Raw genomic sequence first — 40936 nt, 5'->3', positions numbered from 1 at the left:
CCCCCCCCCCCCCCCCCCCCCCCCCGCCCCCCCCCCCCCCCCCCCCCCCCCCCCCCCCCCCCGCCCCCGCCCCCCCCCCCCCCCCCCCACCCCCCCAGGGCCCCGGGGACGGGCGGGACGGGCGGGACGAGTGGTCAGCGGGGCAGCCGGGCCAGCTGGCGGCTCTGCGCGACCAGGCGGCCGGTGGAGTCCCAGATCCGGCAGTCCTCGTCGGTCCAGCCACCGGAGACCTCGGTGTTGACGTTCTCCACCAGGCACCACCCCGGCGCCGGCAGCGCGCGGACGAGCACCTGCAGCTGCACCGTCGGCGCCCAGCCCATCCGGCCGATCGCGAAGCCCGCCGGCGGCAGCGCGTCGGCGAACACCAGCAGCGCCAGCGGGTCGGGCTCGCGGCCGTCGGCCAGCCGCATCCACGCCCGCAGCCGCGGCTCGGCGGCCGGCCGGCCGGCGACGAAGCCGGCCGTCGCCGGGTCGAACCGGATGTCCAGGCGCTCCACCAGGCCCGGCACCGGCACGCCGGGCGGGCGCAGGGCCGCCGAGCACTCCTCCGGGTCCGGCACGGACGGCATCGCGTTGGCCGTCCAGTCCACCGGCTCCCCGCCCAGCGTGGCGGTCGTGACCTGCGCCGTGAGGGTCGGCCCGGTGCCGGTGGACAGGACGGCGACGCTGTTGGCCAGGGTGCGCCCCGCCGGCCCGGACGTCAGCTGGACGTCGGCCCGGCCCCCCGCCCCGGCCCGCAGGAAGGTGGCCGAGACCGCCACCGGGTGCGGGTGCGGGCTGCCCAGCAGGGCCGCGCGGGCCGCCACCGCCATCAGGTAGCCGCCGTTGAGGATCCCCCCGCCGACCTCCCACCCGGGGTCGAGCTCGGCGACCGCGCCCCCTCCCTCGGCGGCGGTGACTGCGGTGGCACGGTCGAAGGCGCTGTCGAGGTCGTCCTGCGGCACGCCCGACAGGGTGCCAGGGTGCTGATCCATGGAGTACACGCACCTGGGGCGCAGCGGCCTGTCGGTCTCCCGCCTCTGCCTGGGGACCATGAACTTCGGCTGGAAGACCGAGGAGGCCGACTCGCACGCGATCATGGACCGGGCGCTGGCCGAGGGGGTGAACTTCTTCGACACCGCCAACGTCTACGGCTTCGACGCCGGCAAGGGCCGCACCGAGGAGGTCATCGGCTCCTGGTTCGCCCAGGGCGCCGAGCGGCGCGAGAAGACGGTGCTGGCGACCAAGGTCTACGGCGGCATGTCCGACTGGCCGAACGACACCTTCCTGTCCGCGCGCAACATCGTGCGCGCCTGCGAGGCCTCGCTGCGCCGGCTGCAGACCGACTGGATCGACCTGTACCAGTTCCACCACGTGGATCTGGCCACGCCGTGGGAGGAGATCTGGCAGGCCTGCGAGACCCTCGTGGCCCAGGGCAAGGTGCTCTACGTCGGCTCCTCCAACCACGCAGGCTGGCAGCTGGCGACGGCGAACGCGGTGGCCGACCGCCGGGGTTTCCAGGGTCTGGTCAGCGAGCAGTCGCACTACAACCTGCTCACCCGGCTTGCCGAGCTCGAGGTGCTGCCGGCCGCCGAGCACCACGGCATCGGCGTCATCCCGTGGAGCCCGCTGGCCGGGGGCCTGCTCGCGGGGGTGCTGGACGGGTCGTCCGGGGCGCGGCGCCAGGAGGACCGCAACCGGGATCGCATCGAGCGGCACCGCCCCGCGCTGGAGGCCTACGAGCAGCTGTGCCGCGACCTCGGGCACGCCCCCGCCGACGTCGGCGTCGCGTGGCTGCTGCACCGCCCCGGCGTGACGGCGCCGATCGTCGGTCCCCGCACGATGGAGCAGTTCGAGGGCGGGCTCCGCGCGCTGCAGGTCACCCTGGACGAGGCCGCGATGGCACGCCTGGACGAGATCTTCCCGGGCTACCGGGCGGCACCGATGGAGTACGCCTGGTGACGACCCGCTGAACGACCCCCTCGCCACCCCCCTGGCTTGGGGGGCGTCCCCTCCCCCAGCCGGAACCTCCGCCGCCCCACCCGTGCACAGCAGCCTCACAGCCACCAGGGCGACCGGTACCGGGGCCCGCTGTTGGTCTGTGGGGACGACGTGGGCGAACTCGACGGTGGACGCGGTGGTGGCTGCCCCTTCAGCGGCGGTGCGGCGCGGGAGGCCGCCGACCTGCGGCCGGGCCTGTCCCGGCGGTCGGTCCTCGCCGGCCTGACGGGGTTCGCGGCGGCGGGACTGGTCGGGACCGCGGCCGGCCCGGCCTCCGCCGCGCCACCGCGACCCTCCCGGCCGGCCCCGACGCCCGCCCCGGCCCCGGCCCGCCCGCGGGCGACCCGCGGCGCGCACGCCGTCGGCAACCCGCGCGGGAGCGACATCGCGGTGCGCGCGGGCCGCGACGCCGAGGCGCGCTTCGGCGTCATGTTCAAGCGGCTGCCCGCCTTCAGCCCGCCCGACGCGCTGCTCACCCGGCTGGCCGTCCGGATGAACGACGGCAAGGCGCCGCTGAACGACGTCAAGGACAGCGACGTCGCGTTCGACAACCAGGCGATCCCGGCCGGCTACATCTACTTCGGCCAGTTCATCGACCACGACATGACGCTGGACAAGACGCCGCTGACCCAGCAGCAGCAGGACCCGCGGGCGATGATCAACTACGACTCGCCCCGGTTCGACCTCGGCAGCGTCTACGGGAACGGCCCCGCGGTCAGCCCCCAGCTCTACGACCCGGCCCGGCCGGGGTACATGCGGCTGTGGGAGCACGACGGGCTGACCGACCTGCCCCGCGACGACGTGGGTGCGGCGTTCCTCGGCGACCCGCGCAACGACGAGAACCTCATCGTCGCGCAACTGCACGTGGCCTTCCTCAAGCTGCACAACAAGCTGCGCGACGAGGGGCTGACCTTCGAGCAGGCCCAGCAGCAGTGCCGCTGGCACTACCAGTGGCTGATCGTCCACGACTACCTGCCGCGGATCGTCGGCCCGGAACTCGTCGCGAGCCTGCTGCGCCGCCAGGGCAGCGGCCGGATCGAGTTCCTCGGCCGCCTGTACCGGCCGCGCAACCCGCGCCGGCCCTACATGCCGGTCGAGTACTCGGGCGCGGCCTTCCGCTTCGGCCACAGCATGATCCGCGCCGAGTACGAGATGCAGGACGGGCACACCGTCCCGATCTTCGGCCGGGACGGGTACGAGGACCTGCGGGGCAATCGCCCCATCCCGCACGACCTCTGGGTGGACTGGAACTACTTCTTCGACATCCCGGGGATGAGCACCCCCGACGACCGCAACATGTCGCGGAAGATCGACACGCAGCTCTCGCTGCCGCTGTCGACGCTCCCGCCGACCGTCGTCGCCCCCACCGCGGGCGCGATCGTCTCCCTCGCCGAGCGGAACCTGCTGCGCGGCAAGCGGCTGGGGCTCCCCGCCGGCCAGGACGTCGCGGTGGCCATGGGGCTGCGACCGCTGAGCAACGCCGAGCTCGGCCTCACCGAGCGCGAGTGGCAGCGGCAGGGCAAGGCGCCGCTCTGGTACTACGTGCTCAAGGAGGCCGAACTGCTCGGAGGGAGCCGGCTCGGCCCGGTCGGCGGCCGGATCGTCGCCGAGGTGATCCTCGGGCTGCTCGCCTGCGACGCCACCTCCTACTTCACCGCCAACCCGGGCTTCAGCCCCGGTCCGGCCGGCTACGCGATGGGCGACCTGCTGCTGCGGGCCGACGCGATCGACCCACGGGCGTTCGAGGCGGAGGAGCCCGAGCTGCCCGAGGAGCCGGAGGACGAGGTCCCCCACGAGGAGGAGCCGGAGGACGAGGCCCCGCACGAGGAGGAGCCGGAGGACGTCGGCGCCCAGCCGCTGGAGCCGGACGAGACGATCAACCCGCAGGCGACCACCCCCGTGGAGTCGGGCAGCCTGGCCTGAGCCGGGTCAGCGTGATCCGGGCGCCCAGCCGGCCAGCCGGTCGTGCCGCGGTCGCGGCCCGAGGGTGCTGCGGACCAGGGCGACCTCCTCGACCGGCCACCGCGGCCCGCGGTGGCCGGCCAGCCGGTCGGCGAGAGCGCCGTCGGCCGGCCGGCCGGGGCGCCAGCGCCCCAGCGTCAGGTGCGGCCGGAAGGGGCGGTCCTCCACCTCGAGCCGCAGCGAGCGGGCCGCACGGCTCAGGCCGGCCGCCAACGCGATCAGCTCGGGTACGTCGCCGGACAGGCCGGCCCACAGCACCTGCGGACGGCGGGGCGAACCGAAGCGGCCGGCGCCCTCCAGCCGCAGCGTCATGGGCCGGGCCGCGGCGACGACCTCCCCGAGCCGGCCGGTGAGCGGCTCGAGCGCGGCCGGCGGCACGGCACCGAGGAAGAGCAGCGTGAGATGCCAGCGCTCGACGGCCGTCCAGGCGGGCGCACCGGGGGCATCGCGCAGCGGGGCGACCGCCTCGCCGAGGGCGGCGAGCGCGACCTGCGGCGGGGTGACGGCGACGAACAGCCGCAGCGGTCCCGGCGCGCTCAGCGGGGATCCAGGCCGGCGGAGGCCAGCCCCGCCTGCAGGCGTGCGCGCTCGGTGTCCCGGGCCGGGCCGGCCGGGGTGAGGGTCATCGCGTGCGGCACCTCGAGGAGAGCGGCGGCCTCGACGAGGACGTCGTCGTAGGCGGCCTGCAGTCCCCGCCGGCGCGCGACCGGGGCACCGGCCGGGACGAGGGCGAGCTGGTGGGCCAGCCGGCGCAGGTCGGCGGCGACCTGCTGCAGCGGACGGTGCACCGGGTCCTCCGCCCGGCGCCGCCTCGTCCGCAGCCGGACGGTGCCGCAGAACAGCCCGGTGAGCAGGCCCAGCAGCCCGAAGGAGGCCACGAGGGCGGCGGTCAGCAACGCGAGCTGCAGCAGGGCGCCGGCCATGGCGGCCTCCGGGACGGCGGGGTGGGCGTGGCCCGAACGGTACGCCCGCTCAGCCGGCGGCGGCCGTCGTGTGCGCGCCCGCCGCCGGGACGCCGTCCCTCGTGCCGGTCCGCCGTCGCCGGTGCAGCCAGGCCCCGGCCACCAGCCCCGCCACGGCCAGCAGCCCGCCGTTGAGCACGAAGGCCCACGGGGCGCCGAGGTGCTCGGCCACCCAGCCGACCAGCGGGGAGCCCAACGGCAGCCCGCCGGTCAGGCACAGGAAGTACAGGGCCATGACCCGGCCGCGCAGCTGCGGGTCCGCGCCCAGCTGCACGAAGGTGTTGGCCGCGACGGTGAAGGCCATCGCCGCGGCGCCGGTCGGCACGAGCGCGGCGGCGAACCAGGCGTACCCCGGCATGAGCCCGGCGGTCGCGCAGACCAGGCCGAAGACCACCACGGCGCCGACGAGGAAGCCCTCGGTGGGCCGGCTGCTCCGCCGGGCCGACACCAGCGCCCCGGCGAGCGACCCCACGGCGAAGAACGTCGTCAGCAGGCCGAACGCCCCGGCGCCGAGGTCGAACTCCTGGCGGGCCATCAAGGCGATGGTGATCTGCGTGGTCAGCCCGAAGGTGCCCATCAGGAAGGCCAGCACCAGGGCCAGCAGCAGGTCCGGGCGGGACCAGGTGTAGGCCAGCCCGGCGCGCAGCTGCCCCCGCGCCCGGCCCGCGGCCGGGCCGGGGAACAGCTCCTCGCCCCGCATCACCAGCAGGGCGACGACGGTGAACACGAAGCTGGCGGCGTTGACGAGGAACGCGGGGCCGGTGTTGCCCGAGGAGGCCGCGATGAGCAGGCCGGCCACCGCCGGGCCGACCAGCCGCGCTCCGTTGAACACGGTGGAGTTCAGCCCCACGGCGTTGGTCAGCAGCTCCGGGCCGACCATCTCCGAGACGAACGACTGCCGCACCGGCAGGTCGATCGCCGAGACCGAGCCCAGGACCGCCGCGAGGGCGAAGACGTGCCACAGCGCGACCGCACCCGTCGTGACGAGCAGTCCGAGAGCGAGGGCCACCACCCCCATCAGCGACTGGGTGACCACGAGCAGCCGCCGCTTGGGGTACCGGTCGGCGAGGACGCCGCCGTACATGCCCAGCAGCAGGCCCGGCCCGAACTGCAGGGCCGTCACCACCCCGAGGGCGATGCCGCTGTCGTCGGACAGCTGGAGGACCAGCCAGTCCTGGCCGATGCGCTGCATCCACGTGCCGATGAGGCTGACCAGGTTGGCCGAGGCGAACAGCCGGTAGTTGCGCACGCGCAGCGACCGGAACATCCCGTGGGAGGCCCGGGATCCGGTGCCGGTCGCGCTCACCGCGCGGCCAGCTCCTCCATGATGGTCGCGGCCTCCCGCAGCACCGTGCGCTCCTCGTCGGTCAGCTCGCCCAGCTGCCCGGTCAGCCAGGCCTCCCGGGCCTGCGCCTCGGCGGTCAGCAGGTCCTCGGCCGCCGGCGTCAGGCCGATGACGACCTGACGCCCGTCGGTCGGGTGCGGGCTGCGGCTGACCAGCCCCATCCCCTCCAGCGCGACCACGATCCGCGTCATCGACGGCGGCTGGACCCGCTCGTGGCCGGCCAGCTCACCCGGGCTCATCGACCCGTGCCGCTTGAGCGTGGAGAGGGCGGCCAGCTGGGTGAGCGTGACGGAGGTGTCGACCCGCTGGTGGCGCAGCCGGCGGGAGAAGCGCATGACGGCCAACCGCAGGTCGTGGGCGAGCGCCGCGGTGTCCAGGGGCGTCCGGGGCACGATCCGTAGCCTATCTAACGATCGGAGGGACCCTCGCGCCCCACCGAGGGAGCCGGGACCTAGACGAGCTGCTGGATCGGCTCGAGGGCGAAGTAGACGGCGAACAGGACCGCGATCACCCACATCAGCGGGTGGATCTCGCGGCGGCGGCCCACCGCCAGGCGCAGCACCACGAAGCTGATGACGCCGGCGCCGATGCCGTTGGTGATCGAGTAGGTGAACGGCATCAGCGCGATGGTGAGGAAGGCGGGGACGACCAGCGACATGTCGTCCCAGACCAGGTGCCGGATCTGGGTGATCATCAGCGCGCCGACGATGACCAGCGCGGGCGCGGCCGCCTCCGAGGGCACGATCGCCACCAGCGGCGTGAAGAACATCGCGACGAGGAAGAGCAGCCCGGTGACGACGCTGGCCAGCCCGGTCCGGGCGCCGTCGGCCACGCCGGCCGTGCTCTCGATGTAGGTGGTGTTCGACGAGACGCTGCCCGCGCCACCGGCGGCGGCGGCCAGCGAGTCGACCAGCAGCACCGGCTGCGACCTCGGGAGGTTGCGCTTCTCGTCGAGCAGGTCGCCCTCGGCGCCGACGGCGGTCACCGTGCCCACGGTGTCGAAGAAGTCGGCGATCATGATGGAGAAGACGATGAGCAGCGCGGCCAGGATGCCGATCCGCTCGAAGCCGCCGAAGAGCGAGAAGTTCCCGAGCAGCGACAGGTCGGGGCCGGCGACGACGTCGTCGGGCAGCGCCGGCACCTGCAGCGCCCAGCCCCGCGCGTTCTCCCCGGCCTCGGAGAAGCGCGGCCCGATGTCGGCGATCGCCTCGACGACGATCGCGAGCCCCGTCGTCACCACGATGCCGATGAGCAGCGCGCCCTTGACCCGACGGACGACCAGCACGGCCGACAGCAGCAGCCCGACGACGAAGACCAGCATCGGCCAGCCGGCCAGCTGGCCGCCGACGCCGAAGCTGATCAGCGGGTTGCCCGGCCGGATGATGCCGGCGTCGGCCAGGCCGATGATCGTGAGGAAGAAGCCGATGCCGACCGCGATCGCGGTCTTGAGCTGCGCCGGGATGGCCTCGAAGACCGCCTTGCGGAAGCCGGTCAGCACCAACACCGCGATGATCAGGCCCTCGAGCACGACCAGGCCCATGATCTCCGGCCACGACAGCTGCGTGGCCGCGAAGACCGCGACGATGGCGTTGATCCCCAGCCCGGTGGCCAGCGCGAACGGGTACCGGCCGACGACGCCCATGAGGATCGTCAGGGTGCCGGCCAGGAGCGCGGTGACGGCGGCGATCGAGCCGAAGGAGAGCACCGTGCCCTCGACGTCGGCCCCCTGCACCCCGTCGGGGCCCGCGATGCCGGTCAGGATGATGGGGTTGAGCACCACGATGTAGGCCATGGTGAAGAACGTCGTCAGCCCGCCGCGCAGCTCGCGGGCGACCGTCGAGCGCCGGGCGCTGATCTCGAAGTAGCGGTCCAGGCCGTTGCGCGGCCTGATCCGGGGGCCCTCGCTGCGCCGGGGGATGGTCCGCGGCTCGGCCGCGGACACGTCGGCAGGGGTGTCCCCGGAGGCGGGACGGGACTTCTCGGGCATGGCGGATCTCCCCGGGGGTGCGCCGGACGGGCGGCGACAGAGTGCCACACCGGCCGAGCCCCTGGTGACGACCGCCCGGGCAGCGGGAGCCTAGGGTCGAGGTGTGCCCGGACCGACGAAGCAGGCGCCGCCGCCGCTGCGGGTCGACACCGCGCGCGTGGTGCTGGCGGGCATCGGGCTGTGGGGTGTGGCGCTCGTGGTCGTGCTCCTGCTCGGCGACCGGGTCGACCGGGTCTGGACCTGGACCTGCGTGTCCGGCATCGCGCTGGCCCTGGTGGGGCTGGCGATCATGCGCTGGCAGGGCCAGCTCGGCCGTCCCGGCTGACGATCAGTCCGAGAGGACGTCGTACTCCGCGGTGTCGTAGCGCGCGGTGGTGACCACCTCGGTGGCCTCCTGCGCCACGAGCGTCGCCTGGCTGTGCGCACCGCAGCCGTAGTCGACGGTGACGACCCGGCCCTCCGCGGGCGCGTAGGCGTTGCCGCAGGCGCCGGCGGCGTGCCGCAGCGAGCCGGCGAGCGGCAGGAAGAAGCCGCAGGTGCCGCAGGGGCCGGGTGCGTGCCGGGCCATGGACGACCGGGGCCCGAAGTCACCGCCGGTCCAGCGGGCCACGGCCTCGGCGCGGCCCTGCCGGGACATCACCCGCTCGCGGCCCAGGCCGATCTCCCGCGCGACCACCCGCGCCTCCGGGTCGCCGGCGGCGTCGTCGTCGACGGTGTAGGCGGGGACCAGCCGGGGGTCGTCCTCGGTGGAGGGCAGCACGTCGCCGACGGAGAGGTCGCCCGGTCGCAGCCGCTCGTGCCACGGCACCCACGCCGGGGCGAGCAACGCCTGCTCGCCGGGCAGCAGCACCACCTCGTCGACGGTGACGTCGTCCTCGCCGGCCGCACGGGCGACGGTGACCGCCCAGTACCAGCCGACGTAGCCGGGCAGCGTGCTGGCGAAGGAGTGGGTCAGCGCCTCCCCCAGCACGGGGTCGCCGGCGGTCTCCCGCGTCGCCGCGAGGTGCTCCCCGACGACGGCGGGGTCCCCGGCGGTCTCCTCCGCCGCCGCGCGGGCGAGGTCGACGGCGGCGGCCAGGGGGGACGGCGAGGTCTCGGGCACGGCGCCATTGTCGCGCACCGCTCCGCCCGCCCCCCGCGCGCCCGGGCACGCGGCGCCTCCCGCCTTCCCCGGCTGCTCAGCGAGGTGCGGCACCATGGAGCGGTGTCCGCCCCCCCGCCCTCCGGTCCCCGCCGCGGCCTGCTGCGCCGCCGGTCGGCGCCGCCGGTGACGGAGGTGCCGATGGCGGAGACCATGGACACCGCTCCCGTGCAGCGTCCCCGCTCGGCCACCAGGCCCATGCCCGCCGCCGATGCCGTGCCGGCGGACGACACGCCCACCGCCCGGGTACCGGCGCCCGCCGCGACCCGCGAGCAGCGGCCGGCCCCCGCGGCGCGTCTCGGAGGGCCGCCGTCCGCCGCCGCGCCCTACGACGCCCCGCCGGCGTACCCGCCCGCCGCCCGCGGGCCCGCGGCCGATCCGGCGGTCTCCCCACCGGGCGCCTACCCGCCCGCGGCGTACCCACCGGGCGCCTACCCGCCCGCGGCCCACCCGGCGGTCGCCTACCCGCCCGCGGCCTACCCACCCGGCGCCTACCCGCCCGCGGCCTACCCACCCGGCGCCTACCCGCCCGCGGCCTACCCACCGGGCGCCTACCCGCCCGCGGCGTACCCGCCGGTCGCCCATCCGGGGGCAGCCCACCCCGGGGCCGGCTACCCCGGTGCCCCCTACCCGCCGGGCCCTCCGGCGGCCTGGTACCCGGGCCAGCAGCCGCCGGGCCGGCCCGCGGAGGCACCGGACGCGGCCGCGGAGACCGCCGTGCTGCCGGAGGGGGCGCCGCCGACCGGGCCGGCCACCGCCCCGCCCGGGCAACGGGCCACGGTGACCCGCGTGGCCGTCGCCCGGTCCCGCGAGCTGACCGGCGCCGCGGTGCGGCGGGTCCGGGCCGCCAGCCGGGCGAACGGCGCCGGGGAGAGCGGTCTCACCCAGCTGCTGTGGGCCAACGCGCTCCACGCCGCCGGCGACGCGATGATCGCCGTGTCGCTGGCCGGCACCCTCTTCTTCGCGGCGACGGCCGACGCGCAGCGCAGCAACGTGGCCCTGTACCTGCTGGTCACGATGGCGCCGTTCGCGGTCGTCGCCCCGGTCATCGGGCCCCTGCTCGACCGGCTGCAGCGCGGCCGGCGGTGGGCCATGGGGGCGGCCGACCTCGGCCGCGCCGTCCTGGCCCTGGTGATGGCCGCGCACTACGACGACCTCCTCCTCTATCCGGCCGCGCTCGGCGTGCTGGTGCTGTCCAAGGCCCACAACGTGCTGCGCGCCGCGGTCCTGCCGCGCGTGCTGCCCGGCGAGATGTCGCTGACCAGCGCCAACTCCCGGACGTCGGTGTTCGGCCTGCTGACCGCCGCGGTGTTCGGCGGTGCCGGCGCCGGCGTGGCGTGGGCGTTCGGGTTCCAGCCGGAGCTGTGGCTCACCGCCGTCGTCTTCACCGCGGCCGGCGTGCTGGCCGTCCGGCTGCCCGCGCACGTCGACGTCCCGGCCGGCGAGCAGCCCGCCGACGTGCTGACCACCACCCGCCAGTCGACGGTGGGCCGGCGCCGCCGGCAGGTGAGCCCGCACGTGGTGGTGGCGCTGCGGGCCAACTCGGCGCTGCGCGGGCTGGGCGGCTTCCTGACGATCTTCTCGGCGTTCCTGGTGCAGGCCACGGCAGAAGGCTGGGAGGCCACCCTGGCGCTGGGCGGGATCGCCGCCGCGGCCGGCGTGGGCAGCGTGCTGGGCACCGCCGTCGGGTCCCGCCTGCACACGGCCAAACCGGACCAGATGGTGCTGGTCTCCGCCGGGGTCGCCGCCGGGATCACCGTCCTCGCCGCGGTGTTCTTCGGCTTCGTCATGGCGGCCGTGGTCGCCGGCGTCTCGGCGGTCACCAACGCGCTGGGCAAGGTGTCGCTGGACGCGATCATCCAGCGCGAGGTGCCCGATGCGCAGCGCGCCTCCGCCTTCGCCCGCTCGGAGACGATGCTGCAGCTGGCGTGGGTCGTGGGCGGCGCGCTCGGCATCGCCCTGCCGCCGATCGGCTGGCTGGGGTTCACCGTCGCGGCGGCGCTGCTGGTGCTCGCCGTGGGGGTGATCCTGTGGGGGCTGCAGCGCCAGCGGCGCGTCGTGCCGGCCGAGCAGTGGGCACGGTGAGGCCGGCGCTCGCCGGCTCCGCGGCGCTGCTGGTCGCCCTCGCCGGGTGCGGCGGGGGCGAGCCGGACGCACCGCCCCAGGTCCGGGTGACGGTCGGCCCCCAGGACATCCCGGTGCAGCCCTCCCAGTACTGCCTGTCCGGCGAGGGCGAGCGCTACTCGGTCACGCCGCCGATCATCGAGGTGTCCCCCGACTCCCCCATCACGCTCACCGTCCCGGAGCCGGTCGCCGAACGGGGCTGGGGAGTCCAGGTGTTCGACGACCAGCTGGAGGAGGTCATCGGCGAGGTCGACGTCGAGGCCGGTGCGGCGAGCTTCGCCGTCAACAGCTCCGACGTCGTCCCGGCGGGGTTCTACCTCGTGGTCGTCGAGAACGCCGTCCCCGAGTGCGACGGCTTCTCCGGCGCCTGGCCGGTCGGCTTCATCCGCGCGGGATGAGCACGTAAGGCATGCGCCCGACGTGCTCAGCGGTCGGCCCCGTCCAGCGGCTCGTCCCGAGCTCGCGAGGGACGAGGAGGACGGGGTCCTCCCTCAGTGCTCCAGGTCGGTGGCGACGGCGCGGAGCACGGTGCCCACCTTGCGGGCGTGCGCGCGGTCGGGGTGCCGGCCGTGGCGCAGCCCCTCGGAGACGTCGTCGAGGAGCTTGATCAGGTCCTCGATGATCGGCACGAGCTCGTCGGGCTTCTTCCGGGTCGCCGCGGCGTGGGCGGCGGTCACCGACGGCAGCGGGTCCAGGACGCGGACCTGCAGCGCCTGGTCGCCGCGGCGGCCGGCGACGATGCCGAACTCGACGCGCTGCCCCGGCTTGAGCTCCTCGGTGCCCGCGGGCAGGGCGTCCCGGTGCACGAAGACGTCGGGGCCGTCCTCGCGGGAGAGGAAGCCGAAGCCCTTCTCCGGGTTGAACCACTTCACTCTGCCGGTGGGCACGTCGATCCCTCAGTCACGTCGCGGTCGGTCCGGCAGGTCGCCGGGGGCGGCGCGGCACGCGGGCCGCTCCCGCCCAGGTTAGTCGGCCGCCCGCGGGCCCGTCGGGAGGTCGGCCTCGGGGACCTCGACGATGCCGAGCCGGCCCAGCAGGACGAGGAAGACGACGGCGAAGTCGTTCCCCGCGGTGTCGCGGCGGACCCGCGCCCAGTCGACCTGCTCCCGCAGGGCCCGCGCCACCGGCAGCATCCGCGCGAAGTCGCAGTAGTGCTCGTCCAGCGTCATGAGCTTGGTGACGACGACGTCGGTGGCGGCGAGGACCGGCATGTGCACGGAGAGCACCGACCTCACCTCGGCGCGGTCGATCAGGTCGGTCTCCACGGGGTTGCCGCACACCCGCCAGAGGACGTCGACGAACGAGTTGCCCTGCACGACCTTGGTCAGCCAGTCCTCCGCGGGATCGGCCACCTCGAGCCCCGCCTCGGCCAGCACCTTGGCGGCCCGCTCGGACTCGGCGGCCGGCACGAGGAAGTCGGCGTCGTGGTCGGGCTCCGGCGCGCCGCGCACCCACGCGGCGTAGCCGCCGCACAGGGCGAAGGGGACCCCGCCCTCCTTGAGCGCCACGGCGGTGCGCTTGAGCAGGTCGCGGATCTCGTCGCGGTCGTCGGGCAGCACGGCAGCCTGCTACCCGCTCGCGTCCGCCGCACGCACGGTAGCGACGGGCCGCGCCGGGGCATGGCCCGGACGTGCGCATCGCGACCTTCAACATCCTGCACGGACGCTCGCCGGCCGACGGCCGGGTCGACTGCGACCGCCTGGCCGCCGCCGTGAAGGCCCTCGACGCCGACGTGCTGGGGCTGCAGGAGGTGGACCGCGACCAGCCCCGCTCGCTCAACGCGGACCTGACGGCGGTGGCCGCCGAGGCCATGGGCGCCGTCGACTCGCAGTTCGTGGCCGCGCTGGCGGGGACCCCCGGCGGCACCTGGATGGCCGCCACCGGCGACGAGCAGCCGGGATCGGCGAGCTACGGCATCGCCCTGCTGTCGCGGCTTCCCGTGGTGTCCTGGCGGGTGGTGCGGCTGCCGGCCCTCACCACCCGGGTGCCGGTGTGGTTCCGCGGCGACCGGCGGCCGCGCGTGGTGGGGGACGAGCCGCGGGTCGCCGTCGCCGCCGTCCTGGAGGGACCGGACGGGCACCTCACGGTGGCCAACACGCACCTGTCCTTCGTGCCGGGGTGGAACGAGTTCCAGCTCCGCCGGCTGATGCGGTCCCTGGCCGGGACCCGGGAACCGCTGGTCGTGATGGGCGACCTCAACATGGAACCGCGGCAGGCGGCCCGGGTCAGCCGGCTGCGGCCGCTGGCCTCGGCGGCGACGTTCCCCGTCGAGGCGCCCACCCGGCAACTGGACCACCTGCTGGCGCGCGGTCCGATCACCGCAGCCGGGCCGGCCGAGGCGGTGCGACTGCCCCTGTCCGACCACCGCGCGCTGGCCGTGGACTGCCGGTCGGGCCGGGGGGTGGCGGGTCGCGCGGCCGTGTGACCTGGGCGATCATGGGCGCATGGCCGCCCGAGCGCTCAGCGTCGTCGCCACCGTGGTGCGTGTCGTCTGCTCCCTGATCGGAGCGGTCATCCTGCTCCACGCGGTGTTCGTCTTCTTCGAGGCGAACCCGGCCAACGGGCTGGTCGAGTTCGCCCGCACCGTGCGCGAGGACTTCGGCTGGTTCACCCAGGACCTCTTCACGCCCGACGACCCCAAGATCGGCGAGACGATCAACGCGGCGCTGGCCGCGCTGGTCTGGGTCGTGGTCGGGACGATGCTGTCCAAGCTCCTCGTGCGGCTGGCGCCGGCCCCCCGGGCGAAGGCCGGCTGACCAGCCGCACGGCGCCGCTCAGCGCCGCTTCTCGCTCCGGCGCCGCTCAGCGCCGCTTCTTGCGGGGGTCCTCCCCGGCCATCAGGCCGGCCCGGTTCGGCTTGTCGGTGGGGTGGGCGTAGCGCAGCCGCTCCGGCGGCAGCGGGAAGCTGTGGTCCTCACCGAACGGCGACAGCGACCCGGCCATCTCGCTCACCAGCTCGCTCACCGGCGGGCCGGCGTCCTCCGACTGCCCCCAGGTGGGCTCCACCAGGTGCGCCTGCTTGGGGTTGCGCTTGCTCATTCCGCCTCCGAGGTCTGCGTACGCACCCGACGGTGCGCCCGGTCGCGGTCATTCTCGCCGACCGCCCCGCGCCCGTGCACGCGACACCACCCGGGGTGGTCAGCGACGCGGGCGCGGCTCCTGCGCCCCGTAGAGGGTGCCCAGCCCGTCGGCGGTGAACACCCACTCCCCGCCGCCGACCGGCACCGCGCGGACCTCACCGCCGTCCAGCCGCTGCACCGCGCGGGCGCGCCACAGGGTCGTGCTCAACAGCAGCCAGCGCACCGCGTCGTCCCGGTCCCCGCCGTACGGCTCGAAGGACAGCACCGCCGGGCCGCCCGCGCGCAGCACCCCGGGCCGCCACGGCGTGCGGGCCAGCGCCGCGGCCCAGCGCCGGGCGCGCAGCAGCGAGCCGGTGCCGACGGCGACGGCGGCGGGTGCGACGAGCAGCAGGGTGACGACCGCCAGCCCGACGACGGGCAGCCGCCGGCCCGTGCCGTCCACGACGGACGAGACGGCGACGCCGGCGAGCACGGCGAGCACCGCGGCCACCAGCCCGCCGCCGATCCAGCGCACCGCCCCGCCCCGGTAGGCGGCCATCGCCGCGACGGTCGCGGGGTCGTCGGAGGCCGGCTGCACGCGGCCATGGTCGCAGGCGCCGTACCGTGGTCCGGATGCCCGCCGAACGCCCCGCGACCCTCTCGGCCTGGTTGCGCACCCGCAGCGACGCCCAGGTGGCCGCCCTGCTGGCGGCCCGGCCCGACGTCGCGCGGCCCGCGCCGTCGGACGTCGTGGCCCTGGCCAGCCGGCTCGCGGTGCCGGTCTCGGTCGACCGCGCCCTCGACGAGCTGGACGCGGCCACCCTGCAGGTGCTCGACGTCGTCCTGCTCGCACCCACCGACGGCGTCGAGGCGGCCGACCTGCCCGCGGCGCTGCCGCAGGTGCCCGACGAGGTGCTCACCGGCGCGGTCGAGGCGCTGACCACGCGGGCGCTGCTGTGGGGCGACGAGGTGCTGCACGCCCCCGAACCCGTGCGCCGCGCCGTCCGGCACCCGGCCGGTCTCGGCCGGCGGGCGTCCGAGCTGCGGTTGTCCCCGCCGGCCGACCTGGCCGCGGCGCTCGGTGAGCTGGACCGCGACGAGCGCGAGGTGCTCGAGCGGCTGGCCGGCAGCCGGCCCGTGGGACACCTGCCCGACAACGCCGGCGGACCGGCGACGCCGGCTCGCCGGCTGCTGCAGCGGGGCCTGCTGGCCCGCGTCGACGCGCTCAACGTGGAGCTGCCCCGCGAGGTCGGGCTGGCCCTGCGCGGGGAGCTCCCCTACGGCCCGCCGCGGCTGCGGCCCGAGCCGGCGGCGGTGACCGGCGACCCCGCCACCCTGGACCGGCGGGCGGCCGGCGCGGCGCTGGAGGCGGTGGGGCGCGTCGGCGAGCTGCTGGCGCTGCTGGAGGAGGAACCCGCGGGGCTGCTGCGCAGCGGCGGCGTCGCCGTGCGGGACCAGAAGCGGATCGCCCGGGCGCTGCACGTCGACGAGGCCGACGCCGGCTGGCTGCTGGAGCTGGCGCACGCCGCGGGGTTGCTCGACGTCGGCGGGCCGCACCGGGACGAGTGGCTGCCCACCCGGGCCTACGACGTCTGGCGCGAGCAGGACCTGGCCGACCGCTGGGCGACGCTGGCCGCCGGCTGGCTGGACAGCTCCCGGCTCCCCTCGCTGGTGGGGCAGCGCGACGTCGCCGGCAAGGCGGTCAACGCGCTGTCGCCGGACCTCGTCCGGCACACCGCGGCCGGCATCCGCCGCGGCGCGCTCGGCGCGCTCGCGGAGTACCCGCCCGGCTCCGGGCTGCCGGCGGAGGAGCTGGTCGAGCTGCTCCGGTGGCGGACCCCCCGCCGGGCCGACCGGCTGGCACCGGTCCCCGGCATGCTCGGCGAGGCCACGCGGCTCGGCGTGCTGGTCGGCGGCGTGCTGTCGACCGGCGGCCGCGGGCTGCTCACCGCCGGGGAGGACGGCGCCGCCGACGGCATGCGCGGGCTGCTGCCCGAGCCGGTCGACCACGTGCTCGCCCAGCCGGACCTGTCGCTGGTCGCACCCGGCCCGCTGGTCGCCGAGCTGGCCGACACCCTCGCCGTCGTCGCCGACGTCGAGTCCTCCGGCGGGGCGACGGTCTTCCGGGTGTCCGAGGGCAGCGTCCGCCGGGCGCTGGACGCCGGCTGGTCGGCCACGGACCTGCACGACTTCTTCTCCCGGGCCTCGCGGACGCCGGTACCGCAGGCCCTGGACTACCTGGTCGACGACGTCGCCCGCCAGCACGGCCGGCTGCGGGTCGGCGCGATCGAGAGCTACGTGCGCTCCGACGACCACGGGCTGCTCTCCCAGGTCCTCAACGACCGGCGCGCCGCCTCCGCGGAGCTGCGCCGCCTGGCGCCCGGCGTGCTGGTCAGCGGGCTGGGCGCCGACGAGGTGCTCACCGTCCTGCGCGGGGCCGGTTACGCGCCGGCGGGCGAGTCCGCCGGTGGCGCGGTGCTCACCCGGCCCCCGGCGCGGCCGCGGGCCCTGGGCCGCAGGACGACGACGGCGACGACGGCCGCGCCGCGCCCGCTCACCGAGGCCGAGCTCGCCGCGACGGTGCGCGAGATCCGGGCCGGCGACGCCGCGCTGTCGGCCCGCCGCGGCGAGGCGGTGCGCCAGGTGCCCGGGGTGACCACCGCCGGGACGCTGGAGCTGCTGTCCCGGGCGGTCCGCGCGGGGCTGCCGGTGTGGCTGGGGTACGTGGACGCGCAGGGCAGCGGCAGCCAGCGCGTGGTGCAGCCGGTGTCGCTGGGCGGCGGATTCCTGCAGGCCTTCGACGAGGGCCGCGGGGAGACCCGCACCTTCGCCGTCCACCGGATCACCTCGGTGGCCCTGGTCGACGGCGAGGCCCCCACCCCCTGACCCCTCGACGAGATCTGCACAGTCGTCACCATCAGCCGCTGATGCCGTCGAGTGTGCAGATCTCGTGGAAGGTCCGGTCGCGCGGCGGCGTTACCTTGGGGAGCCCGGCGCCCTCCCGCGCGCCTCGCACACGCCCTCCGTACGCCACCCCTGGAGTGAGACGCGCCCGTGAGTGACGGCCCCCTGATCGTCCAGTCGGACAAGACGCTGCTGCTGGAGGTCGACCACCCCCTGGCCAAGGAGTGCCGCGCGGCGATCGCGCCGTTCGCCGAGCTGGAGCGCTCGCCGGAGCACGTGCACACCTACCGGGTCACCCCGCTCGCGCTGTGGAACGCCCGGGCCGCCGGCCACGACGCCGAGCAGGTGGTCGACGCACTGGTGCGCTACTCGCGCTACCCGGTGCCGCACGCGCTGCTGGTCGACGTGGCCGACACGATGGACCGCTTCGGCCGGCTGACGCTGGTGAACAACCCGGTGCACGGGCTGGTGCTGGCCTCGTCGGACCGCGCGGTCCTCGAGGAGGTCATCCGCTCGAAGCGGGTGGCGCCCATGATCGGTGCGCGGATCGACACTGACACGGTCGTCGTCCACCCCTCCGAGCGCGGCCGGCTCAAGCAGGCGCTGCTCAAGGTCGGCTGGCCGGCCGAGGACCTCGCCGGCTACGTCGACGGCCAGGCGCACCCCATCGAGCTGGACCAGTCCGGCTGGCAGCTGCGCGACTACCAGGCCGAGGCGGTCGAGGGCTTCTGGGCCGGCGGCTCCGGCGTCGTCGTCCTCCCCTGCGGCGCGGGCAAGACGCTCGTCGGCGCCGCGGCGATGGCCGAGGCCAAGGCGACCACGCTGATCCTGGTGACCAACACCGTCGCCGGGCGGCAGTGGAAGCGCGAGCTCATCGCCCGCACCTCGCTCACCGAGGAGGAGATCGGCGAGTACTCGGGCGAGCGCAAGGAGATCCGCCCGGTCACCATCGCGACCTACCAGGTCATCACCACCCGCCGGAAGGGCGAGTACCGGCACCTGGACCTGTTCGACGCGCAGGACTGGGGCCTGATCGTCTACGACGAGGTGCACCTGCTGCCCGCGCCGATCTTCCGGCTGACGGCCGACCTGCAGTCCCGTCGCCGGCTCGGCCTCACGGCCACCCTGGTGCGTGAGGACGGCCGGGAGGACGACGTCTTCTCGCTCATCGGCCCCAAGCGGTACGACGCCCCGTGGCGGGACATCGAGGCGCAGGGCTACATCGCGCCGGCCGAGTGCATCGAGGTGCGGGTCAGCCTCGACGACGAGGAGCGCATGACCTACGCCGTCGCCGAGCCCGAGGAGCGGTACCGGATCGCGGCGACCGCGTCGTCGAAGCTGCCGGTGATCCGCCGGGTGCTCGACCGGCACCCCGACGAGCAGAAGCTGGTCATCGGCGCCTACCTCGACCAGCTCGAGGAGCTCGGCCGGGCGCTCGACGCCCCGGTCATCCAGGGCTCGACGACCAACAAGGAGCGGGAGCGCCTGTTCGACGCGTTCCGCACCGGCGAGATCAAGACGCTGGTCGTCTCCAAGGTCGCCAACTTCTCCATCGACCTGCCCGAGGCCGCGGTCGCCGTCCAGGTGTCGGGGACGTTCGGCTCCCGCCAGGAGGAGGCCCAGCGGCTCGGGCGGGTGCTGCGCCCCAAGGCCGACGGCCGGCAGGCCCACTTCTACACGGTGGTCAGCCGCGACACCCTCGACAGCGAGTACGCCGCCCACCGGCAGCGCTTCCTCGCCGAGCAGGGCTACGCCTACACGATCGTCGACGCCGACGACCTGGCCGGCCCCGGCGAGGTCAACGGTCCCGACTGGGTGGACGAGCCCGCCGACTGAGCCGGGCCCTCCCCGGTCGCTGTCACTGTGCAGTCCTCCACCTCATGTCCACGGCATGACGTGGAGGACTGCACATCCCTGGGCTGCTGACGCTCCGAGGGGGCGCGCCCACGGGCGTCCTCGCTGGTGAGCGGCCGTCCCGGATGCCGGAACGCCCGTGCGGTCGTAGCCTGGACCGATGGCCGATCTGTCGGACCTCGTGCGGCGCCGTCTGTGGGAGCTGGACCGCAGCTCCGAGGAGGCGTCCCGGAACTCACGCTGGATCATCCCGCCCCAGGTCGTGGAGCTGCTGAGCCGCCGCGGCCGCAGCTTCATCTCCGAGGGTCTCGCCGGGCCACTGGCCCGCGCCCTCGACGTCACCGAGACCCGGCTGCGCCGCGCCGCCGGGCTGCCGTCGATCCCCGATCCCCGATCCGAGATCGACACCCGCCCCGACCTCCGGGTGGTCGGCCAGGACTCCTGACCGCCCCGCGGGGACGGCTGGGGACGGCGGGACCGGCGGGGCGGGACGGACCGGTCCGCGCGCAGCATGACGCTGGCCACACCCGCCGCCACCCGGACCGTGAACGCCCTGGTCAGGACGCCGTCCGCGCCGCCCATACGCCGGATCCGGCCGGGCGCGCGGGAGGCGGGTGGTTGGGCGTGTCCCGGCCACGGACGGCAGGATGGACCCCGACATGGGGAGTGCAGCACGTGCGGAGGCGGTCGCCCCGCAGAGGACCGGCCGACCGCTCCGGGCGTGGCAGCAGGCCGCGCTCGAGAGGTACGAGGAGCAGTCCCCCAAGGACTTCCTCGTCACCGCGACGCCCGGGGCCGGGAAGACCACCTTCGCCCTGACGCTGGCGGCCCGGCTGCTCGCCCGCCGCGAGGTGGCCCGGGTCGTCGTCGTCGCGCCGACCGACCACCTGCGCCTGCAGTGGGCCGAGGCCGCCGACGCGGTGGGCATCGTGCTCGACCCGAACCTCACCAACGCGGTCGGCCCGGTCCGCGCCGGCACCCAGGGCTACGTGACCACGTACGCGCAGGTGGCCGGCAAGCCGATGCTGCACGCCGCTCGGGCCACCGCGGTGAAGTCGCTGGTCATCCTCGACGAGGTCCACCACGCCGGTGACGGCCTCTCCTGGGGCGAGGCGATCGAGGAGGCCTACGGCATGGCCGCGCGCCGGCTGTGCCTGACGGGGACGCCGTTCCGCACCAAGCCCGACGAGCGCATCCCCTTCGTGCGCTACGAGGAGGACACCTTCGAGGGCGAGGCGGGCGGCCTGGTCAGCCGTGCCGACTACACCTACGGGTACAAGGAGGCGCTGGTCGACAGCGTCGTCCGCCCGGTCGTCTTCGCCGCCTACACCGGCACCTCCCGCTGGCGGAACTCCGCCGGCGAGGTCGTCGCCGCGTCGCTGTCCGAGGCCGGCACCAGGTCCGTGGAGATGCAGGCCTGGCGCACCGCGCTGGACCCCAAGGGCCAGTGGGTGCCGCACGTCATCGCCGCGATGGACGACCGGATCACCCACCTGCGCGAGGAGGGGGGCATGCCCGACGCCGCCGGCCTGATCCTCGCCAGCGACCAGGACGACGCCCGCGCCTACGCCAGGATCGTCCGGCGGGTCACCGGCAAGGCCCCGGAGCTGATCCTCTCCGACGACCCGAAGGCGTCGAAGAAGATCGAGCGCTTCTCCACCGGGTCGGCCCGCATCGCCGTCTGCGTCCGCATGATCTCCGAGGGCGTCGACGTCCCCCGGGCCGCCGTCCTGGCCTGGATGACCTCCTACCGGACGCCGCTCTTCTTCGCCCAGGCCGTGGGCCGCGTGGTCCGGGCCCGGGCGCCGCACGAGTCGGCGACGGTGTTCCTCCCGGCGGTGCGGCCGCTGCTGTCGCTGGCCGCCTCCATGGAGGAGCAGCGCAACCACGTCATGCCGCCGCCGCGCACCCAGCCCGACGAGGAGCTCGAGGCGCTGGACCTGCCGCCGCGGGAGCCGCGCGAGGGCGAGATGAAGCAGTGGGAGGCGCTGGAGGCCGACGCCCGCTTCGCCCACGTGCTGCACAGCGGGACGGCGCACACCGGCGAGGGCTCCGGGGCCGTGGTGCTGGCCCCCGAGGACGACGACTTCCTCGGCATCCCCGGGCTGCTCACCCCGGCGCAGACGGCGGAGCTGCTCGCCAAGCGGGACGACGAGCTGCGGCTGCGCGTCGCGCAGAGCTCCCGCGTGGATGACGGCGACTTCATGATCGTCGAGGACCACCCCGACGAGGACGACGCCGGCCGCTCCTGGCGCGACGCCGCCGAGCTCCGCCGGGAGATCAACCGGCTGGTCAGCCGCGTGTCGGCGAAGACCTCGACGCCGCACGCGGTGGTGCACACGCAGCTGCGCCAGCAGGTCCCCGGTCCGCCGTCGGCGTCGGCATCGGTCGACGTCCTCCGGGCCCGGCGGGAGCGCCTGCGCACGATGCTCTGAGGTCCGGGGCACCGGAGCGGGCGCTCCGGTGCCCCGGCCGCGCGGTCAGGCCAGGCGGTAGTCCGCGTCGTCGTCCACGACGTCGTCGTCGTCAACGTCGTCGTCATCGTCGTCGGGCTCGGGCACGGGCTGGTCGACGGCCGGGTCGAACCGGCCGTCGCCGTCGGTGTCGGCGTGCAGGGTGGCCTGCAGGTCGGTGTCGCGGTCCAGCCGGGGGCCCAGCGGCACCACCACGTCGGTGCTGACGCCGGGGTCGACGGCCGTCCACCCCAGGACCGTGCCGTCGTCGGGCCGGTCGTCGTCGTCCACCGTGACGACGACGAACCCGCCCTGCGGCGCGCTGACCCGGGAGACGACCGCGCCGGCCCCGTCGCCGGACTGGTCGTCGAACTCGAGGTCCGCCGCGGCGTCGCTGCCCGCCGGAGCGCCGTCCGACTGGCCGCCGCCCGCCGTGGGCTGGCTCGTGGGCACGTCCGACGGGCTCGACGGGCCCGGGGCCTCCGTCGCGGAGCCGCCGTCACCGCCGCCGGGGTCGTCGTCGCCCCCGCAGGCGGCCAGGAGCAGGAGGGCGGCGGGCAGGGTCAGCAGGGTCCGGGACGCTCGTGACATGGCTGGGTCCTGCCCGGGACCGTCGATCCCACACCGCAGGCGGCCGAGGCGTCCCGGGGAGCTCCGGGCACGCCCCCTTCGGGTGAACCTCGGCCGGCGCGCGCGTGCGCGCCCCGGCGGGGGGTCATGGACCGGGCGCGGCGCCTGCCGCGGTCCGGCGCACCCCCGGGGACGTCCCCGGCGGGTCCCCGGCCACAGTGGAGGGAGATCCTCATGCGGCTCGGAACGGCGAGCGTGCTCCTCGCCCTCGGCGCCATCCTGACCTTCGCCGTGGAGGTCGACGTCGACGGCCTCGACCTGCGGGTGGTCGGCTGGATCCTCATGGCCGTCGGCGCGCTCGGCATCGTGCTCGAGCTCCTGGTCTGGGGCCCGCGATCCCGCCGCGCCCTGCCGACCGACGCCCCGGGAGGGCCCCCGGCCCACCGGACCACCACGGAGGAGCGGTACTGACCTCCTGACCGACGCGCGCGAGCCCCCGGTCCCGTGCGGGACCGGGGGCTCGGTGCGTCGAGGTCCGGACCGGGCGCTGGTCGCCTCGCGGCGAGAAGCACGACGCGGCTCCAGGCCCCCGACCGAGGTCGGGGCGGTAGTCCGCGAAGGCGGTATCCAATTGGCACCCGGGGACACAGATCGCCCGGTCCGGACACCTCCGAGGCTACCCCGCCGGGCAGGCCGCGACACCCGCTCAGCCGAATCCGCGGGCGTCCTGCTTGAGCGCGGTGTCCACGGTGAGCGCCGAGGCGATGACCATGCTGGCCAGCGGCTCGGGCAGCTTGTAGTGCACCTGGACGACGTACTTGTCGGCGGTCGTGAACAGGGTGCGGGCCAGGCCCTCCCAGTTCTTGGTGATCCGCGCGATCTCGGTGCCGGCCCCGTCGAGGACGGCGAAGTTCCACGCCCGCCAGTTCTCCCCCTGCACCGCCCCGACGACCTGTCCGCCGGCGACCATGTCGAAGCGGATCTTGCCGAACACGTTCGCCTGCACGATCTCCCCGACCGGCGACCCGTCAGGACGCTCGACCACGACCCGCGACCTGACCAGCTTGGCCGGCCGGGTGAGCACGAGGACGACGCCGGTCGCGTCCCGGACCTCGAGCCGGTGGGTCATGTACTGGTCGAGGCTGGAGACGAACCGCGCCGCCTTCTTGAGCCCGCTCTGCCCCACCTGGACGACGGCGCCGATCTGCTGGCCCTGGGCGTCGAGCACCGCGTACTCGTTGGTGAGCTCGATGAGCTTGGTCTTCTGGTTCACCACCAGGACCGGCTGGTCGTACAGCGAGGGGCCGCGGCCGGGCAGCTGCTGCGCGGGCGCCTGCTGCGGCACCGGGGCCTGCGGGGCGGCGGTCCGGGAGTGCGGGCCCTGGGGGTGCGGGCCCTGGGGGTGCGGGGCGGGGGCCGTCGGAGGCGGCGGAGGCGGCGGGGGCGGCGGCGGGGCCTGCTGCTGCAGGTGCTCGGTCCAGCCCTGCCCGTCCCACCAGCGCATGCTGCTGCTGCCGGGGTCGGGATACCAGCCGGGCGGCGGAGGGGGTTGCGTCACGCCCGGCAAGCTAGCCCCCCGGGCCCGGTCCGCGGCCCTGCGCCTCGCCGGGGCACCTCGTGCCAGACTCCGCAGGTGGCCGACCCGACCGCCGCCGAGGCCCGCGTCCTGTCCGCCGTCGACGCCGCGTGGGTGACCGACCGGCTCGCCCGGCTGGTCGCCGTCCCGTCGATCGGGGGCACCGCCGCCGAGGTGGAGGTGCAGCACCTGGTCGGCGACTGGCTGGCCGACCTGGGGTGCGACGTCGACCGCTGGCCGATCGACCTGGCCGCCGCCGTCGCTCCCGACGCTCCCGGCCAGGAGGTGGCACGCGAGGAGGCGTGGGGGGTGGTGGGCACGCTGCCCGGGGTGGAGGACGGCGACCCGGCCCTGGTCTTCTGCGGGCACACCGACGTCGTCCCGCCCGGCGATCGAGCGCAGTGGGCGGGCGACCCGTTCGTGCCCCGGGTCGAGGGCGGTGAGCTGCACGGCCGCGGCGCGTGCGACATGAAGGGCGGGCTGGTCTCGGCGCTGGCCGCGCTGGCCGCCGTCCGTGCGGCGGGGGTCCGGCTCGCGCGGCCCGTGGCGCTGCACGCCGTCGTCGGGGAGGAGGACGGCGGTCTCGGGGCCTGGGCGACCCTGGCGCGCGGCCACCGGGGGGACGCCTGCGTCATCCCCGAGCCCACGGCCGGCGCGGTCGTCACCGCTGCCGCCGGCGCGCTGACGTTCCGGCTGCGGGTGACCGGCGCCGCCGCGCACGCGGCGATGCGCGACCGCGGCGTCAGCGCCGTCGAGCTGTTCGCCGCGGTGCACGCCGACCTGCTGGCCTTCGAGTCGCAGCGGCAGCTGGGCGCCGACCCCCGGTTCGGCGAGGCCCGCTACCCCTTCGGCCTGTCGATCGGCACCGTGCGCGCCGGCGACTGGGCCAGCACGGTCCCCGATCTGCTGGTCGCCGAGGGCCGGTACGGGGTGCGGCTGGGCGAGCCGGTGCCCGACGCGCGCCGGGCTCTCGAGGAGCGGGTGGCCGGGTTCTGCGCCGGCCACCCCTGGCTCGCCGCGCACCCCGTCGCCGTCGAGTGGACCGGCGGCTCCTTCGCCAGCGGCGAGCTCGCCCCCGGCTCCCCGCTGCTGGACCAGGTGCGCGGCGCGCTGGCCGACGCCGGCGCCGGGCCGGCGCCCGAGCGGGCGGTGGCGGCCGGCACGGACCTGCGGCTGTACGCCGCCGCCGGGATGCCGACGCTGCACTCCGGTCCCGGTGACCTGCACCTCGCGCACGGACCGCGCGAGCGCGTGCCGCTGGCCGAGGTCGTCACCGCCGCCCGCGCCTTCGCGCTGCTGGTGCTGCGCCGCTGCGGGGTGGCCTGATGGAGCTCGTCGGGTTCGCGGCGTGGTCCGCGCTGGCCGGCGACTCGGCCACCTCCCGCACCGAGTGGGCCGCCGTCCTCGACGCCTGGGGGCAGCCGCACCGCCGCTACCACGACCTGGCCCACCTGGCCGCCGTCCTGGGGATCGTCGCGGAGCTCGAGGGCGCGGCGGCCGACCCGGCCGCCGTCCGGCTGGCCGCCTGGTACCACGACGTCGTCTACGACCCCGAGCGCGGCGACAACGAGGAGGTCAGCGCCGAGCGGGCGCGGGCGGGCCTGCGCGGCCTGGTGCCCGGCGACCGGGTGGCGGAGGTGGCGCGCCTGGTGCTGCTCACCGCCGGGCACGACGCCGGCCCGGACGACGCCAACGGCGCCGTCCTCTGCGACGCCGACCTCGCGGTGCTGGCCAGCCCTCCGCAGGCCTACGCCGCGTACGCCTCGGCGGTGCGGCTGGAGTACGGGCACCTGTCCGACGAGGAGTTCACCGCAGGGCGCATCGCCGTCCTCGAGCGCCTGCTCGGGTTGGAGACCCTCTACCGGCTGCCGGCCGTGGCGGCCGACTGGACCCCGCGGGCGCGGGCCAACCTGACCGCCGAGCTCAGCCTGCTGCGGGCCCGCGCCGCTTCGGGCGACGCAGCCCCGCCGCCGCCAGGCGGCTGAGCAGCTCGCGCGAGCCCACCTGCTCGGCCCCGGCGGCCACCGCGTATCCGTGCAGTTCCTCGGGGACGTCGTAGTGGTCGCCCTGGAACGCCCGCCGCGGGATCCCCAGCTCCGCGGCGACGAAGGCGTGCAGCTCCTCGTAGGAGACGTCGCTGACCAGGTGCGCCCAGCGGCGTCCCCGCCACGGCCACACGGGACTGTCGATCAGCAGGGCCACGGCAGGAGTCTGCCCGGCGGCGGATAGCGTCGTCGGGGTGAGCGACGAGATCCGCTGGGGCATCGTGGGACCGGGCCGCATCGCCGAGAGCCTGGTCCCCGACTTCGCGCACGTGGCGGGGGCCCGGGTGACCGCGGTCGCCTCCCGCTCCGCCGAGCGGGGCGCGGACTTCGCGCGCCGGCACGGCATCCCGCGCTCCCACGGCTCGTACGCCGACATCCTGGCCGACCCCGAGGTCGACGTCCTCTACCTGGCCACCCCGCACGCGCAGCACGCCGCCGTCGCCCTCGCGGCGGTCGAGGCGGGCAAGGCGCTGCTGGTCGAGAAGGCCTTCACCGCGACGCCGGAGGGCACCGCCGAGGTGGTCGCCGCGGCACGGTCCGCCGGCGTCTTCGTGATGGAGGCGATGTGGACGCGCTTCCAGCCGGCGGTGGTCGCGCTGCGCGACCTGGTCGCCGACGGCGCGATCGGCGAGGTGCGCTCGGTGCAGGCCGATCTCGGGGTCGCCCGCGTGTACGACCCCGCCGACCGGTTGTTCGCCCTCGAGCTCGGCGGCGGCGCGCTGCTCGACCTGGGGGTCTACGTGGTGTCGTTCGCCCAGATGCTGCTGGGCACGCCCGGCACCGTGGACGTCACCGGGTCCACCTTCCCCACCGGCGTCGACGCCGAGGCCGCGCTGCTGCTGGGGTTCGCCGGCGGGCGGTCGGCCACGCTGACGACCTCGCTGCGCCACCCCACGCCCGGTGCCGCCCGGGTCATGGGGACGGAGGGGTGGATCGACGTCCTGCCGCGGTTCCATCACCCGGAGACGATCGTCCTGGCGCGGACCGGCGCCGAGCCGGAGACCATCACCCGGCCGCAGACCGGCCGTGGCTACGCGCACCAGCTGGTCGAGGTCACCGAGTGCCTGCGCGCCGGCCGGACCGAGAGCGCCACGATGCCGCTGGCCGACACCCAGGTGGTGATGGACGTCCTGGGCCGCGCCGCGCGGGCCCTCGGTGTCGCCCACTCGGAGGACGCCGCCGCGCTCTGAGCAGGGACCAAGGTCCTTCACGGTTCAAGTTCCTTCCGCGCCCGCCGATGACGGCACCATGTCGCTGATCACCGGTCTCGCCGCGCTGGCCGCCAAGGTCGCCTCCGCCTCGACCGTCGCCCAGGTCGCGTGCGGGGCGGGCATCGCTCTCGCCGGCGTGGCCGGCGCCGGCGTCACCGGGGTGCTCCCCGGCCCGATCCAGGACGGCGTCGCGGGGGCCGTCGAGACGGTGTCGTCGGTCGACCTGCCCGACTCCGGTGACGACGCGCGCCGCTCGTCCTCCGACGGTGCCGACGACGCCGGTGCCGACGACGACGGTGCCGACGAGACCGACGACTCGGGTGCCGACAGCCCGGGCGACCTCGACGACTCCGACGAGGACCGCCACTCCCCGCCTGCTCCCGGCACCCCGACCGCGAGCAGCCCGTCCGCTGGCGCTCCGACCACCGCCGGCCCGGCCACCGGAAGCCCGAGCGCCACCGGCACCCCTGCGGTGCGGACGGGCAACTCCGGGCCGGGCAGCCAGAACAGCGGCTCCGGCAGCGGCACCAGCGGCCCGGGCAGCGGGAACTCGGGGCGCGACCACGCCGAGGACGACGGCCCGACCGCCGGCCCGACCGGCGGCCCCACCTCCGGTCCCACGTCGGCGTCGCCGTCCGACGACGCCGACGAGTCCGACGACTCCGGCCACGACTCCCCCTCCGACCTGGACGACTCCGACGAGGACTCGTCGGGCTCCGGCTCCGGCTCCGGCCACGGCGGCTCCGGCTCCGGTCACGGCGGCCGCGGCAGCTCCCGCGGCTGAACCGGCAGCCGCTCCTCGCCGGTCCAGGCCGCTCCGGTCGCCTGGGCCGGTGAGGGCACGCGGGTCGGCGTCCGGCCGGCACGGCGGACCGCCTCGGCGACGAGGACCGCGTCGGTCACCGCGTTCCCGCCGGGGTCGTTGTTGAAGTAGACGAGCACGTCGTCGTCCTCGGCGTAGGCGGCGGCGAGCCGGTCGGCCCACGCCTGCAGGACCTCGGGCGGGTACCCCCACCCCTCCGCGCCGGTGTGCAGCCGCAGGTAGCCCCAGCCGGAGGTGCGCCACAGCGGGGTCACCGGCTGCTCGGCGCGGTCGGCCCAGCACAGCGCCGCGCCGTAGCGCTCGAGGAGGGCGCGCACCTCGTCGGTCCACCAGCTGTCGTGCCGCGGCTCGACCGCCACCCGGACCGACGGCGGGAAGCAGGCCAGGCACTCCTGGAGCAGGCCGGCGTCCGCCCGGAGCGTCGGGGGCAGCTGGAGCAGGACGGCGTCCAGCCGTTCACCCAGACCGGCCGCCCGCTCGAGCAGCCGGGCCACCGGCTCGGCCGGGTCGCGCAGCCGCTTGACGTGGGTGAGGAACCGGCTGGCCTTCACCGCCCAGCGGTAGTCGGCGGGCGTGCGCTGCCGCCACGCCTCGAAGGTGTGGTGCTCGGGGAGCCGGTAGAACGCCGCGTTGCTCTCCACCGTCGCGAACAGGGCGGCGTGGTGCTCCAGCCACAGCCGTTGGGGCAGCCGGGGCGGGTAGAGGCGCCCGCGCCAGTCGCGGTACTGCCACCCCGATGTCCCGATGACCACCGCCACGGCGGTCGCCTACCCCGAGTCGCCGCCGGGGACGCACCCCTCGATTGGGGGGCCGCGGCTCCCCCCGCGCTCGGCTGCCTCGGACGCCTGCCCTGGACGACTGTCCAGCCACGCCTTCGTCAACCGACCGGGGGCATCGAGAGGGCTCGACTGCGGAGACAAAGCCATGACCCACACAGGACGCAACGCCCACGGGCGGCACCGGCCCGACGGCGAGGCTGCAACCCGCCTCGTGCCGGGGAAGCCCCGGAGGAACAAGAAATCTCGCCGGCTCATCGCCGGCGGTCTCGCCGCGGCCACCGCCACCGGCGGTCTCTTCACGTTCGCCGCCACGTCGGCGCACGCCGGTAACCCGCCCACGGCCGGCAACATCGAGATCTTCGCCGCCCGGGACATGGTGGCGCTGGAGGGCTACGTCGACCAGGCGGGGCAGACAGCCACCGTCACGGTGACCCGCGGGAACACCGTCATCGGCACCGGTACCGGTGTCATCGACGCCACCGGCTTTCTTGAGTTCAACCACCCGGGTGGCTCCTGCTGGAGCATCGTCACGCCGGACATCCGAGGGGGCGACCTGATCGAGGCCCGCTTCAGCGGCTCGGAGATCGTCGAGGGCGCGGTGACCAGCTCGGTCACCATCCCGAAGATCACCACCCCGGAGGGCGAGGTCGTGACGGCGACGTTCGAGTCGCCCAACGAGAGCGTCAACGGCTTCGAGGACGGCCACTACTGGCTGAAGATCGCCGGGACCTACGACCCCACGCAGCTCCAGCCCGCCGGCGAGACCACCCTCAGCGACCCGAAGAAGTTCCTCAACCCGAGCCGGTTCGGCGTCGAGATCGTCAACCCGGCGATGCGCGAGGCCGGCAGCACCGTCGGGGAGCGCGCCATCGGCTGGAACCCCGGTCCGGTCGACCCCGCCGAGGCACCCACCACCTACCGCACCGACGGCTCCTTCAACCCCGACGGCACCTTCGTCGCGTACTTCGGTCTGCAGACCGAGGCCGACCGCGACCTCGCCATGGCCGGCGAGCACGTCGGCCTCAGCTGGATGGCCGACTCTCCCGACCCGAACGTGGAGCTGCAGTCCGGCCTGTCGCTCTACGAGGCCGGCGAGACCAACGGCCCGGGCTTCGGCGAGTGCCCGCCCGGTCCCGGCAACCAGGACCCGGTCGCTCCCAGCCAGGCGGCGCTGACCACCTTCGACGGCAACGGTGACATCAAGGTGGACTGGCTGCCGCCGACCCAGCCGACCGACGCCAACGACCTCATCGGCTACCGCGTCTCGGCGATCGACACCTCCGTCACCCCGCAGCAGGAGGTCAGCATCGAGGTCGACGGCACGGCCACGACGGCCACGCTCCAGGGACTCAACGTGGGCCAGGAGTACCCGATCGAGATCGAAGCCGACAACGGTCAGTGGAGCGACCCTGTCTCGGTCGGCTCCGCCACGCCGGGAACCGCCGGCACCACAGGGAGCACCGGCGGGGGCGGCGGCGTCGTCACCCCGCCGACCGACACTGCCCCGACCAACGTGGCCGCCACGGCTCCGACGGTCGACTCGGTCGTCGTCACCTGGACGGCCGCGGCCGGCGCCACCTCCTACGAGGTGAGCCTGACCGGACCGGGTGCCCCCTCTGAGCATCAGACAGTCACCGACACCACGGCGACCTTCACCGGGCTGACCGCAGGCGCCACATACACCGCGGCGGTCACCGCCATCCAGGGCGACACGCGCACGCCGGCTGCGGCCACCGCCGAGGTGACCACGCCGACCGCCGTCGCGCCGGGGGCCGCACGGGTGACCCGCACGGCGTCCGGCCACGAGTCCATCGCGGTCGAGTGGCTGGCGGCGACCCCGGGGAACGACGCCAGCCCGGTGACCGGCTACGACCTCGTGGCCACCCCCTCCGACGGCCAGCCGGCCGTGACGACCTCGGTGGGTGCGGTCACCACGGGGACCATCGGAGGGCTCCGCAATGGCATCGCCTACACCGTCGTGGTCTTCGCGAAGTCCGGCTCGCTGGTCGGCCCCGAAAGCATCAACGGGCTCGGAGTCGCTGCGACGGTGACGCCGAACGACGTCGTGACCGTCTCCCGAGCCGAGTTCCGGGCGAACCGTACGGAGTGGCGGGTCCAGGGCAGCGCTCTGGACACCACCGCCAACTCGGTGACCCTGTACGTCTGGAACGGGACCAGCCGGGGTCAGCTGATCGGTACGGCGGCGGTCGGCGCGGACGGAGCGTGGAGCTTCAACCAGCGAAACACCAACGTCTCGCCCACCGCGAACAACCAGATCGAGGTGGTTTCCACCTCCGGCGGCCGCATCGTGACGAGCATCCAGCGGGTGCGCTGACCGTCACGGTGCCGGGAGGACCTGCTCCCGGATCGCCGAACCGAACACACCGAGGGCCCTCGCCAGCCAGGCCTGTTCGGCTTTTAGTGCGGGCGCTTGGGGCACATCGGTGCCTCGTGACAACACTGGTCCCCGCCTCGCCTACCGGCGAGGCGGGGACCGGCTCTGTGTAGGCACGGTAGGAGCGCGGGGGCGACGGCCGCGGCAGGCGCGCCGAGGCGCGGCGTTCAGGGGCGGCGAGCGGGCGTGTGCCGGGGAGAGCGGCCCTCTACCGGCGGCCGATGCGGGCCGCGGCCCACAGGGCGCAGCGGCGGCAGATGTAGACCCCGGGGGTGCTGCCGAGTTCGGTGACGGCTGTGGCGGGAAGGTTCCGGCCGCAGCAGCGGCAGGACCGCGTGTCGGTCGGGTCTTGCGGCCGGCGGCGGCCGGGCAGCCTCATCGCAGGACGGTGAGCAGCTGCTCGACGGTCGGCGCGCCGGCCAGCCCCGCGTCGGTCCGGTAGACCCGACAGGACAGGCCGACGGGCGCGTCGGGGTCGGCGAACGGGTCTTGCCCGTTCACCAGGATCGTGGGTGAGCCCCGGAACCGGACGGCCTCGGCCTCCTCCGGGGTGGTGACCCGGTGGTGCTCCACGCGCACGTCACTGCGGCCGGCCTGCTTCAGCGCCTCCCGCAGCCGCGCGTCGGCCACCTCCCAGTTCGGGCACCCGTCGAAGAACAGCACCTTGACGTCCACGCTTGGGGCAACCTCCGGTCTCACCGTCGTCTTCCCCCAGGGTGCGCGGCGGCCGCCCGGGCACAGTCGCGGCAGATGGCCGCGCCGGGGGTTGCGGCCAGGGGCCGCACCCGTCCCTGGGGGAACACGCCGCCGCAGCAGCCGCACCGCCGCAGGCCAGGGAGCGCGGCGAAGACGGCCGGGAGCGCGAACATGCGTTCATCGTGGCCGGTCGGCCCGGCGGCTGCCAAGCTGCCGCGGGGGCGCGGCCGCGGTCGGGGTCTACGCGAGTGAGTACGGGTTGGGGTTGACCCGCCCCTCGGGCCGGGCGAGCCGTTCGTTGCTGATGACGCGCGGGGCGGCCTTGCGGGTGGCGGCGGCGAGCGCCTGCCGGTTCCAGGTCAGCCAGGTGGCCAGGTCGGTGTACCCCTCGTCTGTGGTGCGACCGGCGAGGACGGCCTCGGCGACGGCCTCCGCACCGTCGAGGTCGCCGGTGGAGGCGAAGAACTCGCAGGCCATCAGCGCGAGCCGCGGCTCGACCAGGTGCAGGTCCTTGTCCATCGCCGCGGCCAGGTGCTCGGCGGCCGGGGCGGCGCTGCCCTGCTCCTCCTCCCACGCGATGACCAGCCAGGCCATGTAGGCGGCGACCTCGGGGTGCCTGGCCGGCCACTTGTTGATGCGGCGGTCGGGCCGCTGCCCGAACAGGCGGTCGTGGATGGCGGTCCGGTCCAGCGTGCCCCGCTCGCCGAGCGTGGCGATGCGGGCGACCGGCTGGTAGAGGGTGTCGCGCGGGCACGGCTCGAACTCGCGGCAGTGCGGGCAGCCGTCCCGGTCGGCGCAGGCCGGGCTGGCCTGGATCTGCGGCCGGACCTTCGCCCACCAGCGCAGCGCCCGCGTGTGGGCCAGGGTCGGCGTACCGGCGGGCGGCGCGAGGAACTCCTGCACGGCCCCGAGGAGCGTGCCGGCCTGGCCGGGCTGGGTGAGGCCGGGCAGCGCGTCGATGAGCGGGTCGAGCAGGGCGACGCCGTTGGCCTCGGCGGCGACCCGGGCCTCGTCGCGCAGGTAGGGGCAGCGCAGCGTCGCGCACTCGACGGCCAGCTCCACCCAGGCGGCCAGCTCGGCACCGTCGGCGGCGTGGGTCAGCGGGCTGCCGTGGCGGGCCAGGTGTTCGGCCGGCAGCACCGGGTCGGTCGGCCGGGACGAGCGGATGTAGGCCGGGCCGCGTGGATCGCGGGTGGTGCCCTGGTCGTGGTCGCGGAGCAGGTCCTCGAGCGTGAGGTAGGTGCCCTCGCGGGCGGTGTGCGCGAGCAGCTCGAGCAGCGCGTCGGCGGCCGCGCGGGCGTCGTGGCGGGCGTCGTGCGGCTTGGCGTTGGCGACGCCGGTCAGCTGGCACAGCGCGCTCAGACTGACCGGGCCGCGGTTGCTCACACCGGGGTAGCGCAGCAGGCGGGGCAGCGTGCTGGTGTCGATGAACGGCCGCTCGGGAAGGGCGACGCCCTCGGCGGTCGCACCGCCGAGGCGCTCCATCTCCGACAGCAGCGCGCGCACGTCGGCGCTGGTGTGCCCGACGACGACAGCGTCCGGCTCGGACAGCGCGGCGAGGATGGCCGGCGCGTACCAGGCGAAGCCGCGCTTGCCGGCCACATCGGCGTCGGTGAATCCGTGCACGGCGGTCGTGCGCGGGTGGATGGGCACGCCGGGGTCCATCTCCCGGTACAGCTCGCGGCGGGCCTCCCGGCGGCCGCTGACGACCGGGACGACGGCGATGGAGATGATCCGGTTGCCGTCGCCGTCGGGATCGGGCGTGTACTCGGTGTCGAGCACGAGGAACGGCCGCCGGGTGAGCAGCCGGAAGGCGTCGTGCTGCGCCTCAGTGAGCCTCACGACGCGCCTCCGGTCAGCTTCTTCGACGGCGTGCTGCCAGACGGCGACCTCGGTGTCGGCACGCTCCCGGACGGCTGCGGGGTCGCCGTGCCCGCGAGCCGCTGCTTGGCCAGCGCGGCCACCAGCAGCGGGTTGAGCAGCGACGAGTAGGTGGCGACCGGCTTGCCGGCGGCGGTGAGCACCCGTGGCTGCGTGTCGGCCAGCTGACGGGGCGCGGGCGCCCAGCCGCGGGCGGCCTCGTTGGCCTTGCGGATCTTCTTGGCGACCGCGTCCAGGTCGGTGAACGCGCCCTGGCTGCGGCAGACCGCAAGGTCGCACAGGAAGTTCGTGCGGGCCAGGTTGCGGTACAGGTGCCGGCGGTTGAGAAGGAACGGCTCCAACGCCTTGCGGTGCTGGATCTCCACGGCCGCGTTCGACGCGGGCAGGTGCGGGTGGCTGCGCAGCAGCGGCAGCGCCGCCGCGATGCGGCCCTCGTACTCCCCGCGCTGCGCGACCACCCCGGAGGTCGGAGCTGGCAGCTGCGCGACGAGGTCCACCAGCTCGTCCCACCAGACCTTCCACCGGTCAGCATCGAAGCCGAGCAGCTCGTCGCGGGTGAGCAGATCCAGGTGCTTGGCCAGCGGGCCGACCAGCGACTTGCGGTCGCCCACGGTGGCCGTGGTGCCGGCCAACTGCATCAGCGCGGCCCGGATGTTGCGGTGGACGTGGAACAGGCTCGGGATGAGCCCGACGGCGTTGGCCCCGTAGTGCTGCGTGACCGCGTTGGTGATGGCGTCGGCGCAGTCGGCGACGATGAAGTCCGGCCGCACCGGCAGCTCGGCCAGCACCAGCCTCCACGCGTCGGCATTGGCACGGGGGTACGCGCGTACCAGCCGCAGCCGCGCCTCCCGGCGCGGCCAGGACATCGGGTCGGGCGCGGGCCGCCAGCGCACCTCCACGACCACCAGCAGGCTCCACGAGCTCTGCTGCAACCGGCCGCCCTGGGTGCGGCGACGGAAGGACACCGGCAGCTCGTCGAGCATGTAGACCAGCGGCTCGGCGAGCGGCGCGTCGGGGTCGGCGGCCAGCTTCTCATCGTTCGCGGCGCGCAGCCGCTGCTCGCGGGCGACCAGCCGCTGGCTCACCTCACCGAACAGCAACGGCGCGTACTGCTCGACCAGGTCGGCGGCCAGGTGCCAGGCCGTCTGCCCCTCTCGGCGGGTCCACGAGCCGGACCGGGTCTCCGGGCTACCCGCCGGCGCAGCCAGCTGGATGCCGTGCGCGTTCGCCAGGTGCTCCGCGACCGCGTCGCGGCTGGCGCGCATCGCCACCGACACGCTCGCGTAGCTCGCGCCCAGGGACAGGTCGTTGAGCGCCTGCACGATCGTCTTCAGCGTCCACGGCGTGTGCCGCGCGGCGGTCAGCGGGCCGCGGTGCGGCGACAGCAGCTCGTCGCAGGTCGCGCAGGCGTCCTCACCCAGGTCCACCGTCTCCCGTGACAGCGGCGGCGTGAAGTAGTGCGTCAGCTTGGGGTCGTCCGGCACGCAGCGGTACCGCTGCCGGCGCTTGGCCCCCTTGCCGAAGCTCCCGTTGCGGACCACCGAGCTGCCCTTGTGCTCCGGGCACGCCGGCGGTGGAACCACCGACGGGACAACCGAGCCGGACGCCGAAACGAGCAGGCTGAACCCGTGCTGTGAGCCGTTCGGCCGTACGCAGACGTACCGGTGCCACAGCCCCTTGGCGCTGATGCGCTTGCCCTTGTAGCGCACCCGGCTGTCGGCGTGGCTCGGCGTCGGGCAGTTGACGGTGTGCTTGCGCCGCCGGTCACGCGAGGCCGGCTCGTCCAGCGGAACGGCGAACATGTGGGTGCTGCCGTCCGGCGCGACGCAGGCAAACCGCTGCGCCCCAGCGCGCTGGCCCTTCTTCACCACGCGGAACTCGGCGTGGCCGTCGCGAGCGCACGCAACCGTGTGATCCGCCAAGAACACCCCCGTGACAGAGACCGACCCCCTCGGTCGCTCTGTGTGAGCATACCGAGGGGGTCGGACAATGTGCCCCTACATCAGCACTAAAAGCCGAACAGGCCAGCCAGGCGAGGGCCCTCGGCCCGTTTCACGTCCTGTCGCCCGGTCACGCCGCGTCGACATGAGCCGGACGACTCGTGTCGTCGGGCGCCCCGACCGGGGCACGAGGCCTCGGCCTCCAGGGGCGGGTGCCGCTGTCCACCCCACCCGAGTGACTCGCCGACGGCCCGGGGAACGCGAGCGTTGTCCCGCGGACGGCCACGACGGCGCGCAGGATGGCCGGTCCCGCGACATCGCTCCGGCAGCCCGTCGGGGTCCAGACAGCCGACAGGGGCGGCCCGCCGAAGCGGACCGCCCCTGCCGGGACGTGCTGGTGCCACCGAGGGCAGCACTTAGGCGGGACTCAGAAGTCCATGCCGCCCATGCCGCCGTCGCCACCGGGCATGGCCGGGGCGGCCTTCTCCGGCTTGTCGGCGATGACGGCCTCGGTGGTGAGGAAGAGCGCCGCGATGGAGGCGGCGTTCTGCAGCGCCGAGCGGGTGACCTTGGCCGGGTCGATGATGCCGGCGCCGACCAGGTCCACGTACTCGCCGGTGGCGGCGTTGAGGCCGTGCCCGGTGTCGGAGTTGCGGACCTTCTCCGCCACGACGCCACCCTCGAGGCCGGCGTTGATGGCGATCTGCTTCAGCGGCGCCTCGAGCGCGACGCGCACGATGTTGGCACCGGTCGCCTCGTCGCCCTCGAGCTCGAGCTTCTCGAACGCGACCGCGGTGGCCTGCGCCAGGGCGACGCCACCACCGGCGACGATGCCCTCCTCGACGGCGGCCTTGGCGTTGCGCACCGCGTCCTCGATGCGGTGCTTGCGCTCCTTGAGCTCGACCTCGGTCGCGGCGCCGGCCTTGATGACGGCGACGCCACCGGCCAGCTTGGCCAGGCGCTCCTGCAGCTTCTCGCGGTCGTAGTCGGAGTCCGACTTCTCGATCTCGGCGCGGATCTGGTTCACCCGGCCGGCGATCTGGTCGCTGTCCCCGGCGCCCTCGACGATCGTCGTCTCGTCCTTGGTGACGACGACCTTGCGGGCGTGGCCCAGGAGGTCCACGCCGGCGTTCTCGAGCTTGAGGCCGACCTCCTCGCTGATGACCTGGCCACCGGTGAGGATGGCGATGTCGGCCAGCATGGCCTTGCGGCGGTCACCGAAGCCGGGGGCCTTCACCGCGACGGACTTGAAGGTCCCGCGGATCTTGTTGACCACCAGGGTCGCCAGGGCCTCGCCCTCGACGTCCTCGGCGATGATGGCCAGCGGCTTGCCCGACTGCATGACCTTCTCCAGCAGCGGGAGCAGGTCCTTGACCGAGCTGATCTTCGAGTTGACGACGAGCACGTACGGGTCGTCGAGGACGGCCTCCATGCGCTCGGTGTCGGTCACGAAGTAGGGCGAGATGTAGCCCTTGTCGAAGCGCATGCCCTCGGTGAGCTCGAGCTCGAGGCCGAAGGTGTTGCTCTCCTCGACGGTGATGACGCCTTCCTTGCCGACCTTGTCCATCGCCTCGGCGATGAGCTCGCCGATGGCCGGGTCGGCGGCGGAGATCGACGCGGTGGCGGCGATCTGCTCCTTGGTCTCGACGTCCTTGGCGGTCGAGAGGAGGTACTCGGTGACCGAGGCGACGGCCTTCTCGATGCCCTTCTTGAGGGCCATCGGGTTGGCGCCGGCGGCGACGTTGCGCAGACCCTCGCGGACGAGCGCCTGGGCGAGCACGGTGGCGGTGGTGGTGCCGTCACCCGCGACGTCGTCGGTCTTCTTGGCGACCTCCTTGACCAGCTCGGCGCCGATCTTCTCCCAGGGGTCCTCGAGCTCGATCTCCTTGGCGATGCTCACACCGTCGTTGGTGATCGTGGGGGCGCCCCACTTCTTCTCGAGGACGACGTTGCGGCCCTTGGGGCCGAGCGTCACCTTGACGGCGTCGGCGAGGGTGTTCATGCCCCGCTCGAGGCCGCGGCGCGCCTCTTCCTCGAAGGCGATCATCTTGGCCATGTGGTGATGTCCTCCATGCATGGATCGCTGCACGGCCGGGTTCGGCGCCCGCGACGGACGACACCAGCGCGGCGGGCGCTCCGTCGGCCCGCGCTCCAGTGCCTCACCGTTCCGACCTGATTGGCACTCGGCACTGTCGAGTGCCAACCCGAAGTCTGGCACTCGCACCTGCCGAGTGCAAGAACGGGGGCCGTGCAGCCGCTGTTCCCGGCCGGCACTCTGCGGGCTGCTTCGGCACGGTCCGGGCCGGATCGCGCCCGCATCGTGGGGAAACCGCCCGCAGAGCGGGCCGCGGGAGCCCCACCCCGACACGCCAGAGGCCCGGCCCCCGCGAACGGGGACCGGGCCTCCGCAGAGGGATCAGGCGACGCGGACGCCGTCGGCCTGCGGGCCCTTCTCGCCCTGGACTACCTCGAAGGTGACCCGCTGGCCCTCGTCGAGGCTCTTGTAGCCGTCCATCTGGATGGCCGAGTAGTGGACGAAGACGTCCTGGCCGCCGTCGACGGCGATGAAGCCGAAGCCCTTCTCGGCGTTGAACCACTTCACGGTGCCCTGTGCCACGTGTGCTCCCACGTTCGTGCGTGCGGACGGTTCCCGTGGATGCCGGGACCCGGGTTACTCGCTCTTCCGCCCGTCGGACACGTGCGTGGAACTCGAACCGCGCGAGAAGCTACAACAAAGAGAGATCGGACACATCGGTCCGGCACGCGACGTCAGCGCATCGTGACGGACGACCTCGTTCCGCCACCCGGTCGGGCGACGGAGCAGCCCTTCAGGCGATGAGGCCCGCCGACCGGACCGACCGCAGCGACGGCTCGACCCGATGCGTGGGACCGACGACCGGCTCGAGCGGGTCGAGGGTCTTGAGCCCCTCGCCGGTGTTGAGGACGACGGTCTCCTTCGCCGGGTCCAGCCGGCCGTCGGCGACCAGTTGCCTCAGGACGGCGACGGTCACCCCGCCCGCGGTCTCGGCGAACACCCCGGTGGTGCGGGCCAGGTCGCGGATGCCCTGCACGATCTCGTCGTCGCCGACCCGTCCGACCGAGCCACCGGTGCGGCGGATGGCGTCGAGCGCGTACGGACCGTCGGCGGGGTTACCGATGTTCAGCGACTTCGCGATGCCGGTCGGCTTGACCGGCTTGACCACGTCCCAGCCGTTGTCGAACGCGGTGGCGATCGGGTCGCAGCCGGCCGACTGGGCGCCGAAGACCGTCCAGTCCGAGTCCTCGACGATGCCGGCGGCGGCGAGCTCGCGGAAGGCCTTGTCCACCTTGGTCAGCAGCGACCCCGACGCCATCGGGATGACGACCTGCGCCGGGATGCGCCAGCCGAGCTGCTCGGCGATCTCGTAGCCCATCGTCTTCGAGCCCTCGGCGTAGTAGGGCCGGACGTTCTGGTTGACGAAGGCGGTGTCCTCGAACTCGTCGGTCTCGGCGAGCTCGCTGGTGAGCCGGTTGACGTCGTCGTAGGAGCCGTCGACGGCGACCAGCGTCTGGCCGTAGACGGCCGACTGCACGACCTTGCCCGGCTCGAGGTCGGCCGGGATGAAGACGTAGGACGGCAGCCCGACGCGGGCGGCGTGCGCGGCGACCGAGTTGGCCAGGTTGCCGGTGGAGGCCGCCGCGATCTTCGCGTAGCCCAGCCCCTTGGCGGCGGTGGCCGCCAGGCTCACCACGCGGTCCTTGAACGAGTGCGTGGGGTTCGCCGAGTCGTCCTTGACCCACAGGCCGCCGGTGAGGCCCAGCTCCGCGGCGAGCCGGTCGGCACGCACCAGCGGGGTCATGCCGGGGTCGAGCGAGACCCGGTCGGCCGGGTCCTGGCCCACGGGCAGCAGCGCGGCGTAGCGCCAGATGTTCTGCGGGCCGGCCTCGATCTGCTGCCGGGTCACCGCCCGCATCAGCTCGGGGTCGTAGTCGACCTCCAGCGGGCCGAAGCACTGGGCGCAGGCGTGCTCGGCGATCAGCCCGAAGGTGGCGCCGCAGTTGCGGCAGACCAGGCCCCGCGCCGGACACGGGGGGACCGGGCCACCGGCGGACGGGTCGGCCTGCACAGAACCGGGAGCGGTCAGGGTCATGCGACGACTACCTCCTCATCTTCCCCGCGTCGGGCCGTCGAGCCGCGCGGGACGGAATTGGCACCTGCCGCCACGCGGACGCGCGGACGGCGGTTGCCGGGGCTTCGTCGGGCCGTGTCCCTCTGCCCCTCTGGATGAGTGGAACGCCCGTCACCCTACCCGGCGGGGTCGCGTTGCCCGTGCACGGCCAGACTGCGCGGGTGGCCACGCGCATCGTCTACACCGACCTCGACGGCACGATGGTGGGCCCGCGCGGCTCCTTCTGGCACACGTCCGGCCGGGACCTCACCGCCGACCCGGCGGCCGCGCTGCTGGACCTGCACCGCGCCGGGGTCGCGCTGGTCCTGGTCAGCGGGCGCACCTTCGAGCAGGTGGTCGAGGCCGCGCGGATCTTCGCCGCCGACGGCGCCGTCGCCGAGCTCGGCTCGGTCGTGAGCTGGGACGGCGGTCGCGCCACCCACCGGCTGACCGGCGACCTGCCCGCAGAGCACGACGGCCGGACGCCGATGGACGTGATGGCCGAGGCCGGCGTCGTGGAGGACCTCATCGCGCGGCACCCCGGCCGGCTGGAGTGGCACGACCCCTGGCACACGACGCACCAGACCGACGCGCTGCTGCGCGGCCGGGTCGACCCGCTCGAGGTGGACGCCGACCTCGCCGGCCGCGGCTTCGGCTGGCTCACGCTCAACGACAACGGGTCGATCACCTCGACGTCCCGCATGACGCTGGCCCCGGAGGCGATGCCGCCGCGCGTCTACCACCTCATGCCCCGCGGCATCTCCAAGGGCCTGGCGATCGCCTGGGACCTGCAGCGGCGCGGCCTCGACCCGTCCGACGCCGTGGCGATCGGCGACAGCGTGAGCGACCTCGAGATGGCGCCGGCGGTCGGCCGGTTGTGGATCACCGCGAACGGTGCCGCCGTCGACGGGATGGCCGACCGGCTGGCCGCCGTCCCCAACGCCGCGGTGACCGGCGCCCCCATGGGCGAGGGCTGGGCCCAGGCCGTCCGCGCCTCCCTCTAGCGGGGGGGGGGGGGGGGGGGGGGGGGGGGGGGGGGGGGGGGGGGGGGGGGGGGGGGGGGGGGGGGGGGGGGGGGGGGGGGGGGGGGGGGGGGGGGGG

At 75.0% G+C, this 40936-nt stretch carries 39 protein-coding genes and 1 riboswitch; of the genes, 18 read left to right on the top strand and 21 right to left on the bottom strand.

The window, feature by feature from the left end; genetic code table 11:
* Positions 1–134: 134 nt before the first annotated feature.
* Entirely contained in the window at positions 135–974 is an 840-nt protein-coding gene (locus ACK586_RS03480; protein WP_409329056.1) for a thioesterase family protein, read from the bottom strand.
* Here ACK586_RS03480 and ACK586_RS03475 point away from each other — a divergent pair.
* Both ACK586_RS03475 and ACK586_RS03470 read left to right on the top strand, forming a co-directional pair.
* Positions 973–1941, top strand: coding sequence for an aldo/keto reductase (locus ACK586_RS03475; RefSeq protein ID WP_409329055.1), 969 nt, complete (start codon positions 973–975; stop codon positions 1939–1941). The two genes, ACK586_RS03480 and ACK586_RS03475, sit on opposite strands and share 2 nt — an antisense overlap.
* Before the next feature lie 150 nt (positions 1942–2091).
* The gene (locus ACK586_RS03470; RefSeq protein WP_409329054.1) at positions 2092–3903 is read left to right on the top strand and encodes a peroxidase family protein; all 1812 of its coding nucleotides are present in this window, start codon (positions 2092–2094) and stop codon (positions 3901–3903) included.
* A 6-nt stretch (positions 3904–3909) separates the two neighbouring features.
* On the opposite strand, the gene thpR is transcribed toward ACK586_RS03470, so the two are convergent.
* From thpR to ACK586_RS03445, 5 genes are read right to left on the bottom strand one after another with little or no spacing between them, the layout of a single operon-like run.
* Entirely contained in the window at positions 3910–4458 is a 549-nt protein-coding gene (thpR, locus tag ACK586_RS03465) for an RNA 2',3'-cyclic phosphodiesterase (RefSeq protein ID WP_409329195.1), read from the bottom strand.
* 20 nt (positions 4459–4478) lie between these two features.
* The gene (locus tag ACK586_RS03460) at positions 4479–4865 is read right to left on the bottom strand and encodes a hypothetical protein (RefSeq protein WP_409329053.1); all 387 of its coding nucleotides are present in this window, start codon (positions 4863–4865) and stop codon (positions 4479–4481) included.
* A gap of 49 nt (positions 4866–4914) precedes the next feature.
* Positions 4915–6210 (bottom strand): MFS transporter, encoded by a 1296-nt coding sequence (locus ACK586_RS03455; protein ID WP_409329052.1) that lies wholly within the window; start codon positions 6208–6210, stop codon positions 4915–4917.
* Complete coding sequence (locus ACK586_RS03450; protein ID WP_409329051.1) at positions 6207–6641, bottom strand: MarR family winged helix-turn-helix transcriptional regulator; 435 nt, start codon at positions 6639–6641, stop codon at positions 6207–6209. Before ACK586_RS03450 ends, ACK586_RS03455 begins: the two co-directional genes overlap by 4 nt.
* 59 nt (positions 6642–6700) lie before the next feature.
* Positions 6701–8236: an NCS2 family permease gene (locus tag ACK586_RS03445; RefSeq protein ID WP_409329050.1), complete on the bottom strand. Its 1536-nt coding sequence runs from the start codon at positions 8234–8236 to the stop codon at positions 6701–6703.
* Positions 8237–8339: 103 nt separating this feature from the next.
* Here ACK586_RS03445 and ACK586_RS03440 point away from each other — a divergent pair, with 103 nt between their 5' ends.
* Positions 8340–8561, top strand: a complete 222-nt coding sequence (locus ACK586_RS03440; RefSeq protein ID WP_409329049.1) for a DUF2530 domain-containing protein — start codon at positions 8340–8342, stop codon at positions 8559–8561.
* Positions 8562–8564: 3 nt separating this feature from the next.
* Here ACK586_RS03440 and ACK586_RS03435 read toward each other — a convergent pair whose 3' ends face one another.
* Positions 8565–9338, bottom strand: a complete 774-nt coding sequence (locus ACK586_RS03435; RefSeq protein ID WP_409329048.1) for a DUF3027 domain-containing protein — start codon at positions 9336–9338, stop codon at positions 8565–8567.
* 102 nt (positions 9339–9440) lie between these two features.
* Between ACK586_RS03435 and ACK586_RS03430 the strand changes: the two genes are divergently transcribed.
* Positions 9441–11462: a hypothetical protein gene (locus ACK586_RS03430; protein WP_409329047.1), complete on the top strand. Its 2022-nt coding sequence runs from the start codon at positions 9441–9443 to the stop codon at positions 11460–11462.
* On the top strand, positions 11459–11899 hold the full coding sequence (locus ACK586_RS03425) for a DUF2771 family protein (RefSeq protein WP_409329046.1): 441 nt from the start codon (positions 11459–11461) through the stop codon (positions 11897–11899). Before ACK586_RS03430 ends, ACK586_RS03425 begins: the two co-directional genes overlap by 4 nt.
* Before the next feature lie 93 nt (positions 11900–11992).
* Here ACK586_RS03425 and ACK586_RS25600 read toward each other — a convergent pair whose 3' ends face one another.
* The gene (locus ACK586_RS25600) at positions 11993–12388 is read right to left on the bottom strand and encodes a cold-shock protein (protein WP_425330367.1); all 396 of its coding nucleotides are present in this window, start codon (positions 12386–12388) and stop codon (positions 11993–11995) included.
* 78 nt (positions 12389–12466) lie between these two features.
* Positions 12467–13060: a nucleotidyltransferase family protein gene (locus ACK586_RS03415; protein ID WP_409329045.1), complete on the bottom strand. Its 594-nt coding sequence runs from the start codon at positions 13058–13060 to the stop codon at positions 12467–12469.
* Positions 13061–13131: 71 nt separating this feature from the next.
* Here ACK586_RS03415 and ACK586_RS03410 point away from each other — a divergent pair, with 71 nt between their 5' ends.
* Both ACK586_RS03410 and ACK586_RS03405 read left to right on the top strand, forming a co-directional pair.
* Positions 13132–13926: an endonuclease/exonuclease/phosphatase family protein gene (locus ACK586_RS03410; RefSeq protein WP_409329044.1), complete on the top strand. Its 795-nt coding sequence runs from the start codon at positions 13132–13134 to the stop codon at positions 13924–13926.
* A 19-nt stretch (positions 13927–13945) separates the two neighbouring features.
* Positions 13946–14257: a hypothetical protein gene (locus ACK586_RS03405; RefSeq protein WP_409329043.1), complete on the top strand. Its 312-nt coding sequence runs from the start codon at positions 13946–13948 to the stop codon at positions 14255–14257.
* Positions 14258–14303: 46 nt separating this feature from the next.
* On the opposite strand, the gene ACK586_RS03400 is transcribed toward ACK586_RS03405, so the two are convergent.
* Both ACK586_RS03400 and ACK586_RS03395 read right to left on the bottom strand, forming a co-directional pair.
* Complete coding sequence (locus ACK586_RS03400) at positions 14304–14540, bottom strand: hypothetical protein (RefSeq protein WP_409329042.1); 237 nt, start codon at positions 14538–14540, stop codon at positions 14304–14306.
* 99 nt (positions 14541–14639) lie between these two features.
* Positions 14640–15158 carry a hypothetical protein gene (locus ACK586_RS03395; RefSeq protein ID WP_409329041.1) on the bottom strand — a complete coding sequence of 173 codons (519 nt, stop codon included), beginning with the start codon at positions 15156–15158 and terminating at the stop codon, positions 14640–14642.
* A 35-nt stretch (positions 15159–15193) separates the two neighbouring features.
* Here ACK586_RS03395 and ACK586_RS03390 point away from each other — a divergent pair, with 35 nt between their 5' ends.
* From ACK586_RS03390 to ACK586_RS03375, 4 genes are all read left to right on the top strand, one after another.
* Positions 15194–17446 carry a helicase-associated domain-containing protein gene (locus ACK586_RS03390; RefSeq protein ID WP_409329040.1) on the top strand — a complete coding sequence of 751 codons (2253 nt, stop codon included), beginning with the start codon at positions 15194–15196 and terminating at the stop codon, positions 17444–17446.
* 168 nt (positions 17447–17614) lie between these two features.
* On the top strand, positions 17615–19300 hold the full coding sequence (locus ACK586_RS03385) for a DNA repair helicase XPB (protein WP_409329039.1): 1686 nt from the start codon (positions 17615–17617) through the stop codon (positions 19298–19300).
* A gap of 178 nt (positions 19301–19478) precedes the next feature.
* Complete coding sequence (locus ACK586_RS03380; protein ID WP_409329038.1) at positions 19479–19763, top strand: hypothetical protein; 285 nt, start codon at positions 19479–19481, stop codon at positions 19761–19763.
* A gap of 202 nt (positions 19764–19965) precedes the next feature.
* Positions 19966–21753 (top strand): DEAD/DEAH box helicase, encoded by a 1788-nt coding sequence (locus ACK586_RS03375; RefSeq protein ID WP_409329037.1) that lies wholly within the window; start codon positions 19966–19968, stop codon positions 21751–21753.
* A 45-nt stretch (positions 21754–21798) separates the two neighbouring features.
* Here ACK586_RS03375 and ACK586_RS03370 read toward each other — a convergent pair whose 3' ends face one another.
* A complete protein-coding gene (locus ACK586_RS03370; protein WP_409329036.1) occupies positions 21799–22362 on the bottom strand; it encodes a DUF7282 domain-containing protein in 564 nt (187 codons plus the stop codon).
* Positions 22363–22575: 213 nt separating this feature from the next.
* Between ACK586_RS03370 and ACK586_RS03365 the strand changes: the two genes are divergently transcribed.
* Positions 22576–22812: a DUF6458 family protein gene (locus tag ACK586_RS03365; RefSeq protein ID WP_409329035.1), complete on the top strand. Its 237-nt coding sequence runs from the start codon at positions 22576–22578 to the stop codon at positions 22810–22812.
* 235 nt (positions 22813–23047) lie between these two features.
* Here the strand turns inward: ACK586_RS03365 and ACK586_RS03360 are convergent, their stop codons facing one another.
* Entirely contained in the window at positions 23048–23899 is an 852-nt protein-coding gene (locus ACK586_RS03360) for an LURP-one-related/scramblase family protein (RefSeq protein ID WP_409329034.1), read from the bottom strand.
* Positions 23900–23974: 75 nt separating this feature from the next.
* Between ACK586_RS03360 and ACK586_RS03355 the strand changes: the two genes are divergently transcribed.
* Positions 23975–25243: an ArgE/DapE family deacylase gene (locus ACK586_RS03355; protein WP_409329033.1), complete on the top strand. Its 1269-nt coding sequence runs from the start codon at positions 23975–23977 to the stop codon at positions 25241–25243.
* On the top strand, positions 25243–25902 hold the full coding sequence (locus ACK586_RS03350; RefSeq protein ID WP_409329032.1) for an HD domain-containing protein: 660 nt from the start codon (positions 25243–25245) through the stop codon (positions 25900–25902). Before ACK586_RS03355 ends, ACK586_RS03350 begins: the two co-directional genes overlap by 1 nt.
* Here ACK586_RS03350 and ACK586_RS03345 read toward each other — a convergent pair.
* On the bottom strand, positions 25841–26119 hold the full coding sequence (locus ACK586_RS03345; RefSeq protein WP_409329031.1) for a DUF4031 domain-containing protein: 279 nt from the start codon (positions 26117–26119) through the stop codon (positions 25841–25843). The two genes, ACK586_RS03350 and ACK586_RS03345, sit on opposite strands and share 62 nt — an antisense overlap.
* A 37-nt stretch (positions 26120–26156) precedes the next feature.
* Between ACK586_RS03345 and ACK586_RS03340 the strand changes: the two genes are divergently transcribed.
* The gene (locus ACK586_RS03340) at positions 26157–27152 is read left to right on the top strand and encodes a Gfo/Idh/MocA family protein (protein WP_409329030.1); all 996 of its coding nucleotides are present in this window, start codon (positions 26157–26159) and stop codon (positions 27150–27152) included.
* Between the two features lie 58 nt (positions 27153–27210).
* Positions 27211–27957, top strand: a complete 747-nt coding sequence (locus ACK586_RS03335; RefSeq protein WP_409329029.1) for a hypothetical protein — start codon at positions 27211–27213, stop codon at positions 27955–27957.
* Here ACK586_RS03335 and ACK586_RS03330 read toward each other — a convergent pair.
* Positions 27927–28754, bottom strand: a complete 828-nt coding sequence (locus ACK586_RS03330) for a DUF72 domain-containing protein (RefSeq protein ID WP_409329028.1) — start codon at positions 28752–28754, stop codon at positions 27927–27929. The two genes, ACK586_RS03335 and ACK586_RS03330, sit on opposite strands and share 31 nt — an antisense overlap.
* A 166-nt stretch (positions 28755–28920) precedes the next feature.
* Between ACK586_RS03330 and ACK586_RS03325 the strand changes: the two genes are divergently transcribed.
* A complete protein-coding gene (locus ACK586_RS03325) occupies positions 28921–31110 on the top strand; it encodes a fibronectin type III domain-containing protein (protein WP_409329027.1) in 2190 nt (729 codons plus the stop codon).
* Between the two features lie 435 nt (positions 31111–31545).
* On the opposite strand, the gene ACK586_RS03320 is transcribed toward ACK586_RS03325, so the two are convergent.
* From ACK586_RS03320 to thrC, 6 genes are all read right to left on the bottom strand, one after another.
* The gene (locus ACK586_RS03320; protein ID WP_409329026.1) at positions 31546–31845 is read right to left on the bottom strand and encodes a DF family (seleno)protein; all 300 of its coding nucleotides are present in this window, start codon (positions 31843–31845) and stop codon (positions 31546–31548) included.
* A gap of 261 nt (positions 31846–32106) precedes the next feature.
* Positions 32107–33708 carry a 3'-5' exonuclease gene (locus tag ACK586_RS03315; protein ID WP_409329025.1) on the bottom strand — a complete coding sequence of 534 codons (1602 nt, stop codon included), beginning with the start codon at positions 33706–33708 and terminating at the stop codon, positions 32107–32109.
* The gene (locus tag ACK586_RS03310) at positions 33705–35549 is read right to left on the bottom strand and encodes a hypothetical protein (RefSeq protein ID WP_409329024.1); all 1845 of its coding nucleotides are present in this window, start codon (positions 35547–35549) and stop codon (positions 33705–33707) included. Before ACK586_RS03310 ends, ACK586_RS03315 begins: the two co-directional genes overlap by 4 nt.
* A 565-nt stretch (positions 35550–36114) precedes the next feature.
* Positions 36115–37743, bottom strand: coding sequence for a chaperonin GroEL (groL, locus tag ACK586_RS03305; protein ID WP_409329023.1), 1629 nt, complete (start codon positions 37741–37743; stop codon positions 36115–36117).
* A gap of 360 nt (positions 37744–38103) precedes the next feature.
* On the bottom strand, positions 38104–38304 hold the full coding sequence (locus tag ACK586_RS03300) for a cold-shock protein (protein WP_089405184.1): 201 nt from the start codon (positions 38302–38304) through the stop codon (positions 38104–38106).
* A gap of 211 nt (positions 38305–38515) precedes the next feature.
* Positions 38516–39817, bottom strand: coding sequence for a threonine synthase (thrC, locus tag ACK586_RS03295; protein ID WP_409329022.1), 1302 nt, complete (start codon positions 39815–39817; stop codon positions 38516–38518).
* 12 nt (positions 39818–39829) lie between these two features.
* Positions 39830–39958: riboswitch (SAM riboswitch) on the bottom strand.
* 59 nt (positions 39959–40017) lie between these two features.
* On the opposite strand from thrC, the gene ACK586_RS03290 reads away from it, so the two are divergent.
* On the top strand, positions 40018–40839 hold the full coding sequence (locus ACK586_RS03290) for an HAD hydrolase family protein (RefSeq protein WP_409329021.1): 822 nt from the start codon (positions 40018–40020) through the stop codon (positions 40837–40839).
* The last annotated feature ends 97 nt before the right edge of the window (positions 40840–40936 follow it).

Origin of the sequence: Trujillonella humicola (genome assembly GCF_046233715.1) — a bacterium.
Taxonomy (GTDB): Bacteria; Actinomycetota; Actinomycetes; order Mycobacteriales; family Geodermatophilaceae; genus Trujillonella; species Trujillonella humicola.
Note: the sequence above shows the minus strand (reverse complement) of the source record. Positions and strands in the feature narration are given on the sequence as shown.

Bases quoted from the DNA above. Each gene is read 5' to 3' on its own strand.
- ACK586_RS03400 (WP_409329042.1), bottom strand. From the start codon at position 14,540: ATGAGCAAGCGCAACCCCAAGCAGGCGCACCTGGTGGAGCCCACCTGG.
- ACK586_RS03480 (WP_409329056.1), bottom strand. From the start codon at position 974: ATGGATCAGCACCCTGGCACCCTGTCGGGCGTGCCGCAGGACGACCTC.
- ACK586_RS03475 (WP_409329055.1), top strand. From the start codon at position 973: ATGGAGTACACGCACCTGGGGCGCAGCGGCCTGTCGGTCTCCCGCCTC.
- ACK586_RS03380 (WP_409329038.1), top strand. From the start codon at position 19,479: ATGGCCGATCTGTCGGACCTCGTGCGGCGCCGTCTGTGGGAGCTGGAC.
- ACK586_RS03350 (WP_409329032.1), top strand. From the start codon at position 25,243: ATGGAGCTCGTCGGGTTCGCGGCGTGGTCCGCGCTGGCCGGCGACTCG.
- ACK586_RS03375 (WP_409329037.1), top strand. From the start codon at position 19,966: ATGGACCCCGACATGGGGAGTGCAGCACGTGCGGAGGCGGTCGCCCCG.
- ACK586_RS03325 (WP_409329027.1), top strand. From the start codon at position 28,921: ATGACCCACACAGGACGCAACGCCCACGGGCGGCACCGGCCCGACGGC.
- ACK586_RS03335 (WP_409329029.1), top strand. From the start codon at position 27,211: ATGTCGCTGATCACCGGTCTCGCCGCGCTGGCCGCCAAGGTCGCCTCC.
- ACK586_RS03390 (WP_409329040.1), top strand. From the start codon at position 15,194: ATGCCCGCCGAACGCCCCGCGACCCTCTCGGCCTGGTTGCGCACCCGC.
- ACK586_RS03445 (WP_409329050.1), bottom strand. From the start codon at position 8,236: ATGCCCGAGAAGTCCCGTCCCGCCTCCGGGGACACCCCTGCCGACGTG.
- groL (WP_409329023.1), bottom strand. From the start codon at position 37,743: ATGGCCAAGATGATCGCCTTCGAGGAAGAGGCGCGCCGCGGCCTCGAG.
- ACK586_RS03370 (WP_409329036.1), bottom strand. From the start codon at position 22,362: ATGTCACGAGCGTCCCGGACCCTGCTGACCCTGCCCGCCGCCCTCCTG.
- ACK586_RS03405 (WP_409329043.1), top strand. From the start codon at position 13,946: ATGGCCGCCCGAGCGCTCAGCGTCGTCGCCACCGTGGTGCGTGTCGTC.
- ACK586_RS03310 (WP_409329024.1), bottom strand. From the start codon at position 35,549: ATGTTCGCCGTTCCGCTGGACGAGCCGGCCTCGCGTGACCGGCGGCGC.
- thrC (WP_409329022.1), bottom strand. From the start codon at position 39,817: ATGACCCTGACCGCTCCCGGTTCTGTGCAGGCCGACCCGTCCGCCGGT.
- ACK586_RS03365 (WP_409329035.1), top strand. From the start codon at position 22,576: ATGCGGCTCGGAACGGCGAGCGTGCTCCTCGCCCTCGGCGCCATCCTG.
- ACK586_RS03460 (WP_409329053.1), bottom strand. From the start codon at position 4,865: ATGGCCGGCGCCCTGCTGCAGCTCGCGTTGCTGACCGCCGCCCTCGTG.